This window comes from Pseudomonas sp. 2(2015) (assembly GCF_000955865.1).
GTDB lineage: Bacteria > Pseudomonadota > Gammaproteobacteria > Pseudomonadales > Pseudomonadaceae > Aquipseudomonas.
Map to the genome: position 1 here is coordinate 336416 of NZ_JYOF01000011.1, position 55582 is coordinate 391997.

The 55582-nt window shown below is 62.0% G+C and carries 56 protein-coding genes and 1 pseudogene (2 of these 57 cut by a window edge); 32 read left to right on the forward strand and 25 right to left on the reverse strand.

What is annotated here, in order from left to right; translation table 11 throughout:
• Together UB48_RS16520 and UB48_RS16525 are read right to left on the reverse strand one after the other, a co-directional pair.
• Positions 1–88, reverse strand: the 5' portion of a protein-coding gene (locus tag UB48_RS16520; RefSeq protein WP_045198945.1) for an acyl-CoA dehydrogenase. Its footprint begins 1715 nt before the window's first position; only the first 88 of its 1803 coding nucleotides appear in the window; its start codon is at positions 86–88; its stop codon lies off the left edge, out of view.
• 64 nt (positions 89–152) lie between these two features.
• The gene (locus UB48_RS16525; RefSeq protein WP_045198947.1) at positions 153–1949 is read right to left on the reverse strand and encodes an acyl-CoA dehydrogenase; all 1797 of its coding nucleotides are present in this window, start codon (positions 1947–1949) and stop codon (positions 153–155) included.
• A 225-nt stretch (positions 1950–2174) separates the two neighbouring features.
• Between UB48_RS16525 and UB48_RS16530 the strand changes: the two genes are divergently transcribed.
• The 7 genes from UB48_RS16530 to UB48_RS16560 all read left to right on the forward strand — a co-directional run bounded on the left by UB48_RS16530 (position 2175) and on the right by UB48_RS16560 (position 13511).
• Positions 2175–3317 carry an acyl-CoA dehydrogenase family protein gene (locus tag UB48_RS16530; protein WP_045198949.1) on the forward strand — a complete coding sequence of 381 codons (1143 nt, stop codon included), beginning with the start codon at positions 2175–2177 and terminating at the stop codon, positions 3315–3317.
• Between the two features lie 168 nt (positions 3318–3485).
• Positions 3486–6167, forward strand: a complete 2682-nt coding sequence (locus UB48_RS16535) for a LuxR C-terminal-related transcriptional regulator (protein WP_045198951.1) — start codon at positions 3486–3488, stop codon at positions 6165–6167.
• Positions 6168–6426: 259 nt separating this feature from the next.
• Positions 6427–7572, forward strand: a complete 1146-nt coding sequence (locus UB48_RS16540) for an acyl-CoA dehydrogenase family protein (protein ID WP_082075461.1) — start codon at positions 6427–6429, stop codon at positions 7570–7572.
• Positions 7573–7604: 32 nt separating this feature from the next.
• A complete protein-coding gene (locus UB48_RS16545; RefSeq protein ID WP_275560032.1) occupies positions 7605–8744 on the forward strand; it encodes an acyl-CoA dehydrogenase family protein in 1140 nt (379 codons plus the stop codon).
• A 26-nt stretch (positions 8745–8770) separates the two neighbouring features.
• Positions 8771–10588: an SDR family oxidoreductase gene (locus tag UB48_RS16550; RefSeq protein WP_045198956.1), complete on the forward strand. Its 1818-nt coding sequence runs from the start codon at positions 8771–8773 to the stop codon at positions 10586–10588.
• A gap of 62 nt (positions 10589–10650) precedes the next feature.
• On the forward strand, positions 10651–11730 hold the full coding sequence (locus tag UB48_RS16555; RefSeq protein WP_045198958.1) for a hypothetical protein: 1080 nt from the start codon (positions 10651–10653) through the stop codon (positions 11728–11730).
• An 86-nt stretch (positions 11731–11816) separates the two neighbouring features.
• Positions 11817–13511: an AMP-binding protein gene (locus tag UB48_RS16560; protein WP_045198960.1), complete on the forward strand. Its 1695-nt coding sequence runs from the start codon at positions 11817–11819 to the stop codon at positions 13509–13511.
• A gap of 54 nt (positions 13512–13565) precedes the next feature.
• Here UB48_RS16560 and UB48_RS16565 read toward each other — a convergent pair whose 3' ends face one another.
• Both UB48_RS16565 and UB48_RS16570 read right to left on the reverse strand, forming a co-directional pair.
• Positions 13566–14936, reverse strand: a complete 1371-nt coding sequence (locus UB48_RS16565) for a DUF1329 domain-containing protein (RefSeq protein WP_045198962.1) — start codon at positions 14934–14936, stop codon at positions 13566–13568.
• Between the two features lie 26 nt (positions 14937–14962).
• On the reverse strand, positions 14963–16870 hold the full coding sequence (locus tag UB48_RS16570) for a DUF1302 domain-containing protein (RefSeq protein WP_045198963.1): 1908 nt from the start codon (positions 16868–16870) through the stop codon (positions 14963–14965).
• A gap of 283 nt (positions 16871–17153) precedes the next feature.
• Between UB48_RS16570 and UB48_RS16575 the strand changes: the two genes are divergently transcribed.
• From UB48_RS16575 to UB48_RS16605, 7 genes are all read left to right on the forward strand, one after another.
• The gene (locus tag UB48_RS16575; RefSeq protein ID WP_045198966.1) at positions 17154–18341 is read left to right on the forward strand and encodes a lipid-transfer protein; all 1188 of its coding nucleotides are present in this window, start codon (positions 17154–17156) and stop codon (positions 18339–18341) included.
• A 55-nt stretch (positions 18342–18396) separates the two neighbouring features.
• Positions 18397–18837 carry a MaoC family dehydratase N-terminal domain-containing protein gene (locus UB48_RS16580; protein ID WP_045198968.1) on the forward strand — a complete coding sequence of 147 codons (441 nt, stop codon included), beginning with the start codon at positions 18397–18399 and terminating at the stop codon, positions 18835–18837.
• Positions 18838–18847: 10 nt separating this feature from the next.
• Positions 18848–19267 carry a MaoC/PaaZ C-terminal domain-containing protein gene (locus UB48_RS16585; protein ID WP_045198969.1) on the forward strand — a complete coding sequence of 140 codons (420 nt, stop codon included), beginning with the start codon at positions 18848–18850 and terminating at the stop codon, positions 19265–19267.
• Between the two features lie 26 nt (positions 19268–19293).
• Positions 19294–20121, forward strand: coding sequence for an SDR family NAD(P)-dependent oxidoreductase (locus tag UB48_RS16590; RefSeq protein ID WP_045198971.1), 828 nt, complete (start codon positions 19294–19296; stop codon positions 20119–20121).
• A gap of 74 nt (positions 20122–20195) precedes the next feature.
• Positions 20196–21602 (forward strand): DUF1254 domain-containing protein, encoded by a 1407-nt coding sequence (locus UB48_RS16595; RefSeq protein ID WP_082075462.1) that lies wholly within the window; start codon positions 20196–20198, stop codon positions 21600–21602.
• 35 nt (positions 21603–21637) lie between these two features.
• A complete protein-coding gene (locus UB48_RS16600; protein ID WP_082075463.1) occupies positions 21638–22669 on the forward strand; it encodes a DUF1254 domain-containing protein in 1032 nt (343 codons plus the stop codon).
• 123 nt (positions 22670–22792) lie between these two features.
• Positions 22793–23404 (forward strand): dTMP kinase, encoded by a 612-nt coding sequence (locus UB48_RS16605; protein WP_045198974.1) that lies wholly within the window; start codon positions 22793–22795, stop codon positions 23402–23404.
• A 6-nt stretch (positions 23405–23410) separates the two neighbouring features.
• Here UB48_RS16605 and UB48_RS16610 read toward each other — a convergent pair whose 3' ends face one another.
• On the reverse strand, positions 23411–25267 hold the full coding sequence (locus tag UB48_RS16610; RefSeq protein WP_045198976.1) for an ABC transporter ATP-binding protein: 1857 nt from the start codon (positions 25265–25267) through the stop codon (positions 23411–23413).
• 105 nt (positions 25268–25372) lie between these two features.
• On the opposite strand from UB48_RS16610, the gene UB48_RS16615 reads away from it, so the two are divergent.
• Positions 25373–25849, forward strand: a complete 477-nt coding sequence (locus tag UB48_RS16615) for a nuclear transport factor 2 family protein (protein WP_082075464.1) — start codon at positions 25373–25375, stop codon at positions 25847–25849.
• Here the strand turns inward: UB48_RS16615 and UB48_RS16620 are convergent.
• Complete coding sequence (locus UB48_RS16620) at positions 25846–26547, reverse strand: EthD domain-containing protein (RefSeq protein WP_045198977.1); 702 nt, start codon at positions 26545–26547, stop codon at positions 25846–25848. The genes UB48_RS16615 and UB48_RS16620 overlap by 4 nt on opposite strands.
• Before the next feature lie 198 nt (positions 26548–26745).
• Here UB48_RS16620 and UB48_RS16625 point away from each other — a divergent pair, with 198 nt between their 5' ends.
• The 4 genes and pseudogenes from UB48_RS16625 to UB48_RS28220 all read left to right on the forward strand — a co-directional run.
• Positions 26746–27177 carry a nuclear transport factor 2 family protein gene (locus tag UB48_RS16625; RefSeq protein ID WP_045198979.1) on the forward strand — a complete coding sequence of 144 codons (432 nt, stop codon included), beginning with the start codon at positions 26746–26748 and terminating at the stop codon, positions 27175–27177.
• A 105-nt stretch (positions 27178–27282) separates the two neighbouring features.
• Complete coding sequence (locus UB48_RS16630; protein WP_045198980.1) at positions 27283–27804, forward strand: RNA polymerase sigma factor; 522 nt, start codon at positions 27283–27285, stop codon at positions 27802–27804.
• Positions 27801–28634, forward strand: coding sequence for a FecR family protein (locus UB48_RS16635; RefSeq protein WP_045198982.1), 834 nt, complete (start codon positions 27801–27803; stop codon positions 28632–28634). The genes UB48_RS16630 and UB48_RS16635 overlap by 4 nt, the downstream gene beginning before the upstream one ends.
• Positions 28635–28897: 263 nt before the next feature.
• Positions 28898–29086 (forward strand): annotated as a pseudogene (locus UB48_RS28220) (carbohydrate-binding protein); the annotation flags it as partial.
• Positions 29087–29239: 153 nt separating this feature from the next.
• Here the strand turns inward: UB48_RS28220 and UB48_RS16640 are convergent.
• Entirely contained in the window at positions 29240–30589 is a 1350-nt protein-coding gene (locus UB48_RS16640; protein WP_052676535.1) for a serine hydrolase, read from the reverse strand.
• Positions 30590–30711: 122 nt separating this feature from the next.
• Between UB48_RS16640 and UB48_RS16645 the strand changes: the two genes are divergently transcribed.
• Positions 30712–31638 carry a LysR substrate-binding domain-containing protein gene (locus UB48_RS16645; protein ID WP_045198985.1) on the forward strand — a complete coding sequence of 309 codons (927 nt, stop codon included), beginning with the start codon at positions 30712–30714 and terminating at the stop codon, positions 31636–31638.
• A 348-nt stretch (positions 31639–31986) separates the two neighbouring features.
• Here UB48_RS16645 and UB48_RS16650 read toward each other — a convergent pair whose 3' ends face one another.
• Positions 31987–32496 carry a hypothetical protein gene (locus UB48_RS16650; RefSeq protein ID WP_045198987.1) on the reverse strand — a complete coding sequence of 170 codons (510 nt, stop codon included), beginning with the start codon at positions 32494–32496 and terminating at the stop codon, positions 31987–31989.
• Positions 32497–32587: 91 nt separating this feature from the next.
• Between UB48_RS16650 and UB48_RS16655 the strand changes: the two genes are divergently transcribed.
• Together UB48_RS16655 and UB48_RS27355 are read left to right on the forward strand one after the other, a co-directional pair.
• On the forward strand, positions 32588–32863 hold the full coding sequence (locus UB48_RS16655; RefSeq protein WP_045198989.1) for a helix-turn-helix domain-containing protein: 276 nt from the start codon (positions 32588–32590) through the stop codon (positions 32861–32863).
• A gap of 122 nt (positions 32864–32985) precedes the next feature.
• Positions 32986–34278, forward strand: coding sequence for a site-specific integrase (locus tag UB48_RS27355; RefSeq protein WP_177329169.1), 1293 nt, complete (start codon positions 32986–32988; stop codon positions 34276–34278).
• Between the two features lie 101 nt (positions 34279–34379).
• Here UB48_RS27355 and UB48_RS27360 read toward each other — a convergent pair whose 3' ends face one another.
• From UB48_RS27360 to UB48_RS16665, 3 genes are all read right to left on the reverse strand, one after another.
• Positions 34380–34790 (reverse strand): antitoxin Xre-like helix-turn-helix domain-containing protein, encoded by a 411-nt coding sequence (locus UB48_RS27360; RefSeq protein WP_082075465.1) that lies wholly within the window; start codon positions 34788–34790, stop codon positions 34380–34382.
• Between the two features lie 372 nt (positions 34791–35162).
• Entirely contained in the window at positions 35163–35687 is a 525-nt protein-coding gene (locus tag UB48_RS16660) for a hypothetical protein (RefSeq protein ID WP_045198990.1), read from the reverse strand.
• Positions 35688–35918: 231 nt separating this feature from the next.
• On the reverse strand, positions 35919–36806 hold the full coding sequence (locus UB48_RS16665) for a MerR family transcriptional regulator (RefSeq protein WP_045198992.1): 888 nt from the start codon (positions 36804–36806) through the stop codon (positions 35919–35921).
• A gap of 153 nt (positions 36807–36959) precedes the next feature.
• Between UB48_RS16665 and UB48_RS16670 the strand changes: the two genes are divergently transcribed.
• The 7 genes from UB48_RS16670 to UB48_RS16700 all read left to right on the forward strand — a co-directional run bounded on the left by UB48_RS16670 (position 36960) and on the right by UB48_RS16700 (position 42463).
• The gene (locus tag UB48_RS16670) at positions 36960–37406 is read left to right on the forward strand and encodes a PAS domain-containing protein (protein ID WP_045198994.1); all 447 of its coding nucleotides are present in this window, start codon (positions 36960–36962) and stop codon (positions 37404–37406) included.
• A 100-nt stretch (positions 37407–37506) separates the two neighbouring features.
• On the forward strand, positions 37507–37929 hold the full coding sequence (locus UB48_RS16675) for a nuclear transport factor 2 family protein (RefSeq protein ID WP_045198996.1): 423 nt from the start codon (positions 37507–37509) through the stop codon (positions 37927–37929).
• Positions 37926–38681, forward strand: coding sequence for an SDR family oxidoreductase (locus UB48_RS16680; RefSeq protein ID WP_045198999.1), 756 nt, complete (start codon positions 37926–37928; stop codon positions 38679–38681). Before UB48_RS16675 ends, UB48_RS16680 begins: the two co-directional genes overlap by 4 nt.
• Positions 38682–38684: 3 nt before the next feature.
• A complete protein-coding gene (locus UB48_RS16685) occupies positions 38685–39932 on the forward strand; it encodes an NAD(P)/FAD-dependent oxidoreductase (protein ID WP_045199001.1) in 1248 nt (415 codons plus the stop codon).
• Positions 39929–40738, forward strand: a complete 810-nt coding sequence (locus UB48_RS16690) for a DUF1365 domain-containing protein (protein WP_045199003.1) — start codon at positions 39929–39931, stop codon at positions 40736–40738. Before UB48_RS16685 ends, UB48_RS16690 begins: the two co-directional genes overlap by 4 nt.
• Positions 40713–41975: a cyclopropane-fatty-acyl-phospholipid synthase family protein gene (locus UB48_RS16695; RefSeq protein WP_045199005.1), complete on the forward strand. Its 1263-nt coding sequence runs from the start codon at positions 40713–40715 to the stop codon at positions 41973–41975. Before UB48_RS16690 ends, UB48_RS16695 begins: the two co-directional genes overlap by 26 nt.
• Positions 41975–42463, forward strand: coding sequence for a DUF2878 domain-containing protein (locus UB48_RS16700; RefSeq protein WP_045199007.1), 489 nt, complete (start codon positions 41975–41977; stop codon positions 42461–42463). Before UB48_RS16695 ends, UB48_RS16700 begins: the two co-directional genes overlap by 1 nt.
• Here UB48_RS16700 and UB48_RS27365 read toward each other — a convergent pair.
• The 6 genes from UB48_RS27365 to UB48_RS16725 all read right to left on the reverse strand — a co-directional run bounded on the left by UB48_RS27365 (position 42434) and on the right by UB48_RS16725 (position 46151).
• Positions 42434–42583 carry a DUF2256 domain-containing protein gene (locus UB48_RS27365; protein ID WP_082075466.1) on the reverse strand — a complete coding sequence of 50 codons (150 nt, stop codon included), beginning with the start codon at positions 42581–42583 and terminating at the stop codon, positions 42434–42436. The two genes, UB48_RS16700 and UB48_RS27365, sit on opposite strands and share 30 nt — an antisense overlap.
• Positions 42580–44106, reverse strand: a complete 1527-nt coding sequence (locus UB48_RS16705) for a cryptochrome/photolyase family protein (RefSeq protein ID WP_045199009.1) — start codon at positions 44104–44106, stop codon at positions 42580–42582. The genes UB48_RS27365 and UB48_RS16705 overlap by 4 nt, the downstream gene beginning before the upstream one ends.
• Before the next feature lie 8 nt (positions 44107–44114).
• Positions 44115–44420 carry a DUF6482 family protein gene (locus UB48_RS16710; RefSeq protein ID WP_016486281.1) on the reverse strand — a complete coding sequence of 102 codons (306 nt, stop codon included), beginning with the start codon at positions 44418–44420 and terminating at the stop codon, positions 44115–44117.
• Positions 44417–44953 (reverse strand): DUF3833 domain-containing protein, encoded by a 537-nt coding sequence (locus tag UB48_RS16715; protein WP_045199014.1) that lies wholly within the window; start codon positions 44951–44953, stop codon positions 44417–44419. Before UB48_RS16715 ends, UB48_RS16710 begins: the two co-directional genes overlap by 4 nt.
• Positions 44954–44955: 2 nt before the next feature.
• A complete protein-coding gene (locus UB48_RS16720) occupies positions 44956–45492 on the reverse strand; it encodes a chalcone isomerase family protein (protein WP_045199103.1) in 537 nt (178 codons plus the stop codon).
• Positions 45493–45590: 98 nt separating this feature from the next.
• Positions 45591–46151: a hypothetical protein gene (locus UB48_RS16725; protein ID WP_045199016.1), complete on the reverse strand. Its 561-nt coding sequence runs from the start codon at positions 46149–46151 to the stop codon at positions 45591–45593.
• Positions 46152–46338: 187 nt separating this feature from the next.
• Here UB48_RS16725 and chrA point away from each other — a divergent pair, with 187 nt between their 5' ends.
• On the forward strand, positions 46339–47556 hold the full coding sequence (gene chrA / locus UB48_RS16730; RefSeq protein ID WP_045199018.1) for a chromate efflux transporter: 1218 nt from the start codon (positions 46339–46341) through the stop codon (positions 47554–47556).
• 26 nt (positions 47557–47582) lie between these two features.
• Here the strand turns inward: chrA and UB48_RS16735 are convergent, their stop codons facing one another.
• Genes UB48_RS16735 through UB48_RS16765 form a run of 7 tightly spaced genes read right to left on the reverse strand, consistent with a single transcriptional unit; the run spans position 47583 to position 53859 of the window.
• Complete coding sequence (locus tag UB48_RS16735; RefSeq protein WP_045199021.1) at positions 47583–48947, reverse strand: ATP-binding protein; 1365 nt, start codon at positions 48945–48947, stop codon at positions 47583–47585.
• Positions 48944–49606, reverse strand: coding sequence for a response regulator (locus UB48_RS16740; RefSeq protein ID WP_045199023.1), 663 nt, complete (start codon positions 49604–49606; stop codon positions 48944–48946). The genes UB48_RS16735 and UB48_RS16740 overlap by 4 nt, the downstream gene beginning before the upstream one ends.
• Positions 49607–49608: 2 nt before the next feature.
• The gene (locus tag UB48_RS16745) at positions 49609–50250 is read right to left on the reverse strand and encodes a hypothetical protein (protein ID WP_045199025.1); all 642 of its coding nucleotides are present in this window, start codon (positions 50248–50250) and stop codon (positions 49609–49611) included.
• The gene (locus UB48_RS16750) at positions 50247–51053 is read right to left on the reverse strand and encodes an SDR family oxidoreductase (RefSeq protein ID WP_045199026.1); all 807 of its coding nucleotides are present in this window, start codon (positions 51051–51053) and stop codon (positions 50247–50249) included. Before UB48_RS16750 ends, UB48_RS16745 begins: the two co-directional genes overlap by 4 nt.
• Complete coding sequence (locus tag UB48_RS16755) at positions 51040–51720, reverse strand: TenA family transcriptional regulator (protein WP_045199028.1); 681 nt, start codon at positions 51718–51720, stop codon at positions 51040–51042. Before UB48_RS16755 ends, UB48_RS16750 begins: the two co-directional genes overlap by 14 nt.
• Positions 51721–51728: 8 nt before the next feature.
• Positions 51729–53192 (reverse strand): AMP-binding protein, encoded by a 1464-nt coding sequence (locus UB48_RS16760; RefSeq protein WP_045199030.1) that lies wholly within the window; start codon positions 53190–53192, stop codon positions 51729–51731.
• Positions 53182–53859 (reverse strand): thermostable hemolysin, encoded by a 678-nt coding sequence (locus UB48_RS16765; RefSeq protein WP_045199032.1) that lies wholly within the window; start codon positions 53857–53859, stop codon positions 53182–53184. The genes UB48_RS16760 and UB48_RS16765 overlap by 11 nt, the downstream gene beginning before the upstream one ends.
• A gap of 237 nt (positions 53860–54096) precedes the next feature.
• Here UB48_RS16765 and UB48_RS16770 point away from each other — a divergent pair, with 237 nt between their 5' ends.
• Positions 54097–54522 (forward strand): potassium channel family protein, encoded by a 426-nt coding sequence (locus UB48_RS16770; RefSeq protein WP_045199034.1) that lies wholly within the window; start codon positions 54097–54099, stop codon positions 54520–54522.
• 108 nt (positions 54523–54630) lie between these two features.
• Positions 54631–55200, forward strand: coding sequence for a GNAT family N-acetyltransferase (locus tag UB48_RS16775; protein WP_045199035.1), 570 nt, complete (start codon positions 54631–54633; stop codon positions 55198–55200).
• Here the strand turns inward: UB48_RS16775 and UB48_RS16780 are convergent.
• Positions 55179–55582, reverse strand: partial view of a hypothetical protein gene (locus tag UB48_RS16780; RefSeq protein ID WP_082075467.1) — the 3' portion only. It continues 259 nt past the right edge of the window; 404 of the gene's 663 nt are visible here — the last part of the coding sequence; its start codon lies beyond the right edge, outside the window; it ends in the stop codon at positions 55179–55181. The genes UB48_RS16775 and UB48_RS16780 overlap by 22 nt on opposite strands.

The window sequence follows — 55582 nt, forward strand, 5'->3', positions numbered from 1 at the left end:
AGCGCGGGCGTTGCAGCAGTGCCTGGGTATCGAGCAGTTCGTAGAGCTGGAACTGCAGTTCACGTTCGTTCAACAAGGCGTCGGTCATCGTCGTGTCTCGTACAGGTCGGCCCGCCGCCGTTGACGGCGCGGCCAGGGTCAAACAAAAGGATTCAGAACTGCTGGTCTGGCATCTCGAGCACGGCATCGGCGCCCTGGACGACGATGCGCGACAGGCTCTCGGCCTGCGGCAGCCAGTGATCAGCGTAAAAGCGCGCGGTAAGCAACTTGCCGCGATAGAAGCCCTGGTCGGCGTTGCCGACCTTGAGCTGGCGGTGCGCGACCAGCGCCGAACGGGCCATCTGCCAGCCACCAGCGACGATGCCCAGCAGCTCGAGGAACGGCACGGCACCGGCGGCAACACGGGCAGGCTGCAGGGGAAATTGAGCAACGATGAATGCGACGCTGGCATTCAGGGCAATCAGGGCCTTGCCCAGGTTGCCAGCGTTAGCCTGCAGCTGCGCATCGTCCGTCGCCGTCAGCGCTTCGATCACCTGCTGGATTTGCTGGCCAAGTGTGGCGATGGCCTTGCCGCCGTCGCGGGCGATCTTGCGGCCGATCAGGTCGCTGGCCTGGATGCCGGTGGTGCCCTCGTACAGCGTGGTGATGCGCGCATCGCGCAGGTACTGGGCGGCGCCGGTTTCTTCGATGTAGCCCATGCCACCGTGAATCTGGATGCCAAGTGAGGTGATGTCGACGGCGTTTTCGGTGCTCCAGCCCTTGACGACCGGGATCATCAGCTCCACCAGCGCCTGCCATTCCAGGCGGGCGGCGGGGCTTGGGTGGCGTTCGGCGCAGTCCATTGCCGCGGCGACTTCACAGGCCAGGGCGCGCATGGCTTCGGTGCGGGCTTTCATCGACAGGAGCATGCGCCGTACGTCCGGGTGGCGGATGATCGCGACATCGCTGCGCGTTGATGCACCAATCTCGCTGCCCTGGATACGATCGCGGGCATAGCTACGGGCTCGCTGGTAGGCGCGCTCGCTGAGGCCGACGCCTTCGATGCCGACACTGAAGCGGGCGGCGTTCATCATGATGAACATGTATCCCAGGCCGCGGTGCTCTTCGCCGACCAGCCAGCCGGTGGCGCCATCGCCGTCGCCAAAGGCGAGCACTGCAGTCGGGCTGGCGTGGATGCCCAGCTTGTGTTCGATAGCAGTGCAGCGCACATCGTTGCGCGCGCCCAGGCGGCCGTCGGCCTCGACCAGGTATTTCGGCACGACGAACAGCGAGATCCCCTTGACCCCGGCCGGTGACCCGGGGGTGCGGGCCAGGACCAGGTGGACGATGTTCTCGGCCAGATCGTGCTCGCCGTAAGTGATGAAAATCTTCTGGCCCTTGATACGGAACGTGCCGTCGCCTGCCGGTTCGGCACGGGTGCGTACCGCCGCCAGATCGGAACCGGCCTGGGGTTCGGTGAGGTTCATGGTACCGGTCCACTGGCCGCTGATCATCTTCGCCAGGTAGGTGTGCTTGAGGTAAGCCGAGCCGCGCAACTCGATCGCCTCGATGGCGCCGCGGGTGAGCATCGGGCACAGGCCGAACGACAGGTTGGCAGCGTTCCACATTTCCTCCACCAGCGCCGAGACCACCCGCGGCAAGCCCTGGCCACCGAACTGGGGAGCACAGGACAGGGCGTTCCAGCCACCCTCGGTAAAACGCTGGTAAGCCTCGCGCCAACCGCTGGCGGTGCGTACCTCGCCGTCGAGCCAGCGCGCACCTTGACGATCTCCGCTGACGTTCAGCGGCGCCAACACGCCATGGGCGAACTTGCCGGCTTCACTGAGGATGGCGTCGACAAGCTCGACGTCCAGGTGGCTGCAGCCGGGTAGCCCCAGCACTTGTTCCAGGTAACCCAATTCGTTGAGAACAAACTGCATGTCGCGCAGCGGCGCGTGGTATTCACTCATGGCTGGATCCCTGGCCGATGTTGTTGAGGCTCATGAAGACTCCGAAAAGGTGGTATGTCCGTACAGGCGCTGAGGGCAAGTTCAACAGATCGAACCAGGGCAGGCGCCCACCCCGGAAGGGTGGGCAAGGGCGACGCAGCGCCGACCTACCCGCCAGGAGGGGGCGTGCCCTGCACACGACGGCTTAAGGTGAAGCCATCGCATCCACGCCACTCTGAGGTCAGCATGATCCCACGCACTCTTTTCGAGCCCGAGCACGAGGCGTTTCGCCACACGGTCCGGCGTTTTCTTGACGAAGCCTGCGCCCCCTTCCACGAACAGTGGGAGGAAGATCAGCGGGTGCCCCGGGAGATCTGGCAGCGTGCCGGCGCGCTGGGCATGCTCAATGCCACGACACCGGAGGCCTATGGCGGCCTGGGCCTGGACCGGCGGTTTTCCATGGTCGCGGTGGAGGAGGTAGCCCGGGCAGGGTTGTCGGGGCTGAGTGGTTTCAATGTGCATGACATCTGTGCCGGCTACCTGATCAACTTCGGTACCGAGGCGCAAAAGCTTGAGTGGCTGCCGAGAATGGCCAGCGGCGAGGTGATTGCCGCCGTGGCCATGACTGAACCGGACACCGGCTCAGACCTGCAGGCGGTCAAGACCCGCGCCGTGCTCGATGGTGACGACTACCTGATCAACGGCGCCAAAACCTTTATCTCCAACGGCACCAACTGCGACCTTATCGTGGTGATCGCCAAGACCGGCAACAGCGGTAAAGGCTCGCGCGACATCTCGCTGATTCTGGTCGAGGCCGACCGCACCGGGGTCAGCAAGTCCAGGCCGCTGCGCAAGGTTGGCCTGCACGCCCAGGACACCACCATGCTGTTTTTCCAGGACGTCCGCGTGCCCAGGGTCAACGTGCTCGGCGCCGAGCCGGGCCAGGGCTTCTATCAGCTGATGAAAGAACTGGCCTGGGAGCGCCTGAGCATCGGCATCCTGGCTATTGCCGCCAGCCAGGCGGTACTGGAACAAACCATTGCCTACACCCGCGAGCGCAAGGTGTTCGCCAAACCGATCATCGAATTCCAGAATTCGCGCTTCAAGCTTGCGGAGCTGAAGACCGAGGTCGTAATTGGCCAGACCTACACCGACCGTTGCATGGAACTGATCCTCGCGCACGAGCTTAGCCCGCAAGCGGCTGCGGCGGCCAAGCTGTGGTGTACCGAGCTGTACTCCAAGGTGGTCGACCAGTGCCTGCAACTGCACGGCGGCAACGGCTACATGCTCGAATACCCGGTGGCCCGCCACTACCTGGACAGCCGGGTCAACCGTATCTATGGCGGGGCCAACGACATCATGCGCGAACTGGTGGCCCGCACGCTCTGAGCGCACAGAACTGGCGCTCCCCCCTCACTTAAGGGGGGGAGGCTGACTTTTGGCTGATCTTCAGGTACAAAATCCGACATAAAAACAACAGAACGTGGCCACGCAAGCCAATTCGTCCAGCGCCCGCTTCGCTGTTTCGATGCGTTCGGATCGGAGACCTGTCAGGCCATGCATAGCGACAAGCTGCTCGTTTCGACCAAATTCGCACCCCCGCGCATCGGCACCCAGACCATCCTGCGCCAACGCCTGCTGGAAGAGCTGCGCAGCATGGCGCAAAGCCGCGTAGGCTTGATCACCGGCAGCCCGGGTTTCGGCAAGACCACGTTGCTGGCGCAATGGCGCCAGTCGATGATGCGCTCGGGCGCCGAGGTCGCCTGGCTGTCACTGAGCGCAGACGACAAGCACCTGGCAATCTTCTTCGCCTACCTGCGCGGCGCCCTGCAACGTCTAGGCATTGCCCTGGACAGCGGCATCCCGCTGGAAGGCTCGCGCCAGGAACTGATCGACGAGGTGGTCGCGGCCATCGTCGAGGGGGCGGCGTGCGTCAACAAAGAGCTGTACCTGGTGATCGATGATTACCAGCACGTCTGCGACCCGCGCGCCCACCAGTTGATGCAGAAGCTGCTGGACCACAGCCCGGACAACCTGCATTTCGTGATCTCCTCGCGGGTCGGGCCGCCGCTGAGCTTCAGTCGCCTGCGCCTGAGCGGGCAACTGGTCGAGCTCGATTGCGCGGCATTGCCCTTCGACCTGAGCGAGTCGCGCGCCTTCCTCGAACAGAGCCTGGCGGTGTTGAAGCTGAGCCCGGAAGAACTGCACCAGATCCACGAGCTCACCAGCGGCTGGCCGGCCACCCTGCAACTGGTGATCATCCTCCTGCGCAATGACCCCGGCGCCCGCGGCACCTTGCGCGAAATGGGCTGGCGTTCCGACGACCTGCAAAACTACCTGGCCGAGAACGTCATGGCGCACCTGCCGGCCGAGCTTGCCTGGTTCATGGAAAGCGTGAGTATCTGCCGGCGTTTCAATGCCTCCCTGGCGCAGGCGGTTACCGGCTGCGAGGCGGCCACGGCGCTGCTCAAGCGGCTGGACGAAGAGAATCTGCTGATATTTCGCGTCGAAGCCGACGACCGCCAACCCTGGTATCGCTTCCATGCACTGTTTGCCGACTTCCTCGCCACCCGTTTGGCGCGGCGTGAAGGCAACGCGCAACGCGCGCTGCACGACCGGGCGGCGCGCTGGTTCGCCGAGCGCAAGTTGCTCGCCGAGGCCGTACGCCATGCCACCGAAGCGGGCGACCTGGGCTTTGCCGCGCAACTGATCGAGCGCGCCGCCCCGGCAACCTGGAGCCTCGGCCAGCTCAGCCCGCTGCTGCGTCTGCTCGACCGCCTGCCACAAGACATTCTGTTCTCGCGGCCACGGTTGTTCTTTCTTGGTTGCCTGGCCTACGCCCTGACCGCCCGACCGGCCAAGGCCGAAGCCTGGCTGGAGCAGTTCCAGCGCAGTGGCGCCGCGCAGCAGGCCGACGTCGCCTACCGGCTGCCGCTGGTGCAAGCCGCCATCGAGGTGCAACGCGACCGCACCGAACCGATCATCGAGCTGCTGAAAAACTTCAAGCCGTTACCGGACGACTATTCGGTCACGCGCTTTGGTGCGCCGGCGTTGCTGGGCATCGCTTACCTGGCGGCCGGGCGCATCGACGAGGCCCTGCAATGCCTGGATCAGAGCCCGATACCCGAGTCCGAGCGCGATGGCGAAATGGCCCTGGTCGCTGAAGGCACGCGCACGCTCTGCTACTTGCAGGCCGGGCGGGTGCTGGATGCCGAGCGTACCGGGGCGCCGCAACTGGCCCGTGCCGTGGCAGTACACGGGCATCGTTCGGCCAGCGCCTATCTGGGCGGCGCAACCCTGGCCGAGGTGTACCGCGAACTGGACCGCACCGACGAGGCGCGGGAGATTCTTGCCAACCGCAACGGCCTGCTGCAATGGGCCATGCCCGACACCATGCTGCGCGCCACCATCTGCCGTGCGCGCCTGGATTTGCTGCAGGACAGCCCGGCGGTTGCCATGGCCTTCCTCGAGCGCCAGGTGCGTCACTTTCGCACCATCGGCCAGGACCGTGCGCTGGTGCATTGCCTGGCAGAGCAGGCGCGCATCGCCTTGCTCGATAATAACAAGACCCTGGCCGCCGAGGCGGTCGCCACCCTGCAGACCCTGGCCCAGCCTTACCTTGCGGCCAAGGGCTTCAAGGCCGACATCGTGCCTATGGCAGCATTGGCGCGGGCGCGCCTGCTGCTGGCCACCCATTACCCGGACAAGGCGCTGGCCGATCTTGAGGTGCTGTACAGCTATGCCAAGGCGTTCAGCCGCGGCCAGTTGCGGGTCACCGCGCAGTTGCTGCTGGCCTGCGCCCAGGCTGACCTGCTTGAGCCCGAGCGGGCACAGGCGCATCTGCTGGCGGCGCTTGTCGAGGGCCGCCAGTTGGGCCTGGTTCGCACCTTCCTGGATGAGGGCGAGGCGCTGCGCAAGATGCTCGCCGAGCTTGCCGGCAAAGCCCTGGCGGATGAAGACGGGGCATACCTGGGCCGCTTGCTGGAAGGCTTCGGGCCTGCCTATGCCGGGCGCTGCAGCGAATTGCCAGGCAATGGCGCCCACTCGGTACTGACACCGCGGGAGCTGGCGATCCTGCAACTGATCAGCCAGGCCATGGCCAACAAACGCGTGGCCCTGACGCTGAACATTTCGCTGGAAACGGTGAAGTGGAACCTGAAGAACATCTACGCCAAGCTCGGCGTCTCCAGCCGCTATGACGCGGTGTCCTGGGCACGCAAGCACGGTGTGCTCGAGTAAGCGCAAAATCACCCGGGCCCAGGCATCCGGCACGTTGCGTGGACGTTTCGCCTGCCCCGTACCCGGGTAATCTTGCCGATTGAGCCTAAGCCAGCCGCCGACGTAGCGGCCAACCCCGCACGGGGGGCTTGGTCTCCCGCCGGCTCCTGCCCGCCAATCCCCCCCGGCGTGAGGGGGCAGCCCGCCGATAGTGCCTCCTATGATCGATTCACAGCCCCCGCTAGGGCGGCAGAACGATGAGCCTAGGAGAGAACCTTCAATGATTGCGCGTAACCTGTTCGATCATGAGCACGAGGCGTTTCGCGACAGCGTGCGACGCTTCCTGGCCGAGGAATGCGCACCCTGCCAGGAACAATGGGAAACCGATCAGCGGGTGCCGCGTGAAATCTGGCAGCGCGCCGGCGCGCTCGGCATGCTCAATGCCAACACCCCGCAAGCCTACGGAGGCCTGGGCCTGGACCGGCGCTTTTCGATGGTCGCCAGCGAAGAGATCTACCGCGCAGGCCTGGCCTCCGGGCTGATCGGTTTTGGTGTACATGACATTGTCGCCGGCTACCTGGTGAATTTCGGCAGCGAGGCGCAAAAGCACGCCTGGCTGCCGAAAATGGCCAGCGGCCAGGCCATCGGCGCGGTGGCCATGACCGAACCGGACACCGGCTCCGACCTGCAGGCAGTCAAGACCCGCGCGGTGCTGGACGGTGATCACTTCGTCATCAACGGCGCCAAGACTTTTATCTCCAACGGCAGTAACTGCGACCTCGTGGTGGTGGTGGCCAAGACCGGCAATTCGGGCAAAGGCGCCGACGACATCTCGCTGATCCTGGTCGAGGCCGAGCGTGCGGGGTTCAGCCGCTCGCGGCCGTTGCACAAGGTCGGCCTGCACGCTCAGGACACCACCATGCTGTTCTTCGAAGACGTGCGGGTACCCAGGGAGAACCTGCTGGGCGGCGTGCCGGGGCAAGGTTTTATCCAGTTGATGAAGGAGCTGGCCTGGGAGCGCCTGTCGATTGCCGTCAGCAGCGTCGCCGGCTCGCTGGCGGTACTGGAAAGCACCCTGGACTACACACGCAACCGCACGGTGTTCGGCAAGCCGATCTTCGCCTTCCAGAACACCCGGTTCAAACTGGCCGACCTGAAGATGCAATTGGCGGTGTCGCAGAACTACGTCGACCGCTGCATGGAGCAATGCCTGGCCGGCACCCTCAGCCCGGAAGCGGCAGCAGCCGCCAAATTATGGTGCTCGGAGCTGTATAGCCGTGTCGTTGATGAGTGCGTGCAGCTGCACGGCGGCAACGGCTACATGCTCGAGTATCCGGTGGCCCGCCACTACCTGGATCACCGTGTGCTGCGCATAGCCGGCGGCGCCAACGACATCATGAAAGATCTGGTCGGCCGCACACTCTGAGCCGGGCCACTGAGGACTACCCAATGCAATATCTGATCCCCCGTACATTGTTCAGCACCGAGCACGACGAGTTCCGCCGCGCTGCCCGGCGTTTCATGGAAGAGGAGGTGGCGCCGTTTCACGCCCAGTGGGAGAAGGACAAGTGCGTCCCCCGCGCGGTGTGGCGCAAGGCCGGCGCGCTGGGCATGCTGCTGCCATCGATGCCGGAAGAGTACGGCGGCCCCGGCGCCGACCGCTTGTTCGACATGGTGTTCTGCGAAGAATTCATGCGCATCGGCGCCACTGGCCTGATCGGCTTCGGCGTGCATGGGCTGGTGGCGTACTACATCCTCAACTACGGCACCGAGGCGCAAAAGCAGGCCTGGCTGCCGAAGATGATTGCCGGCGAAGCTGTCGGCGCCATCGCCATGACCGAGCCCAACACCGGCTCGGACCTGCAAGCGGTACGCACCCGCGCCACCCTCGATGGCGAGCACTTCGTGCTCAATGGTTCCAAGACATTCATCTCCAACGGCGCGTCCTGCGACCTGGCGCTGGTGGTGTGCAAGACCGGCAACAGCGGCAGTGCCAAAGATATCTCACTAGTCATCGTCGAGAAGGAGCGCCCGGGCTTCGAGCGCTCGCAGCCGCTGGAGAAGATTGGCCTGCATGCCCAGGACACCAGCATGCTGTTCTTCGACGACTGCCGCGTGCCAGTCGAGAACGTGCTCGGCGGCGAGCAGGGCCAGGGCTTTTACCAGCTTATGCATGACCTGGCCTGGGAACGGATCATCGGCGCGGTGGGCTTTCAGGCCCAGGCCGAGGCGGCGCTGGAACACACCCTCGACTACACCCGCTCGCGCATCGTGTTCGGCAAGCCGGTGCTGGATTTCCAGAACTCGCGTTTCGTCCTGGCGCAACTGAAAACCGAAATACAGCTCGGCCGCTCCTGGGTCGACAGCTGCATGGCCTTGTTGCTGCGCGGCGAGCTGAGCGCCGAGACCGCAGCGGTGGCCAAGTACTGGACCGCCGAGCTCAGCAGCCGGGTAGTCGATGCCTGCCTGCAACTGCATGGCGGCAACGGCTACATGACCGAGTACCCGATCGCCAGGCTGTACCTGGACACCCGCGGCAACCGCATCTGGGGCGGTACCAACGAAATCATGAAGGAAATCATCGCTCGCACCCTGTGAGCGCGATCAGACAGAGGAGTGCACACGTGTCTCAAGAAATTCGCTTTGACGGTAAAGTCGCCATCGTCACCGGCGCCGGCAACGGCCTGGGCCGTGCCCATGCGTTGCTGCTGGCGTCGCGCGGCGCCCGGGTGGTGGTCAACGACCTGGGGGTCAGTACCGATGGCCTGGGGCAATCCAGCGCCGCGGCCGACGCGGTGGTTGCCGAAATTCGCGCCCTGGGCGGCGAAGCGGTAGCCGATCACCATTCGGTGACCGAGGGCGAGAAGATCGTCGCCACCGCGCTGGAAGCCTTTGGCACCGTCGACATCCTCATCAATAACGCCGGCATCCTGCGCGACACCTCGTTCCACAAGATGACCGAAGAGCAGTGGGACCTGATCCAGGATGTTCACGTCAAGGGCGCCTACCGGCTGACCCACGCGGTGTGGCCGATCATGCGCGACAAGGGTTACGGGCGTATCGTCATGACCGCCTCGGGTGCCGGCATCTTCGGCAACTTCGGCCAGTGCAACTATGCCACCGCCAAGGCCGGCCTGATCGGCTTTGCCAGCTCGCTGGCCATCGAAGGCGCGAGCAAGAACATTCGCGTCAACACCATCGCCCCGATAGCCGCCTCACGCATGGTGATCGCCAGCGGCATCTTCCCCCAGGCGCTGCACGACAAGCTCAAAGTCGAAGACGTCGCGCCACTGGTGGCCTGGCTGTGCAGCGAAACCTGCGAGGACAGCGGCGAGTTGTTCGAAGTCGGTGGCGGCTTCCACGCCAAGTACCGTTGGCAGCGTTCCCAGGGGCGGTTCCTGCACACCCAGTGCCTGAGCCCGGAACTGGTTCGCGACAACTGGTCGCGCATTACCCGCTTCGACCAGCACAGCGTGCATCACGCCGATGGCGCCGACGCTTTCAAGGAGCTGTTCGAGCGCATGGACGCACCGACCAAAGGTGGCAATGCCTTTGTCGACATGGAGGTGGCGGGCAAGGCGGTGTCTTACCTTGAAACCGAGTATGACCAGAACGATGCCGCACTCTATGCCCTGGCCGTCGGCGCCGCCAAGGACCCGCTGGACCGCACTGAGCTGCTGTATGTGAACGAGTTTGCCGGCGACGATTTCCGCGTGCTGCCGACCATGGCCGTGTTGCCGGCCACTGAAGTGTTCCTGCGCGCGGCGAAGTCCGGCGAGCCGCAGCTGGAGGGTCTGAACCTGCCGTTCGCCAAGGGCCTGCATGGCGAGCAGTACACCGTCATGTACCGGCCGTTGCCGCCAAAGGCCAAGCTCAAGCACACCATGCGCCTGAAGGCGGCCATCGACAAAGGCAAGAGCTCGGTGAGCATCCTGGCCATCGAGACCACCAACGAACACGGCACGCCGCTGTTTTACAACGAAGTCACCGGGTTCTACCCGGGGGTGCCCGGGGCCGGGCTGGAGCAGGTCGCCAGCGAAGAGCTCAACGTGCCGCCGTTGCGCGCACCCGACGCGGTGCTGGCCGATGCCACCGAGGTCAACCAGGCCTTGCTCTACCGCCTGTGCGGCGACTGGAACCCGATGCACGTCGACCCGGATTACGCCGCCAGGGCCGGTTACGAGAAGCCGTTCCTGCACGGCTTGTGCACTTTCGGCTACCTCGGCCGGCATGTGATCAAGGCGTTTTGCGATAACGATTCGCGGCTGTTCAAGAGCGTGCGCGCACGCTTCGCCTCGATCGTGATGCCCGGCGACACCCTGGAAACCCGCATGTGGCGTGAATCGCCCACGCGCATCATCGTCCAGATGCGTGCCGTGGAGCGTGACGTCATCGTGCTGAAAAATGGCGCGGTCGAATTGTTCGAGTCCGTGCCGGCCTGATCCCTGGCCACCTGCCGCTGGCCGGTTGTGCTAGCGGCAACTTTGTATTTCAGGAGAGCACGATGCAACGTTGCGTCAATGTGATTGGCGTAGGGATGTCCGCTTTCAGCCCCGCAGCAGCGGGCCCGGGCCTGGCCGACCTGATCGGGCGCACGGCCCGCTTGGCACTGCTCGACGCCGGGTTGTCCGCCAGCCGCCTGAGCGCGGTGTTTGCCGCAACAGACAGCGACGCGAGCCTGCAGCGGGCGCTCGAGCACTGCGGGCTGGGCCAGGTGGCGGTGCGGCAGTTTGCGCCGGACAGCGAAGACAGCGGGTTGATGTTGTCCTGTGCCTGGCAGGCGCTGGTGCAAGACCAGGCCCAAGCCATTCTGGTGGTGGGTGTGCAAGGTGCTATAGGCCCATGGCCTTACCCGGATGCGCTGCTGGAGCACCTGGGAGCCAGCGCTCGCGCCTATATGGCGCGATACCAGGCGCGCCCGGAAACCTTCGCGATGATCGCCGTCAAGGCCTGCCAGCATGCGGCGCTCAACCCGGAGGCCGCGTTCAGGCGGGCGCTGACCCTCGACCAGGTGTTGCAAGCCCGCCTGCTCGCCGAGCCGTTGACCTCTGCGCAGTTTGCCTGGCCAAGCGCCGGCGTTGCCGCCGTGCTGCTGTGTTCCGCCGATTTTGCCCGCCTTCATTGCCCCGGCCCGCAGGTCCGTATCCTCGCCCTGGCCAGCGCCAGCCCGACAGAGGGCATTGTCGACATCGGCTATGACACCCAGGTGGCCGCGGCCCGCGAGCTGTATGAACTGGCGGGCATCGGGCCACAGGATGTGCAGGTGTGCGAACTGCACGACGCCAGCACCTTGAGCGAGATGCTGCTGTACGAGGCGCTGGGCTTTTGCCCTGAAGGCAGTGCAGAAAAGCTGGTCGAGGAGGGCGACAACACCTATGGCGGCAACCTGGTGGTCAACCCCAGCGGCGGCCTGTTGTCGCTTGGACTGGCTGGCGCCGCCAGCCCGCTGGCACAATGCATCGAGCTGGTCCAGCAGTTGCGCGGCAGTGCCGGTCGACGCCAGGTCGATAACGCACGAACTGCCCTGCAGCAACACACCGCCGACGCAGGCACGGTGATTGCCACGCTCTACCAGCGCGACTGAGCGACAGCAGCGACATGCACCAGGACGCGCCCGGAACAGAACAATATCAATGGGTGGTACACCACCCTCCAGATCCAGGATCGGCAATGAATAACAATAATCAGACCACCCTGTTGCATCGCTTCCTCCACTGGGAGCGCACTACCCCCGAGACCATCTACCTCAGCCAACCCCTGGCCGATGGCAGCGTGCAGGACTTCAGCTGGGCCGATGTCGGCGATCAGGCACGCCGCGTCGCCGCCCACCTCAAGCGCCTCGAGCTGCCGGCCGGTTCGTCCATTGGTATCTATGCCAAGAACAGCGCGCACTGGATCATCGCCGACCTGGCGATCTGGATGGCCGGCCACGTCAGTGTGCCGCTGTACACCACCGCCAGCAGCGATACCGTGCGCTATGTGCTGGAGCATGCCGAGATCAAGCTGCTGTTCGTCGGCCGCCTGGAGGGCGAGGCCTCCGGTTGGCAGGCGATCTGCGCCTCGATTCCCGAGCAATTGGCGCTGATCGACCTGCCGATGTCCAGTTGCAACCAGGGGCTGGCCTGGGAGCAGATCATTGCCGGCACCGAGCCGTTGCAGGCCGTCGAGCTTCCTGCCCCCGAAGCCCTGGCAACCATCATCTACACTTCCGGCAGCACCGGCGACCCCAAGGGCGTGATGCACAGCTTTGCCGGCCTGTATGCCGCGCCGGCGGTGACCGGCTGCATGTATGCCAACGGCCGCGGCACCTCCAGCGGCGACCGCCTGCTGTCGTACCTGCCCCTGGCGCACACTGCCGAGCGGGCCGTGGTCGAAGCGGTGTCGCTGTTCAGCGGCTGCCGGGTGTTCTTCAATCTCGGGCTCGATACCTTCAGCGCAGACCTGCGCCGTGCACGGCCGACCATATTCCTCTCCATGCCAAGGCTGTGGGGCAAGTTCTACCAGGGCATCAACGAGCGCATCGACCCGGCCGTTCAGGCTGCGGCATTCGCTGATCCGGCCGAAGGCGCACGAATGAAGGCGCAGATTCTCTCAGCGCTGGGGCTCGATCAGGTACACACCGGGCTATCTGGCTCGGCACCGCTGCCGGTGAAGGTGATGGAGTGGTACCGGCAGTTGGGGCTGGAGCTACTGGAGGGCTATGGCATGACCGAGAACTTCGGCACCTCGCACTTCAGCCTGCCGGGGCAGGTGCGGGTGGGTTACGTCGGCGCAGCCATTGCAGGGGTCGAGTGCCGCCTGGGCGCCGACAACGAGATTCTGGTGCGCAGCCCGGCGCAGATGCTCGGCTACTTCAAACGACCTGACCTGACCGCGCAAAGCTATACCGATGATGGTCTGTTTTGCACAGGTGACCGTGGCGAGCTGGATGAACAAGGCCGCCTGCGCATCACAGGAAGGGTCAAGGACCTGTTCAAGACCGCCAAGGGCAAGTATGTGGCGCCGGTGCCGATCGAGGCCAAGCTGGGTAATCATCCGCGGATCGAGGCCTGTTGCGTTACCGGCGTGGGGCTGTCGCAGCCGTTGGCGCTGCTCAACGTCTCGGCCGAAACCCGTGCGGCGCTGGCAACTGCAGAAGGCCGGGACCGGGTTGCCACCGAGCTGGAAGTGTTCCTGGCCGAGGTCAATGCCCAGTTCGAGGCCCATGAGCAGTTGTCGCGGCTGGTGGTGGTCGGCGAACCCTGGGCAATTGCCAACGCCCTGCTGACGCCGACCTTGAAGATCCGCCGTGGCCTGATCGAGGAGCGTTACCTCGGCAGGATTGAAGCCTGGGATGCCGGGCAGGGCAAGGTCATTTTCGAATAGAAGGAGATGCCAAAACGCCCCGCAAGCGGGGCGTTTTTTATTGCCGGTCAAACCTTATCGAATACCCGCATTGCGCAGCGCCGCCGGGGTGAAGTCTGCAAGCTTGGTCCGCGTGCCATACAGCGGTGCGCGCCTGGATTCGTTGCTCAGGCTGACGACGATGTAGCGGCCCGCCAGCAAGTCGTAGAAGCCCTGGGCCGCCGGAGCGTTCAAGCCCTTGTCATAGTGGTTGTAGGTGTAGTTTTCGCCCACCCGCCAGAGCTGACCACGGCCGTCATAGTGATCGACCTCGGCAAGTACCCAGGTGTCTTCGTCAAAATACATGTCGCGCTTGGCATAGATATGCCGCTCGCCAGGCTTGAGGGTGGCCTGTACGTGCCACACCCGGTGCAGCTCGTAGCGGCTCAGGTCCTGGTTGATGTGCCCGGGTTTGATGATGTCGGCGTATTTTAAATCCGGTGATTGCAGCTTGTAGTTGTTGTAGGGAATGTACATCTCCTTCTTGCCGATCAGCTTCCAGTCATAGCGGTCTGGCGAGCCGTTCATCATGTCGGCGTTGTCCGAAGTGCGCATGCCATCTGCCGCCAGGCCCGGTGCATCGTAGGCCAGTTGCGGCGCACGACGTACGCGACGTTGGCCGGCGTTGTAGGTCCAGGCCTTGCGCGGCTCGCTGACCTGGTCGATCGTTTCATGCGCCATCGACACTGTGCCGGCCAGGCGCGCCGGGGCATCGACGGCGAAGATGTAGTAATAGAGGATGTTTTTCGCCGCCTGGGCATCCACCCCGTCCATGTACTGCGGAAAGCTGTTCTGGTCGTGGGTCTCGACAATGGTGTAGGCACCGTTGACCTGGGGCACCGCTTGCACCGACCAGCGTTCGACGTTTTCGCCACGAAAGCGCGTTACATAGTTCCAGTAGACTTCGACGCCGCTCTTGGGGATCGGGAAGGCGTAGTAGCGTGAGTCGGCGAGGTTGCTCAAACCGGTGCCATCGTTGACCAGTTGCACATTGACCGCGCTTTTCTTCGCAGCGCCATAGATGTGCTCGGCGGTGCGGGCCGTACGGTGGCTCTGGTAGACCGGGATCCTGTAGCTGTCCGGGTAACGCTTGAACATCGCCAGTTGGCCGGGGGTAAGCTTGTCTTTGTACTGCTCGGCATTGGCTGCGGTGATGGTAAACAGGGGCTTTTCATTCTTGAACGGATCACCGAGAAAACCCTTGGCGTCCACAGCGGCGGCGCCAGGCTTGAGCCCGCCGGTCCAGGCCGGGATGCTGTTGTCGGCGTTGCCTTCCTTTTGTGCGCCCAGAGGCGTCAGGCTGGTGCCCAGTTGGGCCGCTTCCTGTTCGCTGACTGCAGCCATGACGCTGCTGGCCAGCAGCGAGAGCGCCAGGGCGCCGGTAGTAAGGATGGTGCTTGCTTTCATGGATGTACCCTCTGTTCGAGTGCGCCTCAGAAGTTGACGCCGAAGCTGAGCGAGACATAGTCGCGGTCAGTGTTGGTGTTGAAGCGGCCGCCGAAGAAGTCCGTGTAGTTCAGGCTCGCGGTGTAGCGGGTCATGTAGTCGGCATCCAGGCCGACACTTACTGCTTTGGCGCCTTCCTCGAAGTTCGGCCCCCAGCCGTCTACGTCGTGGGACCAGGCCAGGTTCGGCGAGAGGTTGATGCCGGCAAGGACGTTGGTGTAATCGAGCTTGGCGCGCAGGCGGTAACCCCATGAGTCGGTGGTATAGAAGCCATGGCTGTTGCAGCGCTGCTGCGGGTTGCTGGCGGTGGCGCAGACCGTCGCGTTCTGGCTGCCGGGGAACTCGCCAGCACCGAATACCGGGCTGCGGCCGAAGCGGATGTCAGTGCCGTCAGCGTCGCCCAGGCCGTTGATGCGGTTGTAGCCCACCTCGCCGACCAGGGTCAGGCGGCTGGCGCCCCAGATCTGGTCGACGAAGTGGGTGGCGCTGACCTGGGCCTGCAGCACCGGCATGCGCTTGTAGCCAGGCAGGTCGCCGCCCAGCGCCTGGGTGGTTTCGCCCGAGGTGAACAGCGGCGAGGTCTGGGTACGAAAGTCGGTATCGGTGGACTGGATCGCCGCCAGGTTGAGGTCGGCGGTGTTGATCTGCAGCGGCATGTTCGGCCGGTAGCTGACCTCACCGCCGACGGAAGTCGCGCCCAGGGTGGTCTGCAAGCTCACGCCGTACAGGCGGATGTCCTCGGGGTAGTCGACAAAGTAGCGTGCCGAGCGTACCCGGTCGAACTGGCTCTGGGCCGCCGCCAGTGGTCGGGCGGCAGCGGGCAGGGCAGCCAACTGGGCGGCGGTGATCGGCGCGGTGGTCGTCTGCTTGAAGCTCAGGTAGGGCGTGCGGCTGTGGTAGTTCATGGCGTAGAAGCCGAACTCGCTGTCATTGAGCTGCGGCACGAACCAGCGCAAGGCCACGCCGAACTGGCCGCCGTCGCGGGCATCGTGGTCTTCCAGGCGCGGCATGTAGACGTTATCGACCACCGCGCCACTGAGGATCTGCGCCGCGCTCGCGGTGTTGTTCGCCACACCCGGGGCCAGGTCGGGGCCGGCGAACACCAGGCGGTCGTTGCAGCCCTGGGGCAGGGGGTCGGAGCCGAAGAACGTACCGCAGTTGTCGACCACCGAGTTGTCCCATTCCAGCTGGTAGAACACTTCGGCGTTGAGGTTCTCGGTCAGGCCCTGGGACAGGTAGAACATGTTGACCGGTACCAGGCCCTCCTTGACCTCGGCACCCGGCCGGCGCAAAGCGGCGACGTCCACCGGGTTGATGCTGTTGATCGAGTTGCCGATGAAGGTGCTTTCCCCCCAGCTGACCACCTGTTTCCCCAGGCGCACGTTGCCGGCCAGCTCGCCGAGGTTGTAGTTGTGGTACACGAAGGCATCGAGGAACTGCGCCCCGGAGGACTTGGCCAGGTCATCGCGGCCGCGGTCGTCGATGTCGTAGAACGGCCGGTGTTCGTCCTTGAGTTCGAAGTCGTACCAATACTTGCCGCGTACGAACACGCCACTTTCGCCGTACTTCAGCTCAAGGTCATGCACACCTTTGAAGATCTTCGAAAAGGTTTCGCCCTTTTTGAAGTTCTGCCGGTTGTCATCGGCGGTACGGGTGGCCGACTGGCCGCGCAGGCCCAGGGTATTGGCCGCGTTGATGAACTTGGGGTCCGGCCCGCGTACCGCCCAGCTGGAACCAACGGAAAGGGAAGAATCGAACTGCCCCTCGATCTCGCCGATCTGAAAATCGATGGCGCCGGCGCTGGCGCAGGTGCCAAGGCCGACCGCCAGGGCCAGCAAATGAGGGCGAAATTCGAATTGCCGTGTGGGCGCGCGGCGCAGGCGTTGCCGGCTCATGTGTCTTGCGAAAGTCACGTGTTGGTTACCCCTGATCTTGTTGTTGTTTGGGTGAACTGCCAGCAAACGCTACCGCCGGCACTCGCCGCGCTTCCCCCTCCAGAGGGGGGGGAGCACCCCCACCCGTCGTCAGACCCCTGCAACGACGGTTGCCCGAAGCCCCCTCTAGCGGGGGGGGACTTCAGGCATCGGCATTACGTGACCATCGGTGAACGGTTCGGCGCGATTGCCGCCCCACAGGTACGGCGGTCGCGGGCCTGGATAACTCACCCTGGAGAAAGTGATGTCGCAGAAAGTAGTTGTTGCCGGAGTCGGCATGATTCCGTTTGCCAAGCCTGGCCAGAGCGGGACGTACATCGAGATGGGCGCGCAAGCCATACGCCTGGCGCTGCAGGACGCCGGCCTGGACTATCGCAAGGTGCAACAGGCCTATGCCGGGTATGTCTATGGCGACTCCACCAGCGGTCAGTCGGCGCTTTATGAAGTCGGGCTGTCGGGCATCCCGGTGATCAACGTCAACAACAACTGCGGCAGCGGCTCGACCGCATTGTTTCTCGCCCGCCAGGCGGTTGAAAGCGGTGCGGTAGACTGCGCCCTGGCCTTTGGCTTCGAGCAGATGCAGCCGGGGGCGCTGAAATCGCACTGGCTCGATCGGCCGATCACCTATGGCAAAGGGCACGAAGTGGTCGATGAAATATTCCCTCAGGGCCGTGAAATGCCCGATGCCCTGAAGTTCTTCGGCGGCGCCGGCCTTGAACACATGCAAAAGTACGGCACCCGCATGGAAACCTTTGCGGCCATCCGCGCCAAGGCCAGCCGGCATGCCGCCAACAACCCGATGTCGGTGTTGCGCAAGGTGGTAAGCACCGAGGACGTGATGAACGACCAGGTAATTTTCCCGGGGGTAATGACCCGCCTGATGGCCTGCCCGCCGACCTGCGGCGGCGCCGCGGCAATCGTGGTCTCCGAGCGTTTTGCCAGGCAGCACGGCCTGCGTACCGACGTGTGCATCCTCGCCCAGGCGCTGGTGACCGATAAACCGGAAGCCTTCGATCCGCCATCGCTGATCAGCATCGTCGGCGTCGGCATGACCCGTCAGGCTGCCGCCCAGGTGTATGAAAAAGCCGGGGTCGGCCCGGAAGATATTCGGGTTTGCGAGCTGCATGACTGCTTTGCCCACAACGAACTGCTGACCTACGAAGGTCTGGGCTTCTGCCCGCAAGGCGGCGCCGAGAAGTTCGTGATGGACGGCGACAACACCTACGGCGGCCAGGTGGTGGTCAACCCGTCGGGGGGCTTGCTGTCCAAGGGCCACCCACTGGGCGCCACCGGCCTTGCCCAGTGCTACGAGCTGACCCACCAACTGCGCGGCACCGCCGACAAGCGCCAGGTGGCTGACCTGCAGCACGCTTTGCAACACAACCTGGGGTTGGGCGGCGCCGGCATCGTCACGCTGTTCGGCCGTAACTGACACCCCCTGCGCGCCCGCCAAGGCGCGCTTTTGCACTGACTGATGAGGATCCGACATGGCAGACAAGCGTCTGATCGGCCGCTCTCTGGGTGTTACCACCTGTGAGGTTGAAAAGGGGCGCCTGCGCTTCTTCGCCAAGGCCATTGGCGAAACCGACCCGATATACAGCGACGAAGCCTGTGCCAGGGCCGCCGGTTACCGGTCGCTGCCGGTGCCGCCAAGCTTTCTGATGTGCCTGGAAGCCGAAGGACGCGACACCGACTACATCGTCCAGGACATTTTTGGCTTCGACCTGGGGCGCCTCCTGCATGCCGAGCAGGGCTTTGAGTACCACGCCATGGCCTTTGCCGGTGATGAGCTGACCTTCGCCACCGAGGTGGTGGATGTTTACCAAAAGAAGGGCGGGGCGCTGACCTTCGTGGTACAGCAGACCCGCGTCACCAACCAGCACGGCCAGCACATCGCGGATATCCGCTCGTCGCTGGTGCAGCGTTGAGGAGCCGCCAATGAACCTTAGTCACTGGGGCGATGTGCAGGTCGGCTTCGCACTCCCGCCGTTTACCGCGCCCGCCGTCACCCGCACCACCCTGGCGTTGTATGCCGGGGCGTCGGGCGATCACAACCAGGTGCATATCGACCTGGACTTCGCCCGCAAGGCCCGCCAGCCGGATGTGTTTGCCCACGGCATGCTCTCAGTGGCCTACCTCGGCCGCCTGCTCACTGCCTGGGTGGCGCAGAGGCAAATCCGCAGCCTGTCGGTGCGTTTCACCGGGATCACCCAGCTGGGGCACGTACCCACCTGCAGCGGCGAGGTTATCCAGCGCTTCGACGTAGACGGCGAAGCGCGCGTGCGCCTGGCGATTCGCTGCGGTAACCAGTACGGCGAGCACAAGTTGGTTGGCGAAGCCGTCGTGGCGCTGACCTGAACCCAATAAAAACAAGGAACAACAGCATGAGCAAACTTTCAGGCAAAGTCGCCCTGGTCACCGGCTCCGGCCGTGGTATCGGGCGTAGCGTGGCGTTGAAACTGGCCGCCGACGGCGCCCGCGTCGTGGTCAACGACCTGGATGCAGGGCCGGCCGAAGAGGTGGTGGCGCAAATCCGTGCGGCCGGTGGCGAGGCGGTGGCCTGCGTTGGCAGCGTCACCGCGGTGGATTTCGCCGAGCGCTTCGTCAACACCGCAATCGACAGCTACGGCACCATCGACATCATCGTCAACAACGCCGGCTACACCTGGGACAACGTGATCCAGAAGATGAGCGACGAGCAGTGGTATGCGATCCTCGACTGCCATCTCACCGCGCCGTTTCGCATCCTGCGTGCCGCCCAGCCGATCATCAGCGCCATGGCCAAGCAGGAGGCCGCTGAAGGGCGGGTAGTCAGTCGCAAGGTGGTCAACGTGTCGTCGGTGTCGGCCGGTGGCAACCCTGGCCAGGTCAACTATTCGAGCGCCAAGGCCGGGGTGCTGGGCATGACCAAGTGCCTGGCCAAGGAATGGGGGCGGATGAAGGTCACTGTCAACGCTGTCGCCTTTGGCCATATCGAAACCCGCCAGACCCAGCCAGTGGAGGGCGATCCGAACTTCATCGAGATCGAAGGGCGGCAAATCAAGGTGGGCATCAGCCCGGCCATCGTCGAGCAGTCGAAAAGCATGATCCCGCTGGGACGCCCCGGCACCCCGGAGGAAGCCGCCGGTGCGGTGTACCTGTTGTGCATTCCAGAGTCGGACTACGTCAGCGGCCAGGTACTGGTCTGCGGTGGCGGCCTGGGCAACATCTAAAACCATGGCGGTGCGCGTGGGCGCACCGCCACTCTGCAGTGAGTAGCCATGACACTGTCGAAAAGGAGTTTCTGGTGAGCACTATCACCCTCAAGCACATCATGATCGCCGCGGTACTGCTGTTGTGTGGGCATGCCAGCCTGTCGCTGGCGCAGGACATCACCGCGGCCCAAGCCCGGGCCATCGCCAAGCAGGCCTACATCTACGGCTTCCCCCTGGTGGACCACTATCGCGTCCAGTACACCTACTTTCAGGACCGCCAGCATCCCGAGTTCAAGGCGCCCTGGAACACCCTGCACAACACGGCACGCATCTACACCCCGCAAGACAAGGCGTATCCGACCCCCAATGCCGATACCCCGTATTCCCAGCTGGGCGCGGACCTGGGCAGCGAACCGTTGGTGCTGAGCATGCCGGAGGTTGAGCAGGGGCGTTATTACTCGGCGCAGTTCGTCGATGCCTACACGCATAATTTCGGCTATGTCGGCAGTCGCACCACCGGTAATGGCGGCGGTACCTTTCTACTGGCCGGCCCCGACTGGCACGGCACAATCCCGCCTGGCATCGATCGGGTGTTGCGCTCGGAGACGCGCTTCGCCTTTGTCTTCTACCGCACCCAGTTGCGCGGCCCGGACGATCTGCCCAACGTCAAGCAGGTGCAGGCCGGTTACAAGGTCCAGCCACTCTCTGCCTACCTTGGCCAACCGGCCCCGGCCGCGGCGCCTGCAGTCGATTTCATGGTGCCGCTCAGCGCCCAGGCCGAGCGCACCGACCTGGCGTTTTTCAAGCAGTTGAACTTCGTTTTGCGCTACTGCCCGATTCATCCTTCGGAAACCGACCTGATGAAGTCGTTTGCAAAACTGGGCATCGGCCCAGGGCTAACGTTCGATGAGCAGGCCTGGCCCGAGGACATCCGCGCCGCGATGCGTGCAGGGGTCGCCGATGCCTGGCAAGACTTCGAGGCCCTCGGCCAGCAGGTTGCGCGCGGCGAAGTGGCCACCTCCAGGTTCCTCGGCAGCCGCGAGTTCCTGGGCAACAACTACCTGTACCGCATGCGTGCCAGCGTCACTGGCCTGTACGGCAATGACCGCGAAGAAACGCTCTATCCGCCGTTCTACCTGGATGCCCAGGGGCAGAAACTGGACGCTTCGCGCCACCGCTACACCTTGCGCTTCGCCCCCGGGCAACTGCCGCCGGTGAATGCCTTCTGGTCCCTGACCCTGTACGACGCCCAGCGCCTGCTGGTCGACAATCCGTTGAACCGGTACCTGATCAATTCGCCGATGCTGCCCGCCCTCAAGCGCGATGCCGATGGCGGTGTGACGCTGTACATCCAGCACCGGCAGCCGAACCCGGAGCACCTGGCCAACTGGTTACCCGCGCCAGATGGCCCGTTCTACCTGGCCGGGCGGTTGTACTGGCCCAAAGCCGAGGCACTGGACGGTCGCTGGCAGGCTCCAAAGGTTCAGCGCGTCGATTGAGCGCATTACTCGAAAACCCTGCAAAGGAGGCAATCATGTACAGGTCGATCTATCTCATCGTGCTCGGCTTAATGGCGCCGCTGTGCCTGGCCAGTGAGGCGCCGGCTGAGCGCTTGCGCGTCACCGCTGACAACTTTGTGCGCGCCGAATCCGACAGGTTCTTCAGCCTTGTGGTCGCGCGCGGCGGCTTTGGCCAGTTCGTCCATAACCGTCAACTGGTCCCGGTGGAAAGCCAGGTGGTAGTGCGCCCGAACCGCGACACGTTGTATTCGTCCGCGGTGTTCGACCTGGACGCGGGCCCGGTTACCGTTACCTTGCCCGATGCCGGCAAGCGCTACTTTTCGCTGAGCGCGATCAACGAGGATCAGTACACCCAAGGGCTGATCTACAAGGCCGGCAGCTACCATTTCAGCCGCGAATCGATTGGCACGCGCTATGTACTGCTAGGCCTGCGCACGCTGGTCGATCCGAGCTCGGCCAGCGACGTGCAGCTTGGCCACGCCCTGCAGGACCAGGTCAGGGTAGAGCAGCAGGGCGGCCCCGGTCGCTTCGAGGTTCCGCACTGGGATGCCGCCAGCCTCAATGCGCTGCGAACGAAGCTACTGTCACTGGCTGAAACCGTTACCGACTCGCGGCGCATGTTCGGCAGGGCCGAGGAGGTCGATCCGGTACGCCACCTGCTGGGCAGCGCCTCGGCCTGGGGCGGGAACCCTGAACGGGACGCTGTGTACCTCAATATCACCCCTGGACAGAATGACGGCGCGACCCCTTATGGGCTGTCCGTCAAGGAGGTTCCGGTGGGTGCCTTCTGGTCCATCAGTGTCTACAACGCCAGCGGATACTTCGAGAAAAACCCGCAAGGGTTCTACTCGCTCAACAGCCTCACGGCCAAACGTGCAGGCGACGGCAGCATCCGCGTGCAGTTTGGCAAATGTGAGGCCGGGATCAGTAACTGCCTGCCCATCAGCCCGGGCTGGAACTACATGGTCAGGCTGTACCAGCCAGGGGCCGAGATGCTGTCGGGGCGCTGGCGCTTCCCTGAGGCCGCGCCTGTCAGCATCCCCTAGCCGCGGAGCTGGGCGTTTCGCCGCCGAGCTACCGCTCAATGCTCGGCGCAAACCCCAGACACCGAGACCCGCCCGGCAGAAACCAGTAGAGTGCGCATCACTCCCTCAATTGTTGCTTGAAGCATGAACCGTCCGCTGTTTGTTTCCCTCGATGGGCCCAAGGGCACCGGCAAGACCACGCTCCTGGAGGCCGTGACCAAAGCCTTGCGCGCCGACAAGCACAAGGTGATCCGCCTGTGCGAGAAAAAAAGCGATCCCTTTCGCGGTGCAACCATGGCCCTGGTCAACCAGCTGGTGCGCAATCCCTGCCGGGATCTGGAACTGGCCGTGTGCAAGCGTCTGGCCGATAGCCGCACCTGGATATCCGCGCATGTGCTGAGCAAACAGCCCGCCGACAGCATCATTCTCATCGATCGCTGGTACCCGTCCGATGCGGCGTTTCGCCGTTTAGTGCCGTTTGCCGAGATTCTGCAGTTGAACCTGGAGCGCAAGGTGCGGGTGCCGGACCTGCATGTCGGGGTGGTCACCGACCCTGAAGTGTCGTGGGCGAGGGCCGCGGCACGCAACCGCGGGCTGAACAGCACGGTGATGCACAGGCTCGAAGAGCACGTGGCGAGTACCGAGGCGTTCGAGCGTGCGGTTGCCGATAACGGCTGGGTGCTGTGCCGCAATGAAGGCACGATCGAGGAAGCCACCCGGCAGGTGGTTTCGTCGATCTATGCAGTCCTGCACTAGCAACGGCTACTGTTCCTCGGCCAGCTCCAGCCCCTGGTCCTCGCCCAGAAAGCCGCCACTCTGGTGCTGCCACAGCCGTGCATAGGTGCCGTTGCGCCCGAGCAGTTCGGCGTGGGTGCCTTGCTCGATGATGCGCCCCTCGTCCATGACGATCAGCCGGTCCATGGCCGCGATGGTCGAGAGCCGGTGGGCGATGGCGATGACGGTCTTGCCTTGCATCATTTCGCCAAGGCTTTCCTGAATCGCCACTTCCACTTCCGAATCCAGCGCGCTGGTGGCCTCGTCGAGCAGCAGGATCGGCGCGTTCTTGAGCATCACCCGGGCGATGGCAATGCGTTGGCGCTGGCCGCCCGAGAGCTTGATACCGCGCTCACCGACCAGGGTGTCGTAGCCGCTATGGCCCTGCTTGTCGCTCAGCTGGCTGATAAAGCCATCGGCCTGGGCGTGGTAGGCGGCCGCGCGGATTTGCGCATCAGTGGCATCCGGGCGGCCATAGGCGATGTTGTCGCGGATGGAGCGGTGCAGCAGGGAAGTATCCTGGGTGACCATGCCGATGGCGCTGCGCAGGCTGTCCTGGGTGACCTCGGCGATGTTCTGGCCGTCGATGCGGATCACCCCCTTGTCGACGTCGTAGAAGCGCAACAGCAGGTTGATCAACGTTGACTTGCCGGCGCCGGAGCGGCCCACCAGGCCGACCTTTTCGCCGGCGCGGATGTTCAGGTTGAGGCCATCGAGCACCTGGCGCTCGCCGTTGTAGTTGAAGCTGACATTGTCAAAACTCACCGCGCCGCCGCGGGTCTGCAGCACGCCGGCGTTCGGCGCATCCTGCACCTTGGGGCCGCGGGTGAGGGTGGCCATGCCGTCCTGCACGGTGCCGATGTTCTCGAACAGCGCGGTCATTTGCCACATGATCCAGTGCGACATGCCATTGATGCGCAGGGCCATGGCGGTAATCGCCGCCACCGCGCCGGTGCCGACGTCACCCTGGTGCCACAACCACAGGGCGTAGCCGCCGGCGCCGATGATCAAGGCCACCACCAGCGCCTGGTTGACGATCTCGAACTGGCTGACCAGGCGCATCTGGCGAAAGCCGGTCTGCTTGAAATCTTCCATCGCCGCGCGGGCGAAGTGCGCTTCACGCTTGGAGTGGGAAAACAGCTTGACCGTGGTGATGTTGGTGTAAGCGTCGGAGATACGCCCGGTCATTGAAGAGCGGGCATGGGCCTGCTCCTGCCCGACCTTGCCCAGGCGCGGCACGAAGTACAGCATGGCCAGGCCGAACAACGCCACCCAGGCAATAAAAGGCAGCATCAGCTTGAGGGCGAAGCCACCGGCCAGGGCGATGATGGCGATGAAGTACACGCCGATGCCGGGGATGATCTCGATCAGGGTGAACAGCACCTCGCGCACGGCGAGGGCGGTCTGCATCACCTTGGTGGTCACCCGCCCGGAGAACTCATCGGAAAAGAACGACAGGCTCTGGCGCAACATCAGCCGGTGGAAGTCCCAGCGCAGGCGCAGCGGCAGGTTGATCGCCAGTACCTGGTGCTGGACCATGGTGCGCAGCGCCACCAGGCCGATGCTGGTCAACAGCACGATACCGATGCCCCACAGCACGCGCCGCTCCTCGCCGTCGGTAGCGCCACCGGCCTGCCAGGTCGAGAGCAGGTCGACCACCTGGCCGAGAAAGGCGAACAACCAGGCTTCGTAGATCGACACACTGGCACTGAGCAGCGCAAGCGCAAGCACATAGCCGCGCGCACCACGGGTGCAGGCCCACAGAAAGCGCAACAGGCCCACCGGTGGCGGTGGTACTTCGTCGGGCGGGAAGGGGTCGAGGCGGCGTTCAAAGATCTGCAGCATGATGGCTTCCGAAAACGTGTAGCCCTGTAGTCTAGCCGGACGATGACGTCAGTGGGCATCGACCTATCCTGTGCCGATGCCTCCCCACCCCCAGGAGTACCACTGATGGCCCTTACTTTGGACGACCTTGTCGAGATCGAGCACATCAAGCAGCTCAAGTACCGTTACTTTCTTGCGGTTGATCGCCATGACTGGGCGGCACTGGAGGGGTGCCTTGCCGAAGACCTGACCACCGCCCTGGACGGCGGCAAATACAGCTTCGACAGCCGGGCAGCCTTTATTGACGGGCTCAAGGCGATACTCGACCGGCCGACGTTCCTGTGCAAACACCACGGGCACCATCCGCAGATCGAAATGCTCTCGGCCGACACCGCGCGCGGCAGCTGGTACCTGGAAGATCACGCCATCGACCTTGAGGGCGACTGGCTGCTGCACGGCACGGCGCTGTACCAGGATGACTACGTCAAGCGTGACGGGCGCTGGTTGATCGTTGCCACAGGCTACCAGCGCCTGTTTGAAACCGTGACCTCACCGATACCTGCACAGTTCAAGGTCACGGCCAACCTGTTTGACCGGCCCTAGAGGCGATATTGACTGGTGGGCAGCACGTCGATCTTGTCGAAATCGATAAAGCGCGCGCAGCTGTCCATCATGATTGCCAGGTTGCGCTGGAACTTTGCCTCGTCGCCGACCGCGTCGAAGAAGGCTTGAGGGTCGGTCATCGCCGCCGGCGGGAAGCACTCTTCGACGATGGCGTCGATCGGCGGGGCGCCGTGGGTCAGCACCTGCACCACCAGGTTCTGCACGTACTGGAAGTTGTCCTGGGTGTCGATGGCCACTGCCGTGTGGTGGTTGCGCCAGATGTCCAGCCAGGCCTGCGGGGTCAGGCGAGGAGGGCGGGTCAGCAGGGCTACTTGCGCAAAACCGTAGGTTCGCTCGCCCGGCGCGCAAGCAAAGCGTGTGTTGCCGATAGCCTCGGACTCGCACACCAGATAGGCCGCCATACGCGCGGTTGCGGCCATGATCAGCCGGTCGAACGGCTGCCTGGCACTGGCGTTGGCGCTGTCCAGCCACAGCGACAGGCAGGCGTGCGGCAGCGGCCGGTTGTTCTCCTGGCGCAAGCCTGCCGCAGCGTCGACGTCGCTGTCGGCCAGGTTGAGTTGCAGCCTTTGCGCACCCAGCGCCTGCAGTTGCGCGGCAACTTCGCAGCGCAGTTGCCGGGCAAAGGTTTCGCGCGGGGTCTGGGTGTCGCGCCAGAGCAGGTAGATGACTTTTTCCATGGCGATCAAGGTCCTTCGCAGTTGGTCAATGAGCGGGCGGGGTATCGACCCAAAGCCATACTGGGGGCAACGCGACACCATGGAATCCTCCGAACAGACTAGCGTTCAATCGCTTTGCCACAGCTAGTCCCAACGGACGATCAGCACTCGCCTGCGGCTCGATAGACTCAAGCCACACCCACTTGTGAGGTCAGCCGAATGAGCCTGGAACACCGCATTGCCCGCCTGGAGGCGCTTGACGCCATTCGCCAGCTCAAGCACCGCTATTTCAACGCCTGCGACCTCAAGCAGGTGGAGGTCATCCGCGACTGCTTTGCCGAAGGCGAGATCCTCATCGACTACGGCCCGGTGGGGACGTTTCGCGATCGCGACAGTTTCGTCGCGCTCTATCAGCAACTGGCATGCAACGCGCAGGTGATCGACCTGCATCACGGCGCCAACCCGGAAATACACCTGACCGGTGACGACCAGGCCCAGGGCCGCTGGGCCCTGTACTACTTCAACCTGGATGGTGAGAGCGGCGCCACGCGGCAACTGGGTGGCATTTACCAGGATCGTTACCGGCGCATCGGCGGGCAGTGGAAGATGATCGAGACCTGCTTCAGCGCTCATTCGCGGGTAGAGGGCTAGTCAAGCGCCTGGAGGCGTGAATGCGGTATTTGCTTTAAATGTAAAGTATTCGCATTTATACTGCGCGGCCACGCCTCCCTTGGCATTCCCTTCGCGCAGGTCATCGTGCAGGTCGAGCCCAGCAAACCCACACTCCTGGCAACCTTGGTCCGTCATTATGACGAGCTGGTGGACCATGTGCGCCGACGTTTTGGCGAGCGGGTGTTCGCCCGTGAAGTGGTGCATGACCTGTGCCTGCAGTTGCTGGAAAAGGACGAAAAACAGGACGTGCGCACGCCGGTGGCGTTGTTGCGCAAGATCGCCCACGATCTCGCGGTTAGCCGCTACCGTAGCGAACGCCGTCGCCAGGGCTGGATAATCGGCGTTGATGCCTTGCCTGAGGTCGCCAGTGGCGCCCCAAGCCAGGAGCGCCAACTTGACGCTGAACGCACCCTGGCGCTGCTGACCGATGCGATTGCCAACTTGCCGGCGCGCTGCCAGGCGGTGTTCGTCATGCACAAACTGCACGAACTGCCGCAAGCGCAAGTGGCCGAACGCCTGGGCATTTCGCTCAAAACCGTAGAAAAACACCTGCGCCTGGGCATGAACGCGTGCCGCAAACACCTGGCCTCGGAGCTGCTGCCATGAGCCGCAAGCCCCAGGACTACCGCGAAGAAGACGAAGCCCTTGCGCGTTTTCGCGAGGAGCTCAAGCAGCGATTCCCGCTGCCGGCGCCAACACCCGCCAAGCGCAAGCGCACCACCGGCAAAACCCTGGGGCTGGTTGGGCTGGCCCTGGCGGCGGGCGCGCTGTGGCTGGACCCTGCGTATCAAACTCAACATATCGCCAGCCAGGTCGGCCAGCGCCAGGCCCTGCAACTGGCCGACGGCAGCCAGGTGCTGCTCGACAGCGACAGCGAGCTGACCATCAGCTGGCACCTGCGCACCCGTCAGGTCGAGCTGCAACGGGGCCAGGCGCTGTTCCAGGTGTCGCCGAGGGTCTACCGGCCGTTTCTGGTCGATGCCGGCGGGGCAGGGGTGCGGGTGGTCGGCACCCGCTTCAACGTCAACCGCAACGGGCAAGACGTGCAGGTGACCGTGGCCGAAGGCAAGGTCGCGGTGCGCGGGCGTGCGACCGAGGCGGTGACGTTGCTCGAACCTGGCCAGCAACTGCGCGTACGCGATGGCGTCGCGGGCCAGATGACCCGGGTCAGCGCCGATGATGTCACGGCCTGGAAAGACAACCGCCTGGTGTTCGCCAGCACGCCGCTGGCCGAGGTCATCGCCACGCTGCAGCGCTATCACCGCCAGCCGATCAGGCTGATCGACCCGGGCATGGCCCGCTTGCCGGTATCCGGGGTGTTCGACAGCGCGCATGTCGAGCGTCTGCTGGCGCTGTTGCCGGCGATCCTGCCGGTCAGCGTTGCAACCGCGGCCGATGGTGCGGTGCTGATCAAATCCCGCGACACGAAAAAATAATCTGCGCCAGAGGTAGGGTTGCGCGGCGGTGCTGACGGCTATCTCTCTGCAACCTTACTTTGTGGAGCCTAAAAACGTGAGTCAGCCCTTCCTGCGTGCGCCTGTGCGCCTGTCTTTGCTGGCCAGCGGCCTGCTGCTGAGCCAGTGGTCGCTGGCGCAATCGGCACCGGTCGATTTCGATGTGCCCGCCAGCTCGCTGGAAACATCCCTGAACGCCGTTGCCCGCCAATCCTCGGCGCAGATCCTCTTTGCCAGCGACATGAACGGCCGGAGACATCACCGATCCAGAGTTCCCCGAGTGGCAGTTGAACTATCAGTACCGCAAGGAAGATGGCGTGAGTTACGAAGGCAATCATTACGTGTGCCTGCAAGAGCACGTATCAAACTCAGGCTGGACACCACCAGAGGCGTTTACGCTGTGGGCGAAGGTGGCGATCAAAAGGCGCGCTTAGGGGGGGAATGCGAAGCCCGGCGGTGATGCCGGGCTTTCTTTCATAGTACTCGATTTAACATAATATACATTATGCGTAGTCATCTATAGCAGCCCACGGGCAGTGCCAGGCCAGATTTCAACCCAGGCACCACCCGTTTTCAGCCTTACACCGTTACTTGCCGTGCAGCGCTTCACTCACCGCATTCACAAACAGCGCCTGCTCGTCATACAGCGCGCTCGGCGTCTCTGCGTTCTGCCAGGTCGACCACTGCACCATGACCAGTTTCTCCGCCGGGTTGATTGCAATGGTCTGGCCGTAAATCCCAAGCGCCCAGAACGTTTGTTCGCTGGTGGCGGTTTTCTTGGGTTCGGCATTGGCATCAGGTGCCGGCGCCGAGTACCACCATTGATAGCCGTACTGTCCGTTCGGTGCCGATGGCGTGACCGAGCCTTTGGCTGTCGTCCAGTGTGTCGAACGTGCAATCCAGTCATCCGGCAGAATCTTCTCGCCCGATGGTAACTGACCGCCGCTGAGCACAAACTGGCCAAAGCGGCCCCAGTCACGCAACGCTGCGTTGAAGCCGTGGCCGCCCATGTCGACTTTGTCTTTGACCAAGGCATGCCAGACGCCATCCTGCTGCATGCCGTAGCGGCTCCAGATTCGACTTTCGAGGTATTTGGCCAGGGTCATGCCGGTGGCGTTTTCCAGCACGCGGCCCACCAGCCAGGCGCCGCCGGTGTTGTAGGACCAGACTTCGCCCGGTTTGACCCCGGGTTTGCGTTTCACCGATTTGACCAGGTTGAGCACGCAGTCATATGGCGCAGGCTTGGCTTCGCACTGGGTCATGTGGGAGAAATCGGAGTCAGGTGATGCGTAGTTTTCATCCCAGACCACGCCCGAGGTGTGCTGCAGCAATTGGTGCAAGGTCACCTCTTGCCAGGCCGTGCCTTTGAGTTCAGGGATGTACCGGGTGATCTTGTCGTCAACCGAGTTGATCTTGCCTTCCTTTATAGCCACGCCCACCAGCACGCTGACGACTGATTTGGCCACTGAGCGCGAGGTCCACAGGGTGTTTTCGCTGTTGCCCTTGCCGTAGTACTCGTAGGCAATCTTGCCGTCCTTGAGGATCAACAGGCCGGTGACGCTCTGGTTGGCGATGTAGTTATCGATGCTGTAATGCTTGCCTTTCATTGCATAGTCAATGGCTGGCAATGGGCTGCTGGCCGGCATTAATGGCGATGGTTTGGCGCCCTGGGTGCTGAATACATCGCCTTCGTACAGGCGGTAGGTATTACGAAAACCCACTACCCGTGTGGCCTGGTCCCAGGTCAGCATGTTGTGCGGGTCGGGCAGCGTTTTATCAAAGGGTTGCGGGCAAACGCTGAGCCCTGGAACGCCACAGTGTACGCCTTGGTCGCTAGCCAGGCTGATACCGCTATGGGTCAAGCCCAGTGCGGCAATGCTCAATGCCAACAGCGAAAAAACCTGGGTGGATTGTTTTTTTATTGTTCTGCGTAACATCGGTACTTCCTCGACATCCAGTGAAATTGCGCCAGTCGATTTCGAGCTTATCAACTTGCCGGAGCGATAAAAGAACAATAAAGTCCGGGTCGATATTACAAAAACTAACAACAGTGAACGCCATGCCCAGCGACCGTCTGCCTCCGCTCAATGCTATTCGTGCCTTCGAGGCGGCTGCGCGCCTGGGCAGTTACGTAGCCGCTTCGCGGGCGCTGCACGTGACCCAGCCGGCCATTGGCCGCCACGTGAAAAACCTTGAGGACTGGCTGGGCGTGCAACTGCTCGAGCGTACGCCCCGCGGCGTTACGCTGACCGCGGCCGGGCTTGAGTTTCACCGGGCCGCGACCCAGGCCCTGAAGATTCTGGCCGATGCCGGCTCGCGGGTTGCAAGTCGCCAGCAGGAGCGCTGGCTGCGCATTCTGTGCGTGCCGGCGTTCGCTTCGCGTTGGTTGACGCCGCATGTCGAGGCAGTGCGCAGCCTGCGCCCGGGCCTGAAGCTGGCCATCGAACCCAATGCCTCGTTCACTTCGGTTGACGCCCGCCAGGCTGACCTGGGCATCGGTTTTGGCCTGCCGGGTGAGCATTCAGGGGTGTTTCTGAGGATGATCAAACCGCCGGTTTTCCCGGTCTGTTCGCCGACGTATCTGGCAAAATTGCCGAATAAAGCCCTGCAGGTGCAGGACTTGCCGAACTGCGAGCTGATTCACGTCGACGACGGCACCTGGTGGAACAGCTGGTTTGCGGCGCAACAGTTACCGCTCAAGGTCAGGTCGAATACCTCGCACATGAGCAACGACATTGCCTTGAACCTGGCCCGGCGTGGGCATGGGATTGCCCTGGCCACCGAAGTGCTGGTCAAGCATGAACTGGCAGACGGCTCGCTGGTGCGCTGTACCGATGCGCAAGTTGCACTTGAAAGCTATCAAGTGCTGACACCGCAACAGCCGTTGTCAGACGATGCCCGCTGGTTTATCCAATGGTTGAACCAGGCCTTGCGCGAGGAGTTTCCACAGGCGGCGATAAGCACGCTTGAGTCTAGGGGGGCATGACTGCCCCGCTCTTTTTATAGCGCAAAAATATAACTCAACTAAATGACTAATATTGGTACCATGTGAAAATGTACTAAGTGGGTGGAGGTGAGCGTTCTGGTGGACGGAAAGCGCCTAGGGACCTGCTGATAAGGCTATCTGCTGTGAGGCTATCGAACCCGGCCCCCCCCCCCTGCTTTTCTAACACACGAAAAAGAACGCTGGACTGCTCGGAACCCGGTCAGCGTGGCTCCATCCGTAGCCCCACGCCTCTGCCTTTGGACCCGATGGCCAGGCTAGGCGCTTACTAAAGCTCATGCACTAAGAGCGGCAAAAGCAGCGTTAAAATTAGTTTTCATTGGTGACATTTCAATCAGTTTTCATAGTATATGCCTCGTTAATTAAGCCTTCCAAAACAGCTGACAGCCACATCTGAAACTTGCTAAGTTCTACGTCATGCCCATTCGCATTGGACGCTGCATAGATGGTCCTTGCATTTGCTAGTTGCGTGACGTTCAGCTCATACTCATCCGAAAATAGTCGTCCGGAAATAGTTCGGTATGCATAACCACTCAGCTCGTCATCCTGACGGATAATCGTGGCTGTTTGAAAATCTAGTATAGCTTCGAGTTCCCAACGGTTAGTCTTTGTCATACACGGAGGAACCGCCATTTGCAGACCAACAACAGCAAGCGTTGCCGAAGGGTCATCTAGCTCATGGAGGAAGCCGAGGACGTTCTGTCCATTTTTTAATATTTGAACGCCGAGCACCTCGTCGTGCGCGTATAGATTCAGCACGCACGCGACAAAAAAAGGTGTGCATGGGTCAGCATCCAGAACCTCGGAGAATGTGTCGAGGGTTACACGTAGCCCGGCCATAGTATGCCTCCTTGAGAAATGAACACTATAGATTGTAGCCCTATAGGGCTCAACAAGGCTTCATCCTTCCTTTTGTGGATAAGAAACGCAAATGGAACTCAAGCAAGCCCTCGCCCAAGCGCTGCGTAGCATCCGAACCAGCCGCGGGTTCACCCAAGAAGATCTGGGAGAAGTCAGTAGCCGTACCTACGTAAGCACCCTTGAGCGAGGCCTTAAAAGCCCTACCCTTGAGAAACTGGTGGAGCTCGCAGTTCGCATGGACGTTCACCCTCTCAGCCTACTCACTGAGGTCTTTCTGCTAACAGGAAAGGAAACAGATATTGAGGTGCTCTTCGCCCGGGTGCGCAAAGACCTGGGACAGTCTTGAAGATTGATCCTGGATAGGGTTCCGCGCCCATGTAATATCCGATAACGGCTAGACCTGGATATTGCACTGCAAGCCATTTCGAGGCATCCTCACCGGTCGCCTACGATCGGTACCGTGAAAATATGAGATTGGCTCCCATCCCCTTGTTCGACACCTTCTCCCGGTTCACTGAACTCAATTTCTTAGGGATTAGCGCGGAACGTCCTGTAGTCCTTGACTATCTAAGACAATTCGCGCCGGAGCGCGGTGCTATAGACAGCTACCTCATTGTTCGAAGCTTCTTGAAATCTTACGCTGGCAACGAATCCACTTTTATTTCGTTTCGCACTCATGCGGAGCGACTTTTATTATGGTCTCTACTTTTAGCCCAAAAACCAATAATAGATCTCAGGCGCTCGGACGCTGAGAAATTTATGGAATTTTGCTTACAACCCCCTGCTTCTTGGGTCGGCCCAGTCGTGAAGTCGAGGTTTGTAAGGCTTGGGGGAAGGAAACGTCTTGATTCGGATGAGTATGTGATAAATGATAAATGGCGTCCGTTTAGTAACACTATTCCCAAACGCGAGCGGAAAATTTCTTCCGAAAATTCCGCAGATCTACGCGACCGCCCCTACCAAATGGCGCAAGGTTCTGTAGCCCAAGTATTCGCGGTATGTGGCAGTTTTTTTCAGCACGCTATGGATGAAGGATTTACTGAGTCCAACCCATTTCGAGCCATCAAGCAGAAGTCGGTATATAAGCAGCGTAATACTCTGGATGCTAGTGCTCGTTCGCTTTCGGAGCTACAGTGGAGCTTTGTTATAGATTGTGCCGAGCAGATGGCCGCTGAAGATTTAGCTCATGAACGCACCCTTTTTATAGTTGCGACAGTCTTTTCGATGTACTTGCGCGTGTCTGACTTAGTCGGTCGCGAAAACTGGCGTCCTACAATGGGTGACTTTCGCAGAGATTCTTTAGGTAATTGGTGGTTTCATGTCGTAGGGAAAGGCAATAAGGCTGCAAAAATTAGTGTCCGCGATGACTATATAAGCGACTACTTGATTCGCTACCGCAAATATTTAGGACTGCCTCCCCTGCCCTCTGCTCAGGAAAAGACACCGGTGATTAGCACCCTCAAAGGTCGAGGCGGCTTGTCAGATCGGCACATCCGAAAATTAATTCAGGATGTATTTGACCGAGCTTTGCAGCGGATGCAGAACGAGGCGTGGACTGATGATGAAATCGATGCTCTTCGTTCGGCCTCACTCCATTGGCTTCGACACACATCAGCTACTTTCGATGCGCCATACAGAGACATGAAAGATCTGCAGGCCGACCTAAGACATAACAGCTTAAGTACTACACAGAATATCTACTACAATAGTTTAGATGAGCAGCGAGCTTTTTCAGCTAAACGCCTCAAGGTGCGTAAATGACTACTCATTGCCAATAAAACTCGCGTGCGAATGTTTCGTTTTCCGGGCTTATGGCTTTTGTTCAAAATAAATAGAGTTCGAACTTGACGCAAATCACGCACTCATGAACTCTGAGCTTCTATACGTAATTCCAGTTGGTGGATACGTTTGTACGTTTCATAAAGCGAAATCATGGTGCCCTGCGCCATGACCTCCAATGGAGACCGACCATCAAAAAAAGCATTATTGTTACGCGATCCTGGAAATCCGCAAACGTTAGCGGGATTGTCGAATACGCTGCGCAGTGAGGCATGGATATTAAGTACGAGGCTGATCCGCTGTTGTTGATCTTGATCCAGCTTTCGCGGAGATGCCGGCGCTCGCACTGCTCGCCGGTAAGTTGCGGAAGAGATCCGCAGAATTGAGCAGATTTGAGTAATCGTCGCCTGCCAACCATGCAAAATGTGCAAGGCCACCTTCAAGCCCACTGCAGTCTTGATAGACGAAAGCGCTGGTTGTTTTGGTATTTGCATTGGCTCCACCTTCCGATTGTTCTCTCAAGGCACATCTGTAGTGATGTTTCAGCTTCCGATCTAAGAGAGACCGTCCGCCACGATCTCTAAACAGCATTAATTGACATCTCTTTTGGGCGCTTACCTCACTGAAATTGTTAGCTGCTCGAACGGTAGTGGCAAGTATCATGGCAACCTAATCGCCGGTTCGGCCCGCCTATAGCGTAGAGGCGTTGCCTGCTACGGTAGCTAGGAAGCAGACCGGACTAGACCTCCATATGAGCTTTTTGGACTACTGACTGCTCAGAGGAACGGTCGAAACGAGCGCAATCAGTGGCTCGTGGTCGGCAGTCGACCATGTTTGGTCTTGTATATCACTCAGCGCGCGCTGCGTTAAAACCGGTCGAAAGGCTTGTGCTGTTTGGTCATAGATTGACACGTAGCCCCCCCCTCAATCGCACGAGAAATCTGGCGGTGCCAATAGAATCTACCACCTCCAGATACGTCTCCTTCCGTAAGAAAAATGTCGTAGTGCTGCGCAATGTATCCAAAGAGCACCTTCTGCGAGATATCGCGAAGCGCCAAGGAGTGACGATGGCTTGCCGATCGCCAAACCCGATAGTACGCTGTGTTTCTATTAGTGGGTTGCGGACTGAGCGCTAGCGTGACCTTGATGTAGTACGCGACTGATGATTGGGCATCGTCGACCAGTGCGATCTCGAACTCATCGCCGTCAATCGAATTCAAATGACGGTCAACACGGATCAATCGGTATCCAGTCTCAGCGCTATACTCCAGCTGCTCACCAATCACACGCATCCCGTCGGCTCCCGTAAGAGCGGTATAAAGCGCGGCATTGTCTGCCGTGCGAGTTAGTCGCTCCGAGAGCACATCGGAAAGAACAGCCGAAAGAGTCATGGCGGGATCTCTGAGAAAACTAGTGTCCAGTAATCAACAACGTTATCGGATGCTCAAAGGCTCTACAAGCGCGCGCGACGAGCAGAGCACTGGGGCTTCTATACAGTGTTCCGTGCGACTTAGGTACATGGCGTCGCGTCAATCGGCAGAGCATTTGGCCGTCGAAGCGCTCGGGCTGATTGTCGACAGTGGCGAGGTTCAGACATGACGGGAAAGGGGCGAGCCCTTCGGTCAAACGTCAAGAGCACCGCTGTGCAAGGCGTTCAGCATGCGCGCGGCGTCAGCGCCTCCCTCGTCCAGCAGGCATAGCGGAATTCCGTTCAAGGTGGGTTGCGAATCGGCCAGCCCCTCGCCTATCAAGGCCAGCGGGCACGCAATTTCCATCTGCAACGACCGCAAGCGCTTAGCCAAGGTGGGGCTCACCGGCGCCTTGACTTTTATCACCAGTGCCGCAGGCTGCATGGCCGCACACACGATGGGGAGCTCTTCAAGTGGCTGCCCGCAACCGAGCACGTCGATACGGTGTAACTCGCTGCTCAAGAGTAGCCCGGCGCACAACACACTGAGTTCGGCTTGCCCCTCGCTACCGGCTAGCAAAACCTGCGGCGCATCGACCTGGTTCACCTGCAGACGCAACAGCAAGCGGGCGCGCAGGAACGTGTCGAGAAACAACCACTGGCTACGCTGGCCTGGCGCTGTACCTGAAGCCAGATCATGCCAAACCGGCATCAGCACTTCACGCAGCACGGTGGCCTTCGGCAAGAGAGTGAACAACTGACCATGGATCCCCTCCAGTGCCGGCCCATCGAATGCCTTGGTTGCGCGCACCACGGCCGCGCGCCAATCGTTAAAGGCCGAATGCTGCTGCGCAGACGCCTCAGGCTGCGCCGCGAGCAGATCGCCGACCTTACTGACGGACAGGCCGTTTGCCGTCCAGCGCAAGATGTCGCGTATGCGCTGGACATCACCCACCGTGTACAGGCGATGGCCGCCCTCGGTGCGCTGCGGACGTAGCAACCCATGGCGCCGCTCCCAGGCACGTAGGGTCACCGGGTTGATGCCGGTCATGCTGACGACATCGCGCATAGGTAGCAAATTGGGTGGGGTGGCGTCAGTCATAACGAGGGAATATCCGAGTGGTAAACCATTCTAAACCCATATGCACCTTCTGCGGCGAGCCTCCTTGGTCCATCATGCAACAAACGGCGCCGAAACCTTCTGCACAGAAGCTACGCTGCGCATATCGCATACGAAACGCTGTAGGTGGGCCCTATGATCAACGCGAAACTCCTGCAACTGATGGTCGAGCATTCGAACGATGGTATCGTCGTCGCCGAGCAGGAAGGTAATGACAGTATCCTTATCTACGTCAACCCCGCCTTCGAGCGCCTGACCGGCTATTGCGCCGACGATATCCTCTATCAGGACTGCCGTTTTCTTCAGGGCGAGGCTCATGACCAGGAGGGCCTGGCAACCATCCGCGAGGCGATCCGCGAAGGCCGCCCCTGCCGGCAGGTGCTGCGTAACTATCGCAAGGACGGAAGCTTGTTCTGGAATGAGTTGTCGATCACGCCCGTGCGCAACGAGGCGGACCAGTTGACGTACTACATCGGCATCCAGCGCGACGTCTCAGCACAGATTTTCGCTGAGGAAAAGGTACGCGAGCTAGAGGCTGAAGTGGCTCAATTGCGACGGCGCCTGGAACAGCCCGAGCGCTGAAAAAACTATACAAGATCATCCTCTTGTATAGATTAATGCCAGGATTTCAGCTATACTTATACAACAAAAAAATTTTGTACAGGTTTGCCTGGAGCCCAGCATGTCAGCCTACCTAGAGCAATTCGCCGAGCGCTTCGCTGGCCTTAATCGGGCCAACCTCGACACGCTGGAAAAACTGTACAGCGAAGAGGTCACCTTTCGTGATCCCCTGCATCAAATACAGGGGCTGCCGGCCCTGAGGGCCTACTTCGAGCAGTTGTACGCCAACGCCAGCGATATCCGCTATGCCATCACTAGCGCCGACGAGGTAAGGCCTGGGCAAGGCTACCTGCGCTGGACACTGCAGTTTTGCCACCCACGCCTGGCACGGGGTCAGCCGATCACGTTGCAAGGGTGTAGCTGCTTGCATTGGCGCGACCGCGTGCATTTTCACCAGGACTATTTTGACGCCGGTGCCCTGCTTTATGAACACCTCCCCCTGATGGGTGGTGCAATCCGCTGGCTCAAAGGCAGACTGGCATGAGCCGCTGCTGGTTGACCGGCGCCAGCAGCGGTATCGGTGCCGCACTCGCACACATCCTCCTGGAGCAAGGCCATCAGGTTGCCTTGGGCGGGCGCCATGCCGATCGCCTTGCCCCTCTGGCCGACAAGTTTCCGGGGCAGGTATTACTGGCCATCGGCGATCTTGACAACCCGGAGCAGGTCGCCGGGATCGCCGCACAGATCGAGCAGGCCTGGGGAGGGCTGGACATGGCCATTCTCAATGCAGGCACCTGCGAATACCTGGAGCCGGGGCGTTTCGATCCAGCATTGGTCGAGCGTGTAATGCGCACAAACCTGCTGGGTGTCAGCTACTGCCTGGCGGCGGCGCTGCCCTTGCTTCGCGCCGGCCAGCGCCCCCACTTGGTGGTAATGGGCAGTTCTGTAACTTGGCTGGCACTGCCCCGCGCCGGCGCCTATGGTGCTTCCAAAGCCGCAGTGCGCTATCTGGTGGAGTCACAGCGAATAGACCTGGCTCGCGAGGGTATCGCGGTCACCCTGGTCAGCCCTGGCTTCGTCGACACGCCGCTTACCCGTCGCAACGATTTCCCCATGCCGCAGCTGTGGACTGCGCAGCGTGCAGCGCGGCATATCGCCACGCGCCTGCCCCGGCGCCCCCTGGAAATTAACTTTCCCGGCCTCTTTACCTTGGTGTTGCGCCTGTTAGGGGCGCTACCCGCGCGCCTGCGTTTGGCACTCGGCCAACGCCTCGCCCGTCATGAACAGGAATCATGATCCATGCGTATCGCAATCATCGGCAGTGGCATCGCGGGGCTGACCTGCGCCCATCTGCTATCACGCAAGCATGAAGTAACGGTTTTCGAGGCCGAGCAATGGATCGGAGGGCACACGCACACCCTCGATGTGGTCTGGAAGGGCCAGCGCCATGCAATAGATACCGGCTTTATCGTTTTCAACGACTGGACCTACCCCAACTTCGTTCGCTTGCTCGACCAGCTCAAGGTCGCCTCGCAGTCGACCGAAATGAGTTTTTCCGTGCATGATCCGATCACTGGCCTGGAATACAACGGTCACGATCTGAACACGCTGTTTGCCCAACGCCGCAACCTGGTGTCCCCAGGTTTCTGGGGCATGATACGGGATATTCTGCGTTTCAACCGTCAGGCACTGGCCGACCTGGACAACCAGCGTATCGATGCCCACACCACCCTGGGCACCTACCTTAGGACACGGCGCTACGGGCAGCGGTTCATCAATCACTACATCGTGCCGATGGGGTCGGCGATCTGGTCGATGTCCCGCGCCGACATGCTCCATTTCCCCCTTGAGTTCTTCGTGCGCTTCTGTCGCAACCACGGCTTGTTGTCGGTCAACCAACGTCCCCAGTGGCGGGTGGTTGAAGGCGGTTCACGCAGCTATGTCGCGCCGCTGTGCCGACCGTTTGCCGAACGCATCCGCCTCAACTGCAAGGTATCCCGGGTAAGCCGCGATGAGGGTGGCGTGACCCTGGTGAGCACGGCCGGCACGGAACGCTTCGACAATGTAGTGTTCGCCTGCCACAGCGACCAAGCTTTGGCGCTGTTGGAAACCCCAAGCATGCAGGAGCGCACCGTGCTCGGCGCCATCGGCTACGCCAGCAACGACGTGGTGCTGCACACCGATACCCGCCTGCTGCCTCGCCGCAGGAACGCCTGGGCCAGCTGGAACTACCGCCTGGGCGGCCCAGAGAAGGCCCCCGCCGCGCTGACCTACAACATGAACATCCTGCAAGGAATCCAGGCATCGACAACCTTCTGCGTGAGCCTCAACCAGACCGCACTGATAGACCCGGCGCAAGTGATCGCACGCTTCCAGTATGCCCATCCTCAGTACAGCATTGCCGCGTCCGACGCACAGGCTTGCCAGGCACAGCTGCAGGGTCAGCAGCACAGTTACTTTTGTGGCGCCTACTGGGGCAACGGCTTTCATGAGGACGGGGTGGTCAGCGCACTGAAGGTGGCTGCACACTTCGGAGAGCAATTGTGAATAGCAGCCTTTGTATGGGCTGGATCAGTCACCGTCGGCTGACCCCGCGGCGCCATGCTTTCCGCTACCGGATTGGCATGTTTTACCTGGACCTAGACGAGCAAGCCTGGCTGATGGGCCTGTCACGCTGGCTGGGACGCTGGCGCCTCGCGCCGCTGTGCTGGCGCGAGGCCGACTACCTGCCAGCGCAGACCCGGAACGGCGTAGCCCTGGCACAGGCCGCACGGTTGCTCGTCGGGCAGGCCACGGGGCATATGCCCGAAGGCCCGGTGCGGCTGCTCACGCAGCTGCGTTGCTGGGGGGTGTCGTTCAACCCGGTGAGCTTCTATTTCTGCCATGACCGCGACGGGTTCCTGACGGCGATCCTGATGGAGGTACGCAATACCCCGTGGCGCGAGCGCTTTCATTACGTGCTACCGGTGCAAGACAACCTTGGCATGCCCTTCACCGTGGCCAAGGCTTTCCATGTTTCGCCGTTCATGCAACTGAACATGGACTATCACTTGCGCTTTTCCATGAGCGCGGACCACGTACGCATCCACATGCAGAACTGGCAAGACGGCCGCAAGGTGTTTGAGGCCGACCTCGCCCTGCACCGTCAACCACTGGACGGAACCGCGCTGCGTCGATATGTGATGACCTTCCCATGGATGAGCCTGCGCACTGTCTCGGCCATCTACTGGCAAGCGCTACGCCTTTTACTCAAACGCACGCCCGTGCATGACCACACCACCAGCCTGAATGACCTGGCGCTGGGCCAACCTTGCGAGGACCCTGATGATGTCAAATCCCACAGTGAGCGTTAGCAAGTTCGCAGGCCTTGCGCCCCTGCTCGGCGGGCTGGCACGAAGCGCCGTACTCGCCCAGCTGGGCAAGCTGCGCCACGGCCACCTACGTCTGCTCTGCCACGGGCAGCAGTGGAGTTTCGGTGATGGCGACAGCCCGTTGCAGGCCGAGGTGGAGATCCTTGATGAAGCCTCTTGGAGCCTGATCGCAGGCAATGGCTCGATCGGGGCTGGCGAGGCCTACATTCACGGCTATTGGCGAAGCCCCGACCTGGCGCTGGTGACCCGCCTGTTCGTCGCCAACCTTGAAGTGCTCGACGCGCTCGAGGGTGGCCTGGCCCGTTTCGGCCGCCCCGCCCTGCGGCTTCTGCACCGCTTCAACCGCAACAACAAACGCGGTGCCCGGCGCAATATTCTGGCCCATTACGACTTGGGCAATGCCCTGTTCGAGCGGCTGCTGGACCCCACCATGATGTATTCGGCGGCCCAATTCGAACACCCTGGGCAAACACTGGAGCAAGCCCAGTTGCACAAGCTGGAGCGCATCTGCCAGAAGCTTGAACTGCATCCTGACGATCACCTGCTTGAAATTGGCAGCGGCTGGGGCAGCCTGGCGATCCACGCAGCCACCCGATACGGCTGCAGGGTCACCACCACGACGCTCTCCGAGGCGCAGTACAGCCATACCCTGGCGCGCGTTCAGGACCTCGGGCTGGAGCAGCGCGTCAAGGTACTTCGCGAAGACTACCGCGACCTTCAAGGCACCTTCGACAAACTGGTTTCGATCGAAATGATCGAGGCAGTCGGCCATCGTTACCTGCCCGTGTATTTCCGCCAGTGTGCCTCGCTACTCAAGCCCGACGGCCTGATGCTGCTGCAGGCGATCACCATCCGCGACCAGCGCTACGCCCAAGCGCGGAGCTCGGTCGACTTCATCCAGCGCTACATTTTCCCCGGTGGCGCCCTGCCTTCGCTGAGCGTATTGCTCGACACCGCCACCCGGCATACCGCACTCAACCTCGTGCACATGGAAGACTTCGGCCGGGACTATGCCCACACCCTGCAGCACTGGCGTGCAAACCTGCGCCAGGCGCGCACAGCACTGACGGACCTGGGCTACGACGACATGTTCCAGCGCCTGTGGGAGTTCTACCTGTGTTACTGCCAGGGCGGTTTCGAGGAGCGCACCATCGGCGTTGCGCACCTGCTGTGGGCAGCGCCACTGGCACGGCGCGCCCCATTGCCTTACGGTGCCTGATGCCCGGGCGCTGGCTGCTCGCCAATGCCGTCTGGTTACAGGCTGGCTGGTGGATCTGCGTGCTGGGCGCCGAACGCCCCTGGCTATTGCTGCTGGTGATTGCAGGTGTAGTGGTGCACTTGCGCCTGTGCCCGGATGTTAACGCCGAGGTCAAGGCGCTGTTGCGCGTCACCTTGGCCGGGTGTGTGCTCGATAGCGCGCTGGGGGCACTGGGGATGTTCGGTTTCGACGCCTGGCCGCTGCCACTGTGGCTGACGCTGCTGTGGCTGGTGCTGGCCAGCGGCATGCGACACAGCCTGGCATGGGCCGGCAGGCACTGGCAGCTCGGTGGGCTGCTGGGCGCACTGGGTGGCCCCTTGGCCTACGTAGGCGGCGCAAGGTTTGCGGATGTCGCCCTGCCGCTTGGCGCGCTGCAAACCGGCCTGCTACTGATGCCGATTTGGGCCTTGGCCCTGCCACTACTCGCGCGCCTCGCAGCGCGGCGCTGACCTGCGGCATCGCTCGGAGCAGTAGCGCACCTGCTCCCAACAGCGAGCCCAGCGCTTACGCCAGTTGAACGGCCGACCACACACCACGCAGACCTTGCTGGGCAAAAGGCTCTTTTTCATAACGCCTGCTGCGCATCGAGCTGCGCCAACAGTGCCTGGCCACGCTGCCACACGGCGTCGCGCCGGCTAGCCGTCATGCCATCGAGGCTGCGATAGACCAGAGCCAAACGCGGGTTCGTCGACAGCAGGGGGCGATGGCGGATGAGAAAATGCCAGTACAGGGCATTGAACGGGCAGCCATCGTCCTCGATCACATGATCGACCTTGTAACTGCAAGCCTTGCAATGATTGGACATGCGCTGGATGTAACGACCACTGGCGCAGTATGGCTTGGACCCCAGGTAGCCGCCGTCGGCGTGCATCACCATGCCAAGTGTGTTGGGCAGCTCGACCCAGTCGAAGGCATCCATATAGACCGCCAGGTACCACTCGCAAATCGCGGTGGGCGCGATACCGGCCAGCAAGGCGAAGTTGCCGGTCACCATCAGCCGCTGGATATGGTGCGCGTAGCCCAACCGCAGGGTCTGCCCGATGGCTTGCTCCATGCAGCGCATACGGGTGCGCCCGGTCCAATAGAATTCAGGTAACGCTCGGTCGTTGCCCAGGTGATTGAGCCCGGCATACTCCGGCATTCGCAGCCAGTAGATACCGCGCACATACTCGCGCCAGCCGATCAACTGGCGAATGAAGCCCTCAGCTGCATTGAGCGGTACCCGCCCCTCGCGCCAGGCCTTGTCGACCTCCTCACACAAACCTCTCACATCCAAAAGCCCGATATTGAGCGCCGCACTGATGCGCGCATGAAACAGGTACGGCTCGCCCTCGGCCATTGCATCCTGGAAGTCGCCAAAAGCCGCCAGGCCAAAATCCAGAAAATGCTGCCACAGCTGCTGTGCCTCGGCATGGGTGACAGGGTAGTCGAAGCCGTCGATGTCCCCGTAGTGGTCGCTGAAGCGACGACGTACCAGTGCAACTACCGCTGTCGTGATCCCGTCCTGTGGGAAATGCGCAGCGAACGGCCCTCGCAACTGGCGAGGTAATGACTTACGGTTATCACTATCAAAATTCCAGGCCCCGCCTGCGGGACTGCCGTCGGGCTCCAAAAGCAGGCCGGTTCGTTTGCGCATGCCACGGTAGAAATGCTCCATTCGCAGCTGGCGACGCTCATGAGCCCAGCGTGCGAAGGCCTCGCGGGAGCACAGAAAACGTGTGTCGCGATGCCACACAAGGGGCAATGCGGCATCACGCAAAGCCTGCTCCAGGCGCCACTCCCCGCACTCGGTCAAGTGAATGTGCGTGGCGCCCAGGGCGTGTTGCCAGCGATGCAACTCGCCAACGATGCTGCCGCTGTTGCCGTCAGCATCGAGCTCGACATAATGCACCTGCCAACCCCGCTCACGCAGGGCCTGGGCAAAGTGCCGCATGGCGCTGAAGATGAGTACGATCTTGAGCGGATGATGCGGCACGTAGCGAGCCTCACCCTCCACTTCCGCCATCAGAACAGCATCGCGGGCGGGGTCAAGGGCAGCCAGGCTCGCCAGATCGAACGACAGCTGGTCACCCAGCACAAGGCCCAGGCGCATCGTTCAGGCTACCACTGGCTGGTGAGCGTTACCGGTACGCGCAGCGGCGCAATGGGGCCGTCACGTTGCCCGCACATCTCATCATGCACCACCTGCTGTACCAGCATGCAGGGCACAGGTGGCAGGTCGGCCAACAGCTGCCGCAGCTCGGTAGTGGAGCGCACGCGAACGGGCTGCCCATGCGCATCGCTCAATGTCACGGGGCCGGCGTCGGTCAAAGCGCGCAGGAGGTAGAAGCCACCCTCTAGCGACAGCAGTTCAAGTTCCTTTGCTTCGCCGGTCGAGACCAGCTGGGTAAGCGCGATCAGGTTCATGGTGTGCCCTCTGGCAGGCGGCGGAAGAACAGGGTGATCTGGCCAATCTCAACGCCCAGCTTGCTCATGCTCGAACGGTTGATCAGGGTGTCGTCATCCATGAGGTACATCCAGTCGTCCAGGTCTACCTGCCACTGCTGCCCGTCAACCGGCAGGTCCAGCTGGTAACGCCATCGCAGCGCGTTACCCGCGACTTCGCCGCGCGCCTCGCCGATCACGTCCCCCGCGGTTCCGCGCCAGCGGCCAGGGCCGTCCGGCACCAGTGTCCAGGTACGCTGCTGGCGAGTGCCATCGCTGTAGAGAAAATGTTCGTCAAGGATCAGCCGCTCACCTTCACGGCGGCTGTCGATACGCACGTGGAAGCGCTTGACCACTTCCCCTGAACGCTTCTGGAACATCCCCCAGGCCTGCACCGGTCGCGAAAAAAATGCAGCCAGGTCCAGTTTCGGCTGCTCCTGGGCATAGTGCTCGACACCAACATTGCCGCAGCTGCCCAGAAGCAGGCAGGAAACCAGCAACAGTACTTTGTACATGTTCATGTTCCTCGGTCGTTGCCAGCCAGCCCAAGCAGGCGCTGACGCAGTTGTGTATCCCGGGCTCCGTGGTCGAGCCAGATGGCAAAGAATGCCCTTGCAAAGACCGGGTCGGCGATTTCGCGGCTGAGTTTACCGTCGACGTAAAAGCGGCAGCCCTGCCCCGGCAGGTACAAGCCAGTAATGCGCATGCCGGGGCGCACGTCCACGAATGCATGTTCAATCGCATGGGCCCACGCCGTGCGTTGTTGCGGCGTTATGCTGCCGGCGTTGAGGCGGCGCATTTCCTTGAGGCTGGCCTGTACCAAGGTGTCCCTGGACAGCGATCGGTGGTAGAGGAGCTCAAGGGCGAAAGGCTGGTTCCAGTCATGAACTGGCCCTGCTGTCCATAATTGGGCTGTGTAAAGACGCAGGCCAAACCAGGTGAACTCACCGCCCCCCAGCCGTTGCGCCCCAGGCAGCTCCGCTCGCCAGCCCGCCATCGCCGAAAAGGCAGCCAGTAGCAGACAAAGGCAGGTCCAACGAGCACGGTGCACCATACTGACCTCGAGCAGGCCTAAATACTGTACAACAATAGCACTCTGTACAGATATTTTATTGCCTTGCATAGATTTTAATAGGCAACGCCTGCCCTCGGTCACGCCACTAGCGATATCACCAGGTCCACAACAATGATAGGTACGAATGCCACGGTCAGCAGCGCATAGGCCTTGCGCGAGCCGGCTGCAAACACACACAGCGGGATCGTGATCATGATCACGTCAAGGGCGCCCCAAAGCGCCAGAGGCGAAACGCCGAACAACAGAATGTTGACGATGAACCCAAGCAGGTAATAGCCCGACAGGAACAGCAGGGCGTAGCGGCCATCCTGCTCGAAATACACGCGAAGCCCTTCGAGCTCGTCCTCGCTCCGGCTGGGCAACATCAGCGCCGAGGAAACGAACAGCGCAAGTGCCAGCAGCACCAACAGCAAAAATTCCTGGAACGAGAAGGTCGCCCTTACTTGCGGCAGCGAATTGACCGCCCACCAGAAATCCATCTGGGTGGTGAAGAGCATGACCGCCCAGACCAGAGCCACCCAGTCTGGAGCAGCGTTGCGACGGATACGGAAGACGGTCACCGCCCCCAGAAGCAGGCGTGTGACAGAAAGGCCCAATACCATAGACAGGACGGTAGCAACGATAGGGAAATTGCTCATGGTGCCTCCTGCTGACCAAGACTCTGGACAGCGTAGGCGGCGAACAGCAAACTTTGCACAAATGAGTGCGGGTTCTGAGGGTTTGTCGCTGGATTTTCAATGCCTGTGAAACCGAGCGCCACAACAAGCCTCAAGGCAGGCTGTTCCCCACCAAAAACTGCAGCGTCACTCACCCAAGGAGCCTGCCTTGTCAGAACGCACTCACTGCGGCGTGAAGCCCAGCGACTCTGCCTGGTCGGTGTTTCTGGTGTTCTTGCGCCTGGGGCTGACGTCTTTCGGTGGCCCCACTGCGCACCTGGGTTACTTCCGTGAAGCATTTGTAGCGCGCCGCCAATGGCTCAGTGAGCGCAGTTATGCCGAGCTGGTCGCCGTGTGCCAACTGCTTCCCGGCCCCGCCAGCAGCCAGGTCGGCATCGCTCTGGGCCTGTCACGGGCGGGGTTCGCGGGCGCTGTCGCTGCGTGGGCAGGGTTCACATTGCCATCGGCCCTCCTGCTGACGCTGTGTGCTCAGGGCCTGGGGGCATGGGGAGGTGGCGCCCCAAGTGGCCTGTTGCACGGCCTGAAAATCGTCCCAGTCGCCGTGGTGGCCCAGGCGGTGTGGGGCATGGCACGTAGCCTTTGTACCGATGTTGCGCGCGTAACCATCGCCCTGTTCGCTGCCTGTACCGCTCTGCTGTGGCCCAACGCGATCGGGCAGATAGCGGTGATCTCAGGCTCGGCCATCACAGGCTTGATCCTGCTAAAGCCTCCGGGCTCCACGGCAGGGGAAGAGCTGCCGTTTTCAGTCAGCCGAAAGGTCGGGCTGGCTGCGCTGGTACTGTTCTTTGCCTTGTTGGTGGGTTTGCCGCTATTGACCCGCATCTGGCCCTCGCAAGCACTGGCAATGGTCAACGCCTTTTATAGCGCAGGCTCGCTGGTATTCGGCGGCGGGCATGTCGTTCTACCGTTGCTTGAGTCGGCCACAGTGGCCAATGGCTGGGTCACAAATGACACCTTTCTCGCAGGTTATGGCCTGGCGCAGGCCATACCGGGCCCACTCTTCACGTTTGCAGGCTTCCTGGGTGCATCCATGAGCGTGCAGCCGTCCGGCTGGGTGAGCGCGACCGTTGGCATTCTCGCCATTTTCACCCCCTCCTTCCTGTTGGTGATCGGTGTAGTTCCCTTCTGGGAAGCACTGCGGCGCAGCGCCAGCAGCCAGTCAGCGCTTGCCGGGGTAAACGCCGGCGTGGTCGGGCTTCTGCTGGCTACCTTGTACCAACCGGTGTGGACGAGCGCCATAACCAAGCCAGCAGACTTGGCATGGGCGCTGATCGCCTTGATGGCCCTGATGTTCTGGAAGTGGCCTGCTTGGTTGGTTGTCCTGAGCTGCGGCGTGCTCGGTTGGCTGCTGAGCAGCACCTTCTAGAGACCTTTGAGACAGTATCGGGCAGCTCACTGCAAGGGAAGCGACACGATGGCAGCCAGCCCACCAGTGGCCCTGTTTTCCAGGCGCACCTCCCCACCCAGCCGCTCGACAATAGTGGCCACGATGGATAACCCCAGCCCTGCGCCATTGGGGCTATTGCGGCTATAGAAGCGCTCGAATACCCGCACAAGATTCGCCTCGTCTATACCTGGGCCTTCATCTTCGACAACCAGTTCGAAGCGATTTGCCAGGCGCCTCAGTGATACCGTGATACGCCCGCCAGGCGGTGAATGCTCTACCGCATTGGAAACCAGGTTCTGCAAGGCGATGCCCAGCGCTCCGGCATCGATCATCAGGCCATGGTCACCTTCGCTGAGATCCAGCGAGGGCTCCAGACCGCGATCCAGTATCCAGGGGGTGAGATCCGCCAGCACATCGATGAGCACTTCGCCCAGGTCGACACGGGTGGTGGCGCGCTGACCAAGGCGCGGCTCGACGCGGGCGAGGGTCAGCAACTGGTTGACCACCCGGGTCAGCCGGTCCACGCCGCCAATCAGAAAGCCGAGGGCTTTCTGGCGCTCGGCATCGGTAATGGCGGCCTGAGCGTTTTGCGCATGCAGGCGCAGGATCGCCAGCGGCGTGCGCATCTCATGGGCGGCGTCGGCAATGAACCGATGCTCGCGCCGCAGCAGGTCATCGATCTGCGCCAGCAGGCGGTTGATGGCGGCCTGCATGGGCTCAAGCTCGGTCGGCAACGGCACCAGTTGCAGCGGTTCGAGGGAGTCGGCATGGCGCGCACGAATCACATCGGCCATGTTCTGCAACGGGCGCAACCCCCAGCCGATGGCCGCCCAGACCAACAGCGCCAGGCCCAGGCTGCCGAGCAGGAACGGGAAAAGGGTATGGCGTACGATGCGGTCGATCAGGTCGTAACGCACATCGTCGCGCTCACCCACCCAGATTACCCACTGTTTTTCGGGCACCGGTAATACAAAGCCGCGCCACTGTTCACCACCGCTGGCAAAATCGTAGAAGCCCGCCGCCGTAGGCGGTGCGTCGAGCGGCGGTGCACTGGGGGTGTGCACCAGCAACCGTGCTCCCTCCCCCCACACCTGGAACGCCAGCTTGCTCTCATAGGGGTGGCCCACACGGTGGCGCCCGGCCTTGCCTAGAGCCTCGTTGAATGCCTGATACAGCTTTTCGCGGTTGCCATCCTGCACCGGCAGGTTCATCACTCCCTGCAACAGCCGGGCATTCTGAGCCATGTGGGCATCGTAGACTTCGTTGATCTCGCGTCGGCTGTCGTGATAGTTGTACAACGCCAACAACCCGGTGCCGAGCAGCATCAGCACCATCACCCGCCACAATGTGCGCTGGCGCAACGAGCTCACAGCTTGGCCTCGACCAGATAACCGATACCGCGCACCGTGCGGATCAGGCTGTTGAACAGTTTCTTGCGCAGGTGATAGATGTTCACCTCCAGCGTGTTGCTCTCAGGCTCCTCGTCCCAGCCATACAGCAGCTGGGTCAACCGCTCACGCGTGAACACCTTGCCCGGTTGCGCCAGCAACTCGTGCAGCAGGCGATACTCCTTGGGCGTCAGTATCACAGGCACGCCGTTGTAGTGCACCTGCTGGGTGGCAGGGTCCAGGCTTACGCCTGCGTGCTCGATGAGCACCTTGGCCCGCCCGGCGCTGCGCCTGAGCAAGGCGCGCAGGCGGGCCTTGAGCTCGTTGAGGTCGAAAGGTTTGACCAGGTAGTCGTCGGCACCGGCATCCAGGCCAGAGATACGGTCCTCGGTCGCATCGCGCGCGGTGAGGATCAGTACCGGCAAGCTGTTGCCCCCTGCCCTCACCCGTCGCAGCAGCTCGATGCCGCCCAACCGCGGAAGCCCGAGGTCGAGGATCACCAGGTCGAATACTTCGTGTTGCAGGGCATGCAGCCCGCTCAGGCCATCGCGCAGCCAGTCGAGGGTGTAGCCCTCTTGGCGCAACCCGTCGCAGATCCCCTCGCCCAGGGCGGTATCATCCTCAACCAGCAGCAGCCGCATGTTCAGTCCTGTTTATCCTTGATGGCCTTGAGTAAAGCATCGATATCGCCACGCCGGCCCTGATCGGCCAGTTCGCGGCCTGGCCGTGGCGGCGCCTGGCGTGCTTTTTCCAGGGCAGCGGTGGCTTCAGCGTAGCGTTTTTGCCGGAACAGATGATCGGCCCAGAAGTAATTGCTGTCGATACCATTGGGGTTTATTTGCAGCGCCTTGCGCAACAAGGTATCTGCCTTGTCGCTGTCACCGAAACCGATAGGCCAGCCTGGCACCTGGTCGTACAAGGTGCCCAGGCTGGTATACGCCGAGCCCTGCAGGGCATTGGGGTCGAGTTTCATCGCCTCTTCGAGGCTGGCCTTGGCCGACTTGACCTTGCCCAGCGCCCCCAGGCCGCCGGTGGCGCCCGCCCAACTGCTGTTGATGATGCCCTCCCAAATCAAGGGTTCGGCCGAGCCCGGGTGCTGGTGAACCAGGGTGGAAGCGTCGGCTGCCAGCTTCTCGAACGCATCGGCGCGTTTGTCTTTAGGCGTCTGGTACTGGATCTGCGCCCAGCGCTGCTGCAAGTTAGCCAATTGTTGGCTGCCGGCCTGGTCCAGCGCCCAGGTGAGCGGTGCGAACGCCAGCAGGCCAGCGATGAACAGACGTTTCATTTGATCGACTCCTTCGAATGGCTAACGAGGTAACGACGGATCACCGGCAGTTGCTTGCGCAGCGCACGGTCGACCACGCCGGGCAACATGCCGTTGATGCGCACGAAGAGCTTTTCCGGCCAGCCCAGATAAAGCTCGCTGCGTTCTGACTGCACGGCCTTGAGCACAGCGCGGGCCACATCTGCCGGGTCGTCCATGCCGACCTTCAGCGCCTGGTTGAGGGCCGTGGCGGCGGTGCTGTTCATTGCGGTGCGGGTCGCCCGGGGTGCGGCGTACATGACATTCACCGAGGTATCGGCCAGTTCGCGGCGCAGCGCCTCAGAGAAGCCGCGCAGGGCAAACTTGCTGGCGCAGTAGGTGGCATAGCCAGGGTAGCCGATCGAGCCATAAGTGGAACCGACGTTGACGACCATCGCCTTGGGTTGTGCGCGCAGCAGCGGCAAGCAGACACGCGTCAGTTGCAGGGCGGCTTTAAGGTTGATGTCCAACAGCTCGTCCAGGGCCTGCTCGTCGATCTGGTCGAACAGGGCAAAACGGTTCACGCCCGCGGCATTGATCAGGACGTTGACCCCGCCCATCTCCCGGGCACGTGCAAGCACCTGCTCACGCCCGTCATGGCTGCGCAGGTCGGCCGACTGCCAGAGCAGCCTGTCGTGATAACGGTTCATCAAACTGGCGAGCTTGCCCATCTGCCGGCTCACCGCCAGTACCCGGGCATCGGCTGCGCACAACTGTTCGGCCAGTTCCAGGCCGATGCCGCCGCTGGCGCCGGTGAGTATCACTGCACACTCAGGCAAGCGCATGACGCACCTCTTGCAGGCCCGCACGCGGCAGCCCGTGGAACATGTCGGTGTACAGGCGGTAAACCACCTTGGCCGCATGAATCACAGCCCGCTGGTCGTCAGCATCATCAAGGCGGTCCATCAACTGCCGGTAGGTGACCATGTGGTCCTGATCCAGCGCGCCATGAGAGCTGAGGTAGCTGAAGGCCCTGTCGGGCAACGCCAGCGTGCTCTGGATTGTGCCGGCGGCCTGGGTGGCCAGGGCAATGCTGGTGCCTTCGAGCACATTGACCATGCCAAACAGCCCGACCGGGTTGCCACGGGCAATCAAGTCGTAAAGGTAGGCGACCATCAGCTCGATCGGCAGCGCCGGGCGACCGTCACGCACCGCCTCCCAATCGGCACCACAGGCAATGATGTCATTGAGGACCCACTGCTCGTGGCCGTACTCCTCCTCGATGTATTCGCACACGGCGCCGCGCAGCCATTCCAAACGCGATGGCAGCCGTGCCCCGCACGCCATCATCAGTGGCACGGTGTGGCGTACATGGTGGTATGCCTGGGTCAGAAACGCCACATAGCTGTCGAGGCTGACGTGCCCCGCCAGCGCATCGCGTATGACCGGTACGGCAAACAGGGCCTGACGCTCCTGGGTAGTTTGCATTTGCAGGGTATCGAAAAAGGACATGGCATACCTCACAACGGGATGTCGGATAACAGGGAGTGGTAACGCCGCAGGATGGCCTCGCGGCGCGGGCGGCCATTGGCGGTCAGTGTGTCGTCGGTACTGGACAAGGGGCACGGCAGGCGACGCCAGGCATGGACCCTGGCGTAGTCCGGCAGCAAGGCATTGCACTGCTGCACAGCCTGGTCGATGAGGGTGTCAGGGGTAGCGGGGTCCAGCGGCCAGAGCAATGCCAGGTTCTTTGGCAGGGCCTCGCCATGCACGAACGCCTGGGCGATCACGCCGCTCTGGGTCAGTTCGGCCTCCACCCATTCCGGGTTGACGTTGCGCCCGAAGCTGGTGATGAACTGGTGTTTCTTGCGGCCATCGAGGTACAGGTAGCCCTCCTCGTCGAAATGGCCTAGGTCGCCGGTGGCCCACCAGCTATCGCAGACGGGGGGTTCCTCCAGATAGCCGAGCAGCACCGAGCCCGCCACCAGTAGCTCCCCGTCCTCGGCGATACGCACCTGCACATGGGGCAGCGGTTTGCCGACACTGCCGCGGCAGGTTGCGCCCGGCCGGTTCAAGGCCACCACCGAAGCACACTCTGACAAGCCATAGCCCTCGAACACAGGCAGGCCGATCGCTTCAGCGCGGGCCAGCAAGCTGGGTGCCACACGGGCACCGCCGACCGCAACGAACCGTAGCGCCCCCACCCGCATCAGCCCACGCTCGATAGCAGTGATCAGCCCCATCAACAGCTGCGGCACCAGAATCAGGCTCTGCGCGCCGCTCAGGGCGATGGCCCCCAGCAAGCGCTTGAAATCGACCTGGCTTGCACCGCCCATGCCCAGTTGCGCCTGGGTGTACAGCAACACACTTGCCCCGGCCATCAAGGCGGCGTAGACACCCAGGTTTTCCAACAGCACACCCAGCGGCAGCACCGCCAGGTAACGCTGAGGTTCACTGGGCCGGCTGGCCACCTCCAGTTCCCGGGCGACACGCAACAGAGCCTCTACAGACAGGCACACCCCTTTGGGCTTGCCCGTGCTGCCGGAGGTGTAGGTGATCTTGGCGGTACCGGCAGGCAGCGCTGCAGCGGGCTCTGCCTCGCGAACCCAGAACACGTCCTGCTGAGCGAACCCCAGCTCGGCGAGCGTACCGTGCCATTGCGGGTCGCACAGCACATGGCTGGCACCACTCTGCTCGATGCAATGGCTGAACTGGGCAACACTCAAGAACGACGGCACGATTACACAGGGACGCTCGGCAAACAGCGCCGCCAAATCCCAGAACAGCAACTGCGGGGTGTTATCCAGTGCCAGTACCAGAGGGCCTGGCGAACACGTACCCAAGCCGTGGGTACGCAACCCCACCTCTTCCAGCAGCTGCCTGTAGGTGAAGCGCTCAGTCGCCCCTTGCACGGCAATGGCGTCACCGTGATCCCGGGAAAACGTGACCAGCAGTTGATGAAAGCGCTCCAGTTCATGCGGCATGGCCAGTCTCCTGGAAGGCGGTTGGCAACCCCAGGCGCTGGAACACCCCAGCCTTGCTCAAGGCATCGAAGCCATGACCGATGCTTCCGGCATAGACTTGTGGGTGCTGAGCGTAATAGGTACCCCATTGGTCCACCTGCCCATTCAGCCGAGCCGGGTCGGCCGACGCCAGCACCGACGGCACCAACCCCAGGCGCTGGAAACTGTTGATCAGTGTCGTCGCGCCGGTGAACGCCACCCACTTCAGGCCCCGTGTGGCCAGCAACCAGGTCACCGCTATGATCATGATTCGCGCGCTACCGGCACTGAGCGAGGCCAGGTTGCCCACTTCGACCATGCACTCACGCTCAAGGGGGCAGCCCGCTACCCGCGAAACTGCGGCTTCCAGCGGCTCATCCAGATAATGTTCGAGGAACAGCGGCCCGCTGCTGGCCGGGCGCAAGCCTGCGGCGGCAATCAGCCGGCCATGGCTGTCGTGCAGCGCCAGCAGTTCGGGCAGGTAATGGTGCACATCAGCGTGGTGCACGTTGGCAAAACACTGATGAATGAAGTGCTCCAGCGCTTCGCGGCCAGGGTCCTTGTGCAGATGAAGCGACAAGTGGGCGTGATGGTCGACGTGGCTGCCGATAGGCAATGGGAGCAGGCTGCTCCACTGGGACTGGGTCATGAAACTCCCCCCGTTTGGGCTTGATGGGGTGAGTATCAGTGGTCAATCTGAAGGGAATCTGAAGTCACGGATTCGACCTTGGTCGCAGGGCGCGAGTTGATCGTTGGAGACAGCAGCCAGCGCGATAAGAGCGGCCACTGACTGACCTTTATCAATCACCCCGTGATGTTCAAGCGTAGAACCGACACGATGGCCTTTATCGGCCAAACTTCTGTCAGGGCCACAGGGGAGCCGTCGATGTTAACCGTCACACTGATCAACGCGCTGGTCGTGATGCTGGTGGTGGTGATTCATTACGAATGCCTGCTACGCCTGAACGACTGGCTACCGCGGCTCAAGCTCTGGAGCCGGTTTCGCATCGTCATCGGGGTGTTCGGTGCGTTGGCGGCCCACGCACTGGAAGTCTGGTGCTTTGCCCTGGCCTATTACCTGATGGCCAATGCCAAAGGCTGGGGCACGCTGAGCAGCAACTTCGACGGCACGTTCATGGACTGCGTGTACTTCTCGTTCACCACCTATACCACCATAGGTTTCGGCGATATCACACCCAGCGGCGACCTCAAATACCTCACAGGCCTGCAGGCACTGACTGGCCTGGTAATGATCACCTGGACGGCTTCCTTTCTGTTTCTGGAAATGCAGAAGTACTGGAAGACAAAGTAGCGAGGCGCGGGCCTATCAGCCCGGTAATTGACAACTATCAAGCACGCAAAAGGCGACGCGCTGAAACTGAGCCCTCTTAGTCCACCGCAAACTGTCAGGAGCCTTGCCATGGCATTCGCCGAAACACCCCGCCCCCAGGCCGCCGCGTCATTTCCTGCCATGGCCGGCGAACACTGGATCGAACCGCTCGACAACGGCACCCATGTGCTGATCAGGCCTTTACAGCCCGAAGACCGTCAGCGCGAGAAGACCTTTATCGAACGCCTGTCGCCACAGTCGCGCCACTTCCGCTTCCTGTGCCAGCTCAAGGAGCCTGGCGAAGCCATGCTGGATCAACTGATGGTCGTTGACCACGACCAGCACATGGCCTATGTGGCCCTCGCCCATGTCGACGGTGAACTGCAGGAGGTCGGTATTTCCCGTTACGCGACCCAATCGGATAGTGAAGAATGCGAGTGCGCCGTCACCGTCCTCGATAGCTGGCAGCGTCAGGGTTTAGGCACATTGCTGCTCCAGCACCTGATCGACCACGCACGCGCCCAGGGCCTGCGGCACATGTATTCCATGGACGCTGCGGCCAATTTGGCGATGCGCGACCTGGCTCAGGCAGCAGGGTTTACCAGCGTCAGAGACCCGGATGACCCAAGCCAGTTGATTCACCGGCTTTTGCTGGCCTGAGGCGATGCCGCAGCGGTGGCCTCCGGCAGCAGGTCCAGTTGCTCCAGGCACTGCCGCTCATCGGCCGCGGTCACCCCCTCGAACGCCCTGACTTCAAGCAACGGCGTATTGAACAGGGCCAGCCGGATGACGCCGTTGCGATCCAGAAACGTTTGCGCCAGGCACTGGCAGACCGATTTGGCCACCAGTGCGGCGAACGCTCGATCCTCTGGCAGATCAATCTGTGCCTGCAAGTTGGTCTCGCACCCGCTCACAATGCCTTGTACGGAACGGCTGGCGAGCACGAGTGTGCTTATGCCCAGCACGGCCAACAGTAGCAGCATGCCCAGCATAATGTTCGACTCTCTGGCCACACCCCGGACCAATGCAAGCCTCGCTTGCC

Bases quoted from the DNA above. Each gene is read 5' to 3' on its own strand.
- UB48_RS27355 (WP_177329169.1), top strand. From the start codon at position 32,986: ATGAGATTGGCTCCCATCCCCTTGTTCGACACCTTCTCCCGGTTCACT.
- UB48_RS16580 (WP_045198968.1), top strand. From the start codon at position 18,397: ATGGCAGACAAGCGTCTGATCGGCCGCTCTCTGGGTGTTACCACCTGT.
- UB48_RS16635 (WP_045198982.1), top strand. From the start codon at position 27,801: ATGAGCCGCAAGCCCCAGGACTACCGCGAAGAAGACGAAGCCCTTGCG.
- UB48_RS16565 (WP_045198962.1), bottom strand. From the start codon at position 14,936: ATGAAAGCAAGCACCATCCTTACTACCGGCGCCCTGGCGCTCTCGCTG.
- UB48_RS16745 (WP_045199025.1), bottom strand. From the start codon at position 50,250: ATGAAACGTCTGTTCATCGCTGGCCTGCTGGCGTTCGCACCGCTCACC.
- UB48_RS16700 (WP_045199007.1), top strand. From the start codon at position 41,975: ATGCCCGGGCGCTGGCTGCTCGCCAATGCCGTCTGGTTACAGGCTGGC.
- UB48_RS16765 (WP_045199032.1), bottom strand. From the start codon at position 53,859: ATGACCCAGTCCCAGTGGAGCAGCCTGCTCCCATTGCCTATCGGCAGC.
- UB48_RS16570 (WP_045198963.1), bottom strand. From the start codon at position 16,870: ATGAGCCGGCAACGCCTGCGCCGCGCGCCCACACGGCAATTCGAATTT.
- UB48_RS16560 (WP_045198960.1), top strand. From the start codon at position 11,817: ATGAATAACAATAATCAGACCACCCTGTTGCATCGCTTCCTCCACTGG.
- UB48_RS16725 (WP_045199016.1), bottom strand. From the start codon at position 46,151: ATGAGCAATTTCCCTATCGTTGCTACCGTCCTGTCTATGGTATTGGGC.
- UB48_RS16705 (WP_045199009.1), bottom strand. From the start codon at position 44,106: ATGCGCCTGGGCCTTGTGCTGGGTGACCAGCTGTCGTTCGATCTGGCG.
- UB48_RS16665 (WP_045198992.1), bottom strand. From the start codon at position 36,806: ATGACTGACGCCACCCCACCCAATTTGCTACCTATGCGCGATGTCGTC.
- UB48_RS16605 (WP_045198974.1), top strand. From the start codon at position 22,793: ATGAACCGTCCGCTGTTTGTTTCCCTCGATGGGCCCAAGGGCACCGGC.
- UB48_RS16640 (WP_052676535.1), bottom strand. From the start codon at position 30,589: ATGTTACGCAGAACAATAAAAAAACAATCCACCCAGGTTTTTTCGCTG.
- UB48_RS16695 (WP_045199005.1), top strand. From the start codon at position 40,713: ATGTCAAATCCCACAGTGAGCGTTAGCAAGTTCGCAGGCCTTGCGCCC.
- UB48_RS16655 (WP_045198989.1), top strand. From the start codon at position 32,588: ATGGAACTCAAGCAAGCCCTCGCCCAAGCGCTGCGTAGCATCCGAACC.
- UB48_RS16525 (WP_045198947.1), bottom strand. From the start codon at position 1,949: ATGAGTGAATACCACGCGCCGCTGCGCGACATGCAGTTTGTTCTCAAC.
- UB48_RS16585 (WP_045198969.1), top strand. From the start codon at position 18,848: ATGAACCTTAGTCACTGGGGCGATGTGCAGGTCGGCTTCGCACTCCCG.
- UB48_RS16685 (WP_045199001.1), top strand. From the start codon at position 38,685: ATGCGTATCGCAATCATCGGCAGTGGCATCGCGGGGCTGACCTGCGCC.
- UB48_RS16770 (WP_045199034.1), top strand. From the start codon at position 54,097: ATGTTAACCGTCACACTGATCAACGCGCTGGTCGTGATGCTGGTGGTG.
- UB48_RS16720 (WP_045199103.1), bottom strand. From the start codon at position 45,492: ATGGTGCACCGTGCTCGTTGGACCTGCCTTTGTCTGCTACTGGCTGCC.
- UB48_RS16740 (WP_045199023.1), bottom strand. From the start codon at position 49,606: ATGCGGCTGCTGCTGGTTGAGGATGATACCGCCCTGGGCGAGGGGATC.
- UB48_RS16600 (WP_082075463.1), top strand. From the start codon at position 21,638: ATGTACAGGTCGATCTATCTCATCGTGCTCGGCTTAATGGCGCCGCTG.
- UB48_RS27360 (WP_082075465.1), bottom strand. From the start codon at position 34,790: ATGCAAATACCAAAACAACCAGCGCTTTCGTCTATCAAGACTGCAGTG.
- UB48_RS16775 (WP_045199035.1), top strand. From the start codon at position 54,631: ATGGCATTCGCCGAAACACCCCGCCCCCAGGCCGCCGCGTCATTTCCT.
- UB48_RS16590 (WP_045198971.1), top strand. From the start codon at position 19,294: ATGAGCAAACTTTCAGGCAAAGTCGCCCTGGTCACCGGCTCCGGCCGT.
- UB48_RS16535 (WP_045198951.1), top strand. From the start codon at position 3,486: ATGCATAGCGACAAGCTGCTCGTTTCGACCAAATTCGCACCCCCGCGC.
- UB48_RS16530 (WP_045198949.1), top strand. From the start codon at position 2,175: ATGATCCCACGCACTCTTTTCGAGCCCGAGCACGAGGCGTTTCGCCAC.
- UB48_RS16540 (WP_082075461.1), top strand. From the start codon at position 6,427: ATGATTGCGCGTAACCTGTTCGATCATGAGCACGAGGCGTTTCGCGAC.
- UB48_RS16625 (WP_045198979.1), top strand. From the start codon at position 26,746: ATGAGCCTGGAACACCGCATTGCCCGCCTGGAGGCGCTTGACGCCATT.
- UB48_RS16660 (WP_045198990.1), bottom strand. From the start codon at position 35,687: ATGACTCTTTCGGCTGTTCTTTCCGATGTGCTCTCGGAGCGACTAACT.
- UB48_RS16680 (WP_045198999.1), top strand. From the start codon at position 37,926: ATGAGCCGCTGCTGGTTGACCGGCGCCAGCAGCGGTATCGGTGCCGCA.
- UB48_RS16750 (WP_045199026.1), bottom strand. From the start codon at position 51,053: ATGCGCTTGCCTGAGTGTGCAGTGATACTCACCGGCGCCAGCGGCGGC.
- UB48_RS16670 (WP_045198994.1), top strand. From the start codon at position 36,960: ATGATCAACGCGAAACTCCTGCAACTGATGGTCGAGCATTCGAACGAT.
- UB48_RS27365 (WP_082075466.1), bottom strand. From the start codon at position 42,583: ATGAAAAAGAGCCTTTTGCCCAGCAAGGTCTGCGTGGTGTGTGGTCGG.
- UB48_RS16615 (WP_082075464.1), top strand. From the start codon at position 25,373: ATGGCCCTTACTTTGGACGACCTTGTCGAGATCGAGCACATCAAGCAG.
- UB48_RS16575 (WP_045198966.1), top strand. From the start codon at position 17,154: ATGTCGCAGAAAGTAGTTGTTGCCGGAGTCGGCATGATTCCGTTTGCC.
- UB48_RS16755 (WP_045199028.1), bottom strand. From the start codon at position 51,720: ATGTCCTTTTTCGATACCCTGCAAATGCAAACTACCCAGGAGCGTCAG.
- UB48_RS16645 (WP_045198985.1), top strand. From the start codon at position 30,712: ATGCCCAGCGACCGTCTGCCTCCGCTCAATGCTATTCGTGCCTTCGAG.
- UB48_RS16710 (WP_016486281.1), bottom strand. From the start codon at position 44,420: ATGAACCTGATCGCGCTTACCCAGCTGGTCTCGACCGGCGAAGCAAAG.
- UB48_RS16620 (WP_045198977.1), bottom strand. From the start codon at position 26,547: ATGGAAAAAGTCATCTACCTGCTCTGGCGCGACACCCAGACCCCGCGC.
- UB48_RS16555 (WP_045198958.1), top strand. From the start codon at position 10,651: ATGCAACGTTGCGTCAATGTGATTGGCGTAGGGATGTCCGCTTTCAGC.
- UB48_RS16715 (WP_045199014.1), bottom strand. From the start codon at position 44,953: ATGTACAAAGTACTGTTGCTGGTTTCCTGCCTGCTTCTGGGCAGCTGC.
- UB48_RS16650 (WP_045198987.1), bottom strand. From the start codon at position 32,496: ATGGCCGGGCTACGTGTAACCCTCGACACATTCTCCGAGGTTCTGGAT.
- UB48_RS16675 (WP_045198996.1), top strand. From the start codon at position 37,507: ATGTCAGCCTACCTAGAGCAATTCGCCGAGCGCTTCGCTGGCCTTAAT.
- UB48_RS16610 (WP_045198976.1), bottom strand. From the start codon at position 25,267: ATGCTGCAGATCTTTGAACGCCGCCTCGACCCCTTCCCGCCCGACGAA.
- UB48_RS16760 (WP_045199030.1), bottom strand. From the start codon at position 53,192: ATGCCGCATGAACTGGAGCGCTTTCATCAACTGCTGGTCACGTTTTCC.